Source organism: Microbacterium sp. CFBP 8801 (assembly GCF_014839455.1).
Taxonomy (GTDB): domain Bacteria; phylum Actinomycetota; class Actinomycetes; order Actinomycetales; family Microbacteriaceae; genus Microbacterium.
This window is the reverse complement of record NZ_JACYNU010000008.1, coordinates 57,672-114,432: the sequence shown is the minus strand read 5'-3', so window position 1 is coordinate 114,432 and position 56,761 is coordinate 57,672. Positions and strand designations below refer to the sequence as shown.

The window sequence follows — 56,761 nt, the reverse complement described above, 5'->3', positions numbered from 1 at the left end:
GAACGGCTCGACGGACGGATCGGTCGAGATGATCCGCTCGTCGTACCCCGGCGTCACCCTGCTCGTGCAGCCCGTGAACCTCGGCTTCGCCGGAGGCGTGAACGTCGGTCTGCGCTACGCCCTGCACCGGGGCCACGAGCACATCGCGCTGCTCAACAACGACGCCGTGGTCGAGAAGACCTGGCTCGCCGAGCTCGTCGCCGTCATGCGCAGCGGGGATGATCTCGGCATGGTGGCGAGCAAGTTCGTGACCCTCGACGGCCGCCGCATCGACAGCACCGGCGAGTGCTACTCGACCTGGGGCCCGCCCTACCCGCGGGGGCGTGGCGAAGAGGACCTCGACGCGTACGACGATGCGGTCGACATCTTCGGGGGCAGCGGCGGATCGACCCTCTATCGCGCCGCGATGCTGCGCGACGTCGGACTGTTCGATGAGGACTTCTTCGCCTATTTCGAAGACATCGACCTCAGCTGGCGGGCGCAGTTGCGGGGATGGCGTGCGCAGCTCGCCCCCCGGGCCGTCGCCTACCACCGGATCGGAGCGACGAGCGGGCGCATCCCCGGCTTCACCACCCACCAGACGCTCAAGAACCTCCTCTGGGTCATGAGCAAGAACGTCCCCTCGCGTTTTCTGCCGGTGGTGTTCCCGCGCCTCGCGCTCTCGTACTCGTTCACGTTCGTGCGCGCCGTGCTGCGCGGGCAGGGGGGCACGGCCGTGAAGGCCGTCGGGATCGCCGCGGCCAAGATGCCCCGCAAACTGCGCGAGCGGCGGGAGATCCAGCGTGGCCGACGCATCGACGACGCCGCCGTGGCGGCGCTGTTCACCTGGGATCTGCCCCCGGCCTCGGCCAACCTGCGGCGGTTGCGCGCCGCGGTGCGGCGCTCCTGACGGCCCGGGCGCCCGCTCCCGCGGGTCGTGTGATCCGCGGGAGCGGGCGCGCGTCGGAGGACCGCGCGTCCGGCTTATGCCGTCCGACGGGTGAGCGTCGAGAAGGTGGGCGTTTCACCCGTCCGGTCACCCCTTCGGCGGGCGAGGGGCGACAGGTCCCGAGCCTGCACGGCGATGATGAACAGGGGCACCACCATCGCCGCGAACAGGGTGTCGGGCGCCTCGACGCGCCACGCCGTCTCGGTGATCGACACCGCCGTGAGCACGCAGAGGAACGTGCTCGCCGCGACCTGGTCGCGGCGGGGAAGATGCTCGGCCGCGCGGGCGGCGGCGGCGAGGACGACGGCGAGGAGCGCGACGAGGACGATGCCGCCCGTGACGACGTACGTCACGAAGACGTTGTGGCCGTGGCTGGCGGCGCTGGAGAGGGCAGCCTTGAGCAGGTCGTAGTGGTCGACGTACCAGCTGTGGCCGAGCCCGACGAGCCACTGATCGCCCGACAGCTGCGACAGGGCGAACCGCCAGATCGCGCCGCGCTTGGTGAACGCCTCGGGGTCGGTGGTGATCAGGGGGAGGGCCACGACGGCGACGACCAGGACGAGCAGCAGGGCGCCGAAAACGCGGCCGACGGTCCGGTTGCCCGCGCGGCCCAGCAGCATGCTCACCAACAGCACCACTGCCCACACCGCGACCCCGAACAACGCCGTGCGCGACGCCGACCACAGGATGGCGACGAGCAGCACGGCGGCCGTCGTCCAGCGCAGATACCAGCGTGAGAAGAGGTGCGTCAGGGGCAGGGCGAGCACCAGGAACAGGCCGTAGCCGTTGGGGTGCCCGAAGAAGCCCGCCAACAGCGGGAGCCCGGTCAACGACTTCTCGGAGTTCGCGTCGAACGTCTGCGGCATGTACATGAGGGCGGGGGCGCTGGACGTCAGCACCATCGAGACCACCGCCAACCCCGCGGCGGCGAGGGCGTACGCCCGCAGGTCCGACACGCGCGGTTGGATCGCCCACAGGGTCACGGCGACGCCGATGGGCAGCAGCATCTGCTCGGTGACGGCTCCTCCCCGCGCGAACTCGTTGAACACGATCCACACCCACGGCAACACGACGAGCACCAACGGCGAGACGTCGTTCTGCACGAAGACGACGCGGAAGATCAGCACGAAGACGGCGGCGGCCGCGGGAAGCAGCAGGGCGACGTGCCCCGCGTCGACGACCGCCTGCGTGTACACGCTCGTCAGACCCTCGGCCGCCTGCGTGCGGCTCATCGTCAGCGTCTGCGCGATGGTGCCGCCGATCGAGGCCGCCCAGAGCATCAGCAGCAGACCGAACGCGACGACGCGGGCCGCGGTGCTGCGCGCCGGTGCCGCGAGCGGCGTGGCCGCCAGGCGCTGTCGCCGCGCTGCGCGCCGTGTGCCCGGCTCGGACTCCGGGCGCGCCGAGAGGTCGGACGCGGCGACGGCGGGGGAGGTCATCCGCACAGGCTAGGGGCGCGAGAGCGGTGCTCGATCGCGGCAAGGGCCGAGGCGGAACGGGCGATCGACCGGGTGAAAACGACCCCCCGAGGGGCGGCGGAGAGGTGAGCAGCGCGCGGCCGAAAATAGTCTGCTCGAGCGCGGCTCCCGCGGCGCACGCGAGGAGGACGACAGACGTGACGCCCGAACGATCTTCGGGCGCACGGGCCCGGGGTGCGACCCTGCTCCTGTCGACGCAATGGCTGCGGTACGTCCTGCAGATCGCCAACATCGTCGTGCTGGCACGCCTGATCGGGCCGGCGGATTTCGGCGTGGTCAGCCTGGGACTGGCGATCGTCGGCATCGCGTCGGTGCTCGGCGACTTCGGGCTCAGCCTCGCCGCCCTGCGCGAGAAGTCGCTGAGCCAGGCGCAGAAGAGCAACCTGTTCTGGATCAACACCGGCATCGGGGCCGTTCTGGCGCTGCTGGTGGCGGCCGTCGCCGTTCCGATCGGCGCCGCGTTCGGCGACGGTCGCCTGGTCGGGGTCGTGCTCATCGCGGCACCCGCCTACCTCCTCCGTGCCGCGGCGGTCCAGTTCCTGGTCGAGCTGAATCGCCGGGAGAGGTTCTCGCGCCTCGCCGCGTCGGAAGTGGGAGGGGATGCCGCGGGCATCGTCGCCGCGATCCTGCTCGCGCTGCTCGGCTCGGGTTATCTGGCTCTCGCCGTGCAGGGCACGGTGGCGGCCGTCGTGTCGCTCGGGTGGGCCGTCGCCGCGGCGGGCTGGCGTCCCGGACTCCCGCGTCGCGTCGAGATGGGGTCGCTGCTCACCTTCGGCCTGTCGACGCTCGCCACCCACGCAGCGCACTACGTCACGACGAACGTCGACACGATCGTCATGGGGGCCTGGTACCCGTCGGCGATCGTCGGGTTCTACTCGCGGGCGTACCAGCTGGTGATGCTGCCGCTGCTGCAGGTCGCCGCCCCGCTGACGCGCGTGGTGCTGCCGCGATTGGCGCACGTCGCCGACAGCCTTCCCGCCCTCAACGAGGCGCTGGCGCGCGCGCAGCGCCTCGTCAGTCACGTGCTGCTCGCCGTCACGGGCCTGCTCGTGGTGTGCGGTGCGCCGTTGATCGACGTGGTGCTGGGCGCCGACTGGCTCCCCGCGATGCAGTTCCTTCCGATCCTCGCCGTGGGCACGGTCTTCCAGACCACGGCGTACGCCTACTACTGGGGGTTCGCCGCTCTGGGACGCTCCGGGGCCCTCTTCCTGTCGGAGATCGTCGGGCGCGTGCCGATGGTGCTTCTCATCGTGCTGCTGGCGCCCCTGGCTCCCGCGGGGATCGCCTGGGGAGTGGTCGTGGGCCAGGTGCTCATCTGGGCCTCGGGAACCTTCGTGTTCGCCCCCCGCGCGGGCCTCGAGGTCGGGGTCCTCGTGCGCGCGTCCCTCGTGCCCCTGGCGGTGAGCGGCGGGGCGACCCTCGTCGCGTGGGGCCTGGACCTCGCGGTCTTCGGGCCGTGGCCCGCTCTGCTCCGCCTGGTCTGCCTGGCAGCGGCGTGGCTCGTGGCAGCGGCGGCGATCATGGCGGTGGGGGGCCGCGGCGACGCCCGCCTCATCGCGCAGACCCTCCGGTCGATGCGTCCGCGACGCTCCGCCTGATGCCCGACGGCGGCGGCTCTCAGCCGCCGATGACGACGTTCAGCGGTTCCTCGCCGGCGCGGAGGCGCTCGATCTGACGGCGCACGAGTCGCGCGATGCGCGGGCGCATGGCATCGGTGGCTCCTCCGACGTGCGGGGCGATGAGCACGCCGTCCAGGGCCCAGAGCGGGTGATCCGCGGGAAGGGGCTCGGGGTCGGTCACGTCGAGCGCGGCGCGGAGACGCCCGCGACGCACGTGGTCGACGAGCGCGTCGGTGTCGATGAGGGGACCGCGGCCGACGTTGACGACGAGGGCGCCGTCGGGCAGGGCCGACAGGGCGGCGTCGTCGAGGATGTGGCGGGTGCGGTCGCCGCCGGGGAGCGAGGCGATGAGGATGTCGGTCTCGGCGAGCACGCCGTCGAGCTTTCCGAGGGGGAAGACCTCGACGTCGTCCTGGAGCCGGCCGTGCGAGGCGACCGCGCGCAGCTCGACCTCGAAGGGCTTGAGGCGCGCGGCAATGGCGCGGCCGACCCCGCCGAATCCGAGGAGCGTGACGCGCTGGTCGGCGAGACCGGTCGCGCCGCCGCCGATCCACTCCGCGCGGTCCTGAGCGCGCACGAACTCCGGCAGACGCCGCTGCGCGGCCAGGGCCAGCGTCACGGCGAGCTCTGCGGTCGCGGTCTCGTGCACGCTGGAGGCGTTCGCGAAGGCGAGGCCCTTCGGCAGGCGTCCCTCGACGTTGTCGTAGCCGATCGACTGGCCCTGCACGAGACCGACCTCGACGCTCGACAACGCCTCGATGACGCCGTCCATCGACATGTACGGGGGCACGACCAGGTCGAACCGCTCACGGGGAGCGGGCCCCGTCATGTCCCACAGCACGAGCTCGACGCCCTCGGGCAGGGGCTGCAGATCGTCGCGCAGCTGTTCGGTGGGCACGGACACGATCAGGGGGGTCTCGGTCGTCACCCCCTCGACGCTACCGCCGTCGGCGCCTCGGCGGCGGCGGGTTGCGCGCGTCGGCCGATCTGCACGCCCACGGGAACGTCGTACGCGAGGTACTCGGCCAGCAGGCTCGCGGAGTCGCGGGCGAACAGGCGGCGGGAGAGCGCGGCGGCCAGCTTCGTCGCCCCGCCCACGAGGCCGGGGATCTGGTGGCTCAACATGCCCTGGCTGATCCGCGCACCGTGGTTGAACATGTGGATGCGCGACAGCGCCTCCCCGCCCGCGCGGTCGACGAGCCCGAAGTCGTCGTCGAGGTAGGGGAACGCGGCGAGCCCCGGGTTCTGCGCCGCGGCCTCGGGGGTGAGCCGCTCGCTCCAGAGCACGGCGTCGGCGGCCACTCTCGCCAGCTCGGGTCGTCGGGCGAGGTCCGAGGCGATGCCGGTCGCGGCAAAGACGACGTCGTAGTGATGGATGCCGTGCGGCGTCGTCACCGCGATGTCGCTGCCCGTCCACTCCACACGCTGCCAGGGTGACGAGGTGAGGAAGCGGAACGTGTCGAAGGCGTGCGCGCGCCACAGGGCGTTCTGCGTGGCGGGCTGGTCGACGGCCGACAGGTGCACGTTGAACGCCCACTTCTGCGCGTCGGTGAAGGTGCCGTAGTTCTCGATGAGCCCGGCGAACTCCATCCAGCGGTACGGGCTGACCTGCGGCATCGCGGCGCGGCGCATGTGCACGTCGACGAGGGCGGCGCCGTGCTCGAGGGCGGTGGCGGCGTTGTCGAACGCTCCCGTGCCGGCCCCCAGGATGCCGATGCGCAGGCCCGCGAGGGCGGCGAAGTCGATGTCGTCGTGCGTGTGCCGCACCCGATCCGCGGGAAGGTCGTGCAGCAGCGACGGGATGGACCGCCCGCCGGCTCCCTCGATGCCGGTGGCGAGCACGACGTGGTGGGCCGAAAGCGTCCAGGTCCCGTCGGGGCCCTCGAGCGCGAGGTCGAGCGGACCGTCGGTGGGGGTGATCGCCGTGACGTGGGTGGCGGGCACCACGGTGATGGCCGAGACCTCGCGGTACCACTGCAGGAATCCCTGCCACGCCGTGGTGGGGAAGTACTCGATCTGCTCCCACGCCGCCGTGCCGTACACGGCTTCGAACCACGCGCGGGGACTCACCGCGGGGGTGCCCCACGTCGGCCAGGCGATGTCTTTGGGGGTGCGCAGGGTGTGCATGCGCGCGTAGGTGGTCCAGGGGCCCGCAGCCCCCGCGGGGGCGGCGTCGAGGACCACCACGTCGTCGATCCCGCGGCGCCGCAGGCCCCGCGCGAGCACGAGCCCGGCTTGACCGGCGCCCACGATCACGACGGGGCGCACTCCGTCGCGCGCGCCCACCCAGGGCCGCCCGTCACCGGCGCTCAGGGCGGACTGGTGCGCCGCCTCGCGTTCGAGGCGCGCGAGACGCGCGGGGGCGTCGGGAAGCGGGGTGAGCACCGTCACTCCGCGTCGATCACGACGCGCACGCCGAAGGCGTCGTCGAGCCGGTGGTTGTGGTGGTCGGTGACGTTGGTGTCGTCGAGCTCGAGGTTGACGAAGTCCATGCTCGGGTCGGCGAAGAACGGTCCCGCGTGCCAGGTGCCCTTGCGCATCGTGATGGCCGTGCGCGGCGGAATGCGGAACGCCCGCAGGTCGTCGAGCGCGGGGGCGTCGAGGCCGGGGGCGGCGACGGCGATCGTCCACTCCACGTCGCCGACGGCCATGAGCGTCTGCGTCGTCTCGAGGTGACGGGTGACGCGTACGAACTCGGGCGACTTGTCGTCGAGGTGCATGAGGTAGAAGCGGGGGATGCCGTTCGACACGTCGAGCACGGCTTCCTCGGCGGTGAAGGGCGTGCCGTCTTCCATCGGGGTCAGCACGACGCCGTAGGGCTCGAAGCCCGCGGGGGTGACGGTCTCGGCGGTGAGGTGGTGGGTGGAGAGGGTGTCGGACACGGGGGCTCGCTTTCGTCGGGTAGCCCGACAGTACGCTTGTCCAACAAGCTTGCGCGCTACTTGTCCAACAACTTCACCGCTCGTTTACGCGGCAGAAACGCGCGTTCAGGAGCGGACGCGACGGATCAGTGCGTTGCGCAGGCCTGTCGGCGCCGGCAGCTGCACCTCGCGCGACCAGTACCCGATGGCGTCGTCGACCCCGTACCCGCAATAGGTCATCTCGATGGCCGGGGTGCCGGCATCCGTCGACAGGATCGCGGCGCGCTCGGCATCGAGGGCGATCGCGTCGATCCACAGGGTCTCCCACGCGACCCGGATGCCGTTGGCCGCCTCGGCCAGCTCGAACACCGGTCGGTGCGGGTCGAGATCGACCTCGCGCGAGAGCGGCACGAGGTCTTCGGCCAGCGCATAGGGGGCGGCGTCGACGCGCCACATCTTCACCGTGCGCAGGACCCCGGTGCCGTCGGGCAGCTCGTCGTACCGCGACGGGTCGCCCGCGGAGAGGGTGAGTCGATCGGATGCCACGAGCTCGAGCGTCGGCTCGTACCCCGCCGCGCGGATCGACAGCGAGTGGTCGAACTGCTGGTCGATGCGCCGGCCGACACCGGGGAGCCGCCGGTTCGGCGACGTGCGGGCGCCCTGCGTGCGATGCACGTACCCGCGCTCCTCGAGGCGGATGAGCGCCTCGCGCACCGAGTTGCGGCTCGCGCCGGTGAGCTCGGCCAGGCGCGGTTCGGAGGGCAGGGTCTCGGCATCCGCTCGCCACAGGTGCAGGATGCGGTCGATCAGTGCGTCCTGGTCGGGCGCGCGCTTCTCGGTCACGCCCTCACGCTATCGCGGGGGCGCACCGATGCCCGCCGCGGGCGGACGCGCGCACCGCGGTGAGGTGCGGAGCGCGGTGACCAGCGCAGCGCGGTGAGGAGCGCAGCGCGGTGAGGAGCGGAGGGCGATAGGCCGCGGGAGGATGGGGGAGCGCGGTGACCAGCGGAGGGCGAGGGGCCGCGGGAGGGCGCTGGGCGGCGCAAGGCCCTCCGCTCGTCCCCGGCCCTCCGCACGTCACGGCCGAGGCGGGCATCCGGGACCCGACGGCCCGCCGGGTGTCAGGCTGCGGCGCCCACCACGGCGGCGATGGCCGAGGTGAAGAAGCCGAGTCCGTCGACGCCCGAACGCATCGCGACGTCGGTGCCGGGGCCGAAGCCGGGCTCCACCGCGTGCTCGGGGTGCGGCATGAGGCCCACGACGTTGCCGCGCGCGTTGGTGAGGCCGGCGATGTCGTCGAGCGAGCCGTTGGGGTTCACGCCCACGTAGCGGAAGGCCACCAGGCCCTCGCCGTTCACGCGCGCCAGGGTCTCGGCGTCGGCGATGTAGCCGCCGTCGGCGTTCTTCAGCGGGATGACGATCTCGTCGCCCTCGGTGAAGTCGCTGGTCCACGCGGTCGAGGCGTTCTCGACGCGCAGGCGCTGGTCGCGGCGGATGAACTGCTGGTGGGCGTTGCGGATGAGGCCGCCGGGCAGCAGGTGCGCCTCGACGAGCATCTGGAAGCCGTTGCAGATGCCGAGCACCGGCATGCCCTTGGCCGCGGCGTCTTTGACCTCGGCCATGATCGGCGCGAAGGCCGCGATGGCCCCGGCGCGCAGATAGTCGCCGTACGAGAATCCGCCGGGCAGCACGAGGGCGTCGACGCCCCGCAGGTCGTGCTCGCCGTGCCAGAGGGCGACGGGCTCGCCGCCCGCGAGGCGGATGGCGCGCTGCGCGTCGCGATCGTCGAGCGAGCCGGGGAACGTGATGACCCCGATGCGAGCCGTCACTCGACGACCTCGATGTTCACGACGTCTTCGATGACCGCGTTCGAGAGCATCTCGTCGGCCAGCTCGCGGGCGCGGGCGAGGGTGGCCTCGTCGACCTCTCCCTCGACGGTGAGTTCGAAGCGCTTTCCGATGCGCACGTCCGAGAAGCGGTTCTCGCCGAGCCGCGACAGGGCGCCGGCGACGGCCTTCCCCTGCGGGTCGAGAAGCTCGGCCTTGGGCATGACGTCGACGACGATGGTGGGCACTGCAGCTCCAGAAGTCGGGTGGCGTTGTGGGTGCCAGTCTACGACGCTCGGGCTCGGCATCCCCGCCTCGCGCGGAGCGACCGCGCGCGCGGAGATCGCATCGGGTGGACCGAGTTCGGGGTCGTCGGCTCCCGGCCGGACCGCGAGGAATGTGGGAGCGCTCCCTTGACGTCGTGGGAGCGATCCCATATCGTCGACCTCGATCGGTTGAGAGCGCTCCCACGTGAGGTTGCGGGGGAACACCAGCGCTACCGGTCAGCACCCACCACAAAGGAGTGATCTGTGAATTCACGTGCCCTGCGCCGGACCGCGCTCATCGCCGCCGTCGCCTCCACCTCCGCCCTCGTGCTCGCCGGTTGCTCCGGTGGCGGGGGAACCGCCGCGGGCGGCGGTGACGAAGAGGTGACCCTCACCGTCGCCACGTTCAACGACTTCGGCTACACCGACGAGCTGCTCAACGCCTACACGGCCGAGCACCCGAACGTGAAGATCGTGCACAACCGCGCGGCCAAGTCGAACGACGCCCGCGCCAACTACTTCCAGAAGCTCGGCAAGTCGGGCCTGGCGGACATCGAAGCCATCGAGGTCGACTGGCTGCCCGAGGTCATGAAGTACTCCGACCTGCTGGCACCCGTTCCCCAGGACCTGCAGAGCCGCTGGCTGGACTGGAAGGTCAAGGCCGCCACCGATGCCTCGGGCAACCTGATCGGGTACGGCACCGACATCGGCCCCGAGGCCATCTGCTACCGCGCCGACCTGTTCGAAGCGGCCGGGCTCCCCTCCGACCCGGCCGAGGTGGCCGCCGCCCTCGAGGGCGACTGGTCGACCTACTTCGAGATGGGCGACAAGTACGTCGCCGCCACCGGCAAGCCGTTCTTCGACTCGGCCGGCAGCGTCTACCAGGGCATGATCAACCAGGTCGAAGCGGCCTACGAGAACCCCGACTCGGGCGAGATCACCGCCACCACCAACCCCGACGTCAAGAAGATCTACGGCATGACCCTCGACGCCGCCAAGACGCAGTCGGCGCACTTCGAGCAGTGGTCGACCGACTGGTACGCCGGCATGGCGAACGGCGCCTTCGCGACGCTGTCCTGCCCCGGCTGGATGCTGACGCAGATCGAGGGCAACGCCCCCGAGGTGGCGGGCTGGAAGATCGCCGACACGTTCCCCAACGGCGGCGGCAACTGGGGCGGGTCGTACCTGACCGTTCCCGGCAACGGCGCCCACGTCGCCGAGGCGCAGGCCCTCGCCGACTGGCTGACCTCGCCCGAGCAGCAGGTGAAGTTCTTCCAGCAGGCGGGCACCTTCCCGAGCCAGGTCGACGCGCTGAAGGCGCCCGAGCTGCTCGAGAGCACCAACGCCTACTTCGGTGACGCCCCCATCGGCGAGATCTTCACGAAGCGCGCCGAGGCGGTCAGCGTGACGCCGTTCAAGGGCGAGTACTACTTCCAGGTCAACGACGCGATGCAGAAGGCGCTGACCCGCGTCGAGAGCAACACGCAGGACGCACAGACCTCGTGGGACCAGTGGGTCTCGCAGGTGGACGCCATCGGCTGATCTCGCCTCGATCACGGGCCGGACGCTCCGCGTCCGGCCCGTGCTCCCGGAAGGAACCTCGTGACCACGACACTGCAGCCCCCCGTGACCCCCGCGGCCTCCGCCGCCGACGGTCCCCCCGCCCGTTCCCCCCGACGTGTCGGCTTCGGCTCGAAGCTCAGCGCGTGGGACCTCAAGCTCTCGCCCTACCTCTACATCTCGCCCTTCTTCCTGCTCTTCATCGTCACGGGCCTCTTCCCGATCCTGTACACGGGCGTCATCTCGTTCATGGACTGGGACCAGATCCGCGGCTCGGGGACGTTCGTCGGCTTCGACCAGTACGCCTACGTGCTCTCTCAGCCCGCCTTCTGGGACGCCCTGCGCAACACCTTCAGCATCTTCGTGCTCTCGACCGTTCCGCAGCTGCTGCTCGCGGTGTTCATCGCGGCGATGCTCGATCAGAACATCCGGGCGAAGACCCTCTGGCGCATGGGCGTGCTCGTGCCGTACGTCATGGCCCCCGTGGCCGTGGCGCTGATCTTCAGCAACATGTTCGGCGACCAGTACGGCATCATCAACACCCTGCTCGGCCGGATCGGCCTGCCCGGGGTCGGGTGGCACTCCGACGCGTTCGCCAGTCACATCGCCATCGCCACGATGGTCAACTTCCGCTGGACCGGGTACAACACCCTCATCCTGCTGGCCGCCATGCAGGCGGTGCCGCGCGAGTACTACGAGGCGGCGACCGTCGACGGGGCCGGCAAGATCCGCCAGTTCTTCTCGATCACGCTGCCGAGCCTCAAGCCCACCCTGATCTTCGTCATCATCACCTCGACGATCGGCGGCCTGCAGATCTTCGACGAGCCGCGCATGTTCGACCAGTCGGGCGCCGGTGGCTCCGACAACCAGTGGCTGACGATCTCGTTGTACCTCTACAACCTCGGCTGGGGCGAGTGGAACTTCGGCCGCGCCGCGGCACTGGCGTGGATCCTCTTCCTCATCATCCTCGCGATCGGTGCGGTCAACCTCTTCATCAGTCGCTCCCTCGTGCGCGACGAGGGCTCACGCGACGGTCTCAGCCGCGCGCAGCGTCGCGTCGCCGCCCGTGCCGCGAAGCAGCGGCTCGCCGAATCGACCGGAAAGGTCGCCCGCTCATGAGCGTCATCGACACCAGCCCCGTCACCGGGGCAGTCGACCCGAAGCCCGCGCGTCGGCGCCCGCGCGCCGTCCGCGGCTCCCGGCCCGGGTGGTTCGTCTACGCCAGCCTCGGCGTCGTGCTGCTCGCCGCCCTCGTGCCCTACTACTGGGCTCTCCTGATCGGTTCGGGCGACTCGGCGACCATCCGCAACCCCGAGCTGTCGTGGATCCCGGGCGGCAACTTCTTCGTCAACGCCGCCGCGGTGCTCGGCAACCCCGCCGTCAACTTCTGGGCGGGGCTGTGGAACTCCATCTTCAGCTCGGCCGTGATCGCGGCATCCGTCGTCTTCTTCTCCACGCTCGCGGGCTGGGCGTTCGCGAAGCTGAAGTTCCGCGGCGGCCCCTGGCTGCTGTTGTTCGTCGTGGCGACGATGGCCGTTCCCACGCAGCTCGGGGTCGTGCCGCTGTACATCCTCTTCAGCGAGATGGGATGGACGGGCCAGATCGGCGCGATCATCGTGCCCGCGCTGACAAGTGCGTTCGGGGTGTTCTGGATGACGCAGTACCTGCGTCAGGCCGTGCCCGACGAACTCATCGAGGCCGCCCGCGTCGACGGCGCGAGCTCGTTCCGCACCTTCCTCACCGTGGGGGTTCCGGCCGCGCGGCCCGCCGCCGCGATGCTCGCGCTGTTCACCTTCGTCACCGCGTGGAACAACTTCTTCTGGCCGTTCATCGTGCTCGACCGCCAGAACCCCACGCTGCCGGTGGCCCTGTCGCTGCTGCAGTCCAACTACTTCGTCGACTACTCCATCGTTCTGGCGGGAGTGCTGCTGTCGACGATCCCGCTGCTGCTGCTGTTCGTCTTCGCCGGCAAGCAGCTCGTGAGTGGCATCATGCAAGGGGCGGTGAAGGGATGACCCTCGCGCCCACGGAAGGAACCCGAACCATGTCCGACACCCGAGCCTTTCCCGAGGGCTTCCTCTTCGGCGCCGCGACCGCGGCCTACCAGATCGAAGGGGCGGCCTTCGAAGACGGCCGCGCCGCGTCGATCTGGGACGCCTTCAGTCGCGTCCCCGACGCCGTCATCAACGCCGACAACGGCGACGTGGCGTGCGATCACTACCACCGCTACGCCGGTGACGTGCAGATGATGAAGAGCCTCGGACTGCAGACCTACCGCTTCTCGACGTCGTGGGCGCGCGTGCGCCCCGACGGGGGCCCGGTGAACGCGAAGGGCGTCGACTTCTACAAGCGTCTCGTCGACGAACTGCTCGGTGCCGGCATCCTTCCCTGGCTGACGCTGTACCACTGGGACCTCCCGCAGGCGCTGGAAGACCGCGGCGGATGGACGGTGCGCGAGACCAGCGAACGCTTCACCGAGTACGCGCTCGACATGCACGACGCCCTCGGCGACCGCGTCGACGTCTGGACGACCCTCAACGAGCCGTGGTGCTCGTCGTTCCTGAGCTACACCGCCGGCGCGCACGCTCCCGGCCACTACTCGCAGGCCGAGGGCATGCTCGCCGCCCACCACCTGCTGCTCGCCCACGGGCAGACGGTGCGCGAGCTCCGTGCGCGGGACTCGTCGCTCAACCTCGGCCTCACCCTCAACCTGACGGTCGCGGATGCCGTGGATCCGGCCGATCCCGCCGACCTCGACGCCGCGCGTCGCGTCGACGGACAGTTCAACCGCTGGTTCCTCGACCCCGTGTTCCGGGGCGAGTACCCCGCCGACATCATCCGGGACTTCCGCGACACCGATGCCGCGGCCGTGGCCCGCTGGCAGGAGGCCGTCCGGCCCGGCGACCTCGACATCATCTCGACGCCGATCGACTCGCTCGGCGTGAACTACTACCACGGGGAGTTCGTCGGCGGCACGCCGCCCGAGGTCGACCCGCCCGCCGGGGACGCACCCACCACGCGTCCCATCGGAAAGCCGTTCCCGGCCCACGAGAACCTGTACTGGCACGATCGCGGCCTCGCGCGCACGAACATGCACTGGGAGGTGCAGCCCGAGGGGCTCACCCGCCTGCTCGAGCGGGTCAGCGACGAGTACTCGGCCGAGGCCGGCGTCGCCCTGTACGTCACCGAGAACGGCGCCTCCTACGACGACGAGCTGGTCACCGACGGCGACGAGGCGCGCGTGCACGACACCGAGCGCGTGGAGTTCGTCGAGGCCCACCTGGGCGCGGTTCTGGATGCCGTGGACAAGGGCGTCGATGTGCGCGGCTACTTCTACTGGTCGCTCATGGACAACTTCGAGTGGGCCTGGGGATACGAGAAGCGCTTCGGCATCGTGTACGTCGACTACCAGACCCAGGAGCGCACGGTGAAGGACTCCGGCCGGCAGTACGCTCGCATCATCGCCGAGCGCGCACTGGTCACCGCACCCGCGGTGTAGGCCGCGCGCGAGGGGGTCGAGGAGGCAACGCGATGGAACTCGCACCCGTGCGGGGCACCGCCACGATCGAAGAGGTCGCGGCGCGGGCCGGTGTGTCACGTTCGACCGTGTCGCGCGTGGTCAACGGTTCCACCGCCGTCTCCCCGGCCGCCCTCGAGGCCGTGCGCCGCGCGATCGACGAACTGCAGTACGTTCCCAATCGCGCGGCGCGCTCCCTCGCCAGTCGGCAGACCCGGGCCATCGCCCTCGTCATCCCCGAGCAGACGGAACGCTTCTTCGGAGACCCGTTCTTCGCCTCGATCGTCGCCGGCATCGGCGAGGTGGTCGGCGAGTCGGACTACATCATGAACATGCTGATCGCCAGCGACGACGCCAGCGCCAAGGCGCTGGCGTACCTGCGCGGCGGCAGCGTCGACGGGGCGATCGTGGCCTCGCACCACACCAGCGACACCTTCCTCGACCGCGTGGCCGACGTCGTGCCCGTGGTCTACGGCGGGCGCCCGGCCCGCGTGCGCGCGGACGACTACTACGTCGACGTCGACAACGTGGAGGGCGGTCGTGTCGCCACCGCCTATCTGCTGGCGCGCGGTCACCGCCGCATCGGCACGATCTCGGGCCCGCTCGACATGCCCGCCGCGATCGACCGCCTGCAGGGCTTTCGCGACGCGCTCGGCGAGGCGGGCGTCGAGCCCGCGGCGATCGAGGACGGCGACTTCACCGAGATGGGCGGCGCGCTGGCGATGAGCCGGATCCTGTCGGCGGGCCCGCTGCCCGACGCGCTCTTCGTCGCCAGCGACCTGATGGCCCGCGGCGCCTACGCGGCGTTGCGCGACAAGGGGCTCGAGGCCGGGCGCGACCTCGCCGTCATCGGGTTCGACGACTCCGCCGTGTCGACGGCGTTGCGTCCGGCGCTGACCACCGTGCGCCAGCCGTCGTTGACGCAGGGGCGGCACATGGCATCCGTTCTGCTCGACATCCTCGCCGGGCGCCCCGCGGCGCACGCGACGATCCTGCCCACCGAGGTCATCGAGCGCGACTCGGCCTGAGACCCTCGCGATCGGCCGTCACTCCCAGGCCGCCGTGTCGGGATCGATCCCGTGCGCGCGAGCGCTCGCCTCGATGGCGTCGCGGAGCCAGGTCGACAGGCCCGGCCGCACGGCGTCGTAGTGGTCCGCGAAGCGCGGATCGGCGGCGTACATGCGCCCGAGGTGCACCTGCATCTGCCGGGTGATCGGGAAGTACTGCGAGAAGACCTCGCGGTGGCGTTCCACGAGCGCGTTCGCGGTGGCGTCTCCGGGCACCGCTCCCGCATCGACCGCGGCGCCGAGCTCGGCGTCGAACGTCGCGACCGTCTCGGTCACGGCCGCCCAGTCACCGGCCGTGCGCGAGGCGGAACGCTCGGCGTACTGCTGCCACTGCGCCGATGCGCCGTACGCCTCGCGCGCCTGGGCGGGCCACGCGGTGTTCCACCCCGGGCCGAATGTCTCGCGCTGCTCCTCGTCGGAGAGCAGGATGCCGTGTTCCTGTGCCGCGATCATGCGCTGCAGATCGTCGTCGAGGTCGCGCAGCTGCGCGATGCGCCGGGTGAGCTGGGCGCGCTGCACCCGCAGCTGCGACGCGACGTCGCCGCCGGGCTCGTCGAGCACGGCGCGGATGGCGTCGAGGTCGAGTCCGAGCTCGCGGTAGACGACGATGCGGCGCAGTCTCTCGAGGTCGTCGTCGGTGTAGAGGCGGTACCCGGCGGCGGATCGCGCCGCGGGGCGCGCGAGGCCGATCTCGTCCCAGTGGTGCAGAGTGCGCACGGTGAGGCCGAGCCGGGTGGCCGTCTCGCCCACCGGCATCCCCTGGTCAGTCATGCGACTCATTGTCGTCGCGCCCGATGCCGACGGCCTGCAGATTGCGCCCCTCCACGGTGGTCGGGTCGAAGACCTTCGCGGCGGTGAAGAGCACGCGGGCGTTCTCGGGCGTGACGATCTCGACGTCGCGGGTGTTCCACGGGGTGTCCCGTGGCCCGGCGTCGATCCCGACTGTCCGCAGCGACTCGACGAGCGGGCCGATCTGGTCGATCACGCAGGCGAAGCTCACGGTGGCCGCCGGCGCGACGGCGGGCGCGTCGCCGACCGTCAGCAGCACGTCCTGAAAGGCCCAGCGGCGCAGGTGCACCATCTGCCCCGGAATGCCGAACAGCTCGAAGAACCCGAGCCCCCGCGTCCAGAAGTCGACGGAGGCCGCGAGATCGGCCGTCGGCACGGTGACGAACATCGGCATCCCGTAGAGGCCGCGAAACAGCGGAGGCGCGACGGCGGCGGGGCCGGGAGGCGGGACGGGGCTGATGTCGAAGGCGTCGAAGGTGTCGTTCATTCCCCCAGGCTCGGGCCTGACGCGGCGTGAGGGTCAAGCTCGAGTGCGAAGCCGTCGTCGCACCGCCGGGGCCCTGCCTCCCCGGCAGCGTCGACGTCAGCGTCGTGCGGTGCCCGCCCCGACCCCGGGTGCGGGTGCGTCGTCGACCTCGTCACGGTGCAGGGTCTCGGGCAGAGCCGAGATGCCGACGACGCCGATGATGCTGAGTCCCACGAGATAGGCCGCGACCAGCCACGGTGCCCCGCCGGCGAGGCCGACGAGCGCGGTGGCGACGAGGGGCGCGGTGCCCCCGACCAGAGCCGCCGGGATCTCACGCGAGATCGCGATACCGCTCCACCGCATGCGGGTGGGGAAGAGTTCCGCGAGCATCGCGGCGCTGACGCCGATCGTCGCCCCCTGCACGATGGCCAAGCCGAGCACGAGGGCGACGCCCACCAGAACGGAGCTCTCGGTCTGGAACAGCAGGAACATCGGGAACGCGAAGATGATCGCGAACACGGCCGCCGCGAGCAGCACCGGCTTTCGCCCGATGCGATCGGCGAGCCGACCGAACCCCAGCGTGGCGGGGATGGTCAGCAGCTCGGCGACGATGAGCGCGATGAGCGCGTGCGTCGGATTCACGGCCAACGTGCCCGTGGTGTACGAGATCGAGAACGTCTGCACGATGTAGACCCACGGCAGCGCGAAGACGAAGAACGCCATGCCCGCCAGCAGGGTGCGCCAGTGCGAGCGCACCGCGGTGGCGAGCGGCGCGCGCGACACCTCGCCGTCTCGCTCGGCCGCCGAAAAGGCCGCGGTCTCGGTCACGCGCAGGCGGAAGTACAGCGCGAAGGCGACGATGACGATGCTGGCCACGAACGGGATGCGCCAGCCCCACGCCTGGAACTGCTCGAGCGGGAGCAGGCTGATGAGGGCGAACGTGGCCGTCGCGAGGGCCATGCCGAGGTAGACGGAGGCGCCAGGGAATCCGGCGATGAACGCCCGGTTGCGCGTCTCGGACGACTCGCTCGCCATCGTCATCGCGCCGGCGAACTCGGCCCCCGCGCCGGCACCCTGGAACAGACGCAGGACGATGAGCAGGATCGGAGCCCAGATCCCGATCGACTCGGCTGTGGGGAGCAGACCGATCAGGGTCGTGGCGATGCCCATCATGAGGAGGGTCGCCAGCAGCGTGCCCTTGCGGCCGATGCGATCGCCGAAGTGCGCGAAGATCAGGCCGCCGATGGGACGAGCGCCGAAGCCCACCGCGAAGGTCGCGAAGGCGCCGAGGAGCCCGGCGAACTGACCGCCGCCGGGGAAGAACAGCGGCGCGAAGACCAGAGCGGATGCCAGTCCGTAGAGGGTGAAGTCGTACCACTCGATCACCGTGCCGACGGAGCTTCCGATCACCGCCCGGCGGCGCTGCGCCCGCGGGTTGAGCTGCCGATCGTCGATGTCGTTCGCGATGTCCATGTCCAGGCACTCCCTCGTGTCTTGCGATACCTCCCCAGGCTAGGAAGGCGCCGCCCGCGGCCCGCTGTGCCCACGACACAGCATCCGAGGAGGGGAATGGATGCATCGCACAGGCCGGCGCGCGGCGAGGCCCGCGGGCGGGGGACTCCCCATCGCGATGCGGCGGTCGCCGTGCGACGCGCGGTCAGGACTCAGCGGTCGCCGCTCGACGGCTGCTGGTACACGTCTGCGACGTCGTCGCCGTCGGCATCCACCGCTTCGTCGCGCGCCAGCTGCGCGTACCGGCGATTGCGCACGAGCAGCACGCACGACGCCAGGAGCGAGGCGAGGAGCGAGGCGACCATGATGGCGATCTTGGCGTCGTCGGTGTGCGGGGAGCCGTCGGGGAAGCTCAGCTCGGCGATCAGCAGCGAGACGGTGAAGCCGATGCCGGCCAGCAACCCGACCCCGGCGAGATCGATCCAGCGCAGCGCCGGGTCGAGGCGCACGCTGGTGACGAGCGTGAGCAGGCGCACACCCAGCAGGATGCCGAGGGGCTTGCCCAGCACCAGTCCCGCGGCGACGCCGATGGTCACCGGGTCGCTGAGCGCTCGGGCGATGCCGTCGCCCCCGCCCACGGCGACCCCCGCGGCGAAGAACGCGAAGATCGGCACAGCGATGCCGGCCGAGATCGGACGGAACCGGTGCTCGAACTGCTCGGCGAGGTCGGTGCCCGCGTTCGTCCGCCGACGCGAGGGCCCCACGGGGATCGTGAAGGCCAGGGCGACACCGGCGATGGTGGCGTGCACGCCCGACGCGTGCAGGAACGCCCACGCCGCGAAACCGATCGGCAGCAGCACCACCCACGCCGCCCAGGGGGTGCGCGCGAACCACGCGCGTGCGCGATGGGCGATGACTCCGTAGACCACGACGAGCGCGGCGAACACGCCGAGGGGCAGCAGGGCGATGTCGCTCGTGTAGAAGATCGCGATGATGGCGATCGCGATGAGGTCGTCGACCACGGCCAAGGTCAGCAGGAAGATGCGCAGCGGACCCGGGAGGTGCGACCCCACCAACGCGAGCACGGCGACGGCGAAGGCGATGTCGGTCGCCGTCGGGATGGCCCAGCCGGCGAGCAGGCTCGGCTGGGAGTGCACGACCGCGATGTAGATGAGCGCGGGGACGGCGACGCCGGCGACGGCGGCGGTGACCGGCACGATGGCCGTCTGGAACCGGCGGAGACTGCCCACGACGATCTCGCGTTTGAGCTCGAGGCCCACGAGGAAGAAGAAGATGGCGAGGAGGCCGTCGGCCGCCCAGGCGCCCACGCTGAGTTCGAGGTGCCACGGCTCGTAGCCGAAGCGGAAGTCGCGCAGCGCGAAATAGGAGTCGGAGGCGGGCGAGTTGGCCCACACGATGGCGACGACGGCCGCGATGACCAGCAGCAGGCCGCCGACGGACTCGCGGCGGAGGATCGTGGTGACGCGGTGCACTTCGGCGTAGCCGGGCCAGCGCGGGGCGCGGAGGTCGTTCTGGGTCATCGGGATTCCTCAGGGGTCGGTCGACAGAATGTCGACCAGACTTCCCGACGCACCGTCATCCATTCTACGCGACAGGCACGACGGTGACCGGCGGTCCGCACCACCGGTCACCGAGCGAGGAGCGGTCAGTCGGACTGCTCGTCTTCCTCCGGGTTGAAGTGCGAGGCGGTGGCGGAGTGCCCCGCCGCGACCCCGTCGGGATCGTTGGGGATGGTGCCGTCGGCGCCCAGGCCGCCCGGCTTGGGCATGCCCTCGTCGTCGGGCGCGTCGTGCAGGTTCTCGTCCGCCGCGGGCTGCGAGGGGTCGGAGGTTCCGGATGCCATGATCGTGCCTTCCTCGTCATCGGTGGCGAGGCGCCGGTCGGGCACCCTCGCCGAGAGGCCCGACGCTATCGACGCCCGTGCGCGGCGTATGCCCGCTTGCGGGACGGCGGCGGGTGTGCTGCTGCGCCCCGCCGCCACGTCGGGCGCCCGCGAGCGGGGCCAGGCGGGTCCGCCCGCCCGGTGCGCGTACCCCCGCCACGCCGGCTGCCGGCCTGCCCGCGCGGTGCGCGCGCTCGCGGGTCTGCGCGCGCGGGGCGGGGCTCCGACGGGCCGAACTCCTGAGTTTCCCCGAGCATCGCCGGCGTTTCCGCCCACGAGCGCTCCCGGCCGCGTGACCGATCAGGAGTTCAGCCCGCCGTCGCGCGCGGAGCACGGGGGTCGGCTCGCCGTGGCGCCCGGGCGGCCTGCGCCGTCGAGACCGCATCCGATTGTCGAGACCGCAGCCTTTCGGCGGCAATCGCGTGCGGTTTCGGCAAACGGATGCGGTCTCGGCGAGGAGGGCGCCCGGCGAGGGGCGCGCCCGGCGTCAGCTCGGGTCGCCGCCCAGCGGCCCCACCGCGGGGATCGGGCCGCCGTCGTCGGCGCCGGTCTTGCGCGCTCGGGCGATGGCGTTGCCGAGGTGGTAGATCACGAGCGCCGCGACCGAGCCCAGAACGATGGCCCCGAGCTGGAAGTCGCCGAACTGCATCGTGAAGCCGGCGATGGCCAGCACCAGCGCAACGGCGCCGGTGTACTGGTTGACCGGACGCGAGAAGTCGACGCGGTTGTCGACCCAGATCTTGATGCCGATGATGCCGATCAGGCCGTAGAGCGCCGTGGTGACACCACCGAGCACGCCCGGCGGAATGGTGTTGAACACCGCGCCCACCTTGGGCGACAGGCTCAACACGATCGCCGCGAGACCGGCCACCCAGTAGACGGCCGTGGAGTACACGCGAGTGGCGGCCATGACGCCGATGTTCTCGCCGTACGTCGTGGTGCCCGATCCGCCGAAGGTGCCCGCGATGGTCGTCGCCACCCCGTCGGCGATGAGGGCGCGGCCGGTGGAGCGGTTGGCCGTGGCATCGGTCATCGCCGCCACACCGCGCACATGGCCGACGTTCTCGGCGACCAGCACCAGCACGACGGGCAGGAACATCGCGATGACCGACCACGTCTGCGGCGACGCGAAGTCGGCGAAGTGGAACTCGGGCCAGCCCACCCAGGGGGCGGCCTCGACGGCGGCGAAGTCGATGAGCTTCTCGCCCGTGCCCGCCTGGATGAGCACCGTGGCGACGTAGCCGACGATCACGCCGAGGAAGATCGAGATGCGGCCGAGGAAGCCGCGGAACAACACGCTGAACAGGATGACGGCGACCAGGGTGATGGTGCCGGGCAGCGGCTGGAGCTGGAAGTTCGACCACGCCACGGGCGCCAGGTTGAAGCCGATCAGGGCCACGATCGCGCCGGCCACGACCGGCGGCATGACCTTGTCGACCCACCCGAGGCCGACGAACTGCACGACGAAGCCGATGGCGGCGAGCAGGATGCCGACGGCCACGATGCCCGCGAGGGCGGAACCCATTCCCGCGGTCGCGGTGGCCGCGGTCACCGGCGCGATGAACGCGAACGATGAGCCGAGGTAGCTGGGGAGGCGGTTGCGCGTGACGAGCAGGAACAGCAGCGTGCCGACGCCCGAGAACAGCAGCGTGGTCGAGACCGGGAACCCGGTGAGCACCGGCACCAGGAAGGTGGCGCCGAACATCGCGATGACGTGCTGAAGGCCGATCGCGACCGTGGCGCCCCAGTTGAGGCGGTCGCCGGGTGCGACGACCGCTCCCGGTACGACGGTGCGCCCGTTTCCGTGCAGCTTCCAGCGGAACATGTGTCTCCTCGTGAGGTCGTGATCGGATGCCGAGATCACACGGCATCGGCGAGGTCACACGCCGTGTCGTGGTGTCTCGACGACAGCGCGTGATCTCGCGAGGGGGAAGGGGGTCAGGCGGTCAGGAGGCGCAGGAGTTCGGCGTAGCGGTCGCGGGTGCGGGTGACGATCTCCGCCGGGAGCGCGGGGGGCTCGCCCTGCTTGTCCCAGTTGTCGGCGAGCCAGTTGCGCACGATCTGCTTGTCGAAGCTCGCCATGCGCTCGGCCGCGGTGGATCCGGTGCGCCAGGCTTCGGCATCCCAGTACCGCGAGGAGTCCGAGGTGAGCACCTCGTCGCCCAAGGTGAGCACGCCGTCGTCGTCGAAACCGAACTCGAACTTCGTGTCGGCGAGGATCAGGCCGCGCGCCTCGGCGGTCGTCGCCGCCCGGCGGTACACCTCGAGCGAGCGCTCGCGCAGGGCCGTCGCAGTCTCGACGCCGACGAGCTCGACGGACCGCTCGAAGCTGATGTTCTCGTCGTGCTCGCCCATCGGGGCCTTGAACGCGGGGGTGTACAGCGGTTCTGGCAGACGGTCGCCGTCGCGGAGGCCCTCGGGGAGGGGGATGCCGCACACCGTGCCGGACGCGTGGTACTCGGCCCACCCCGAGCCGGTGAGGTACCCGCGGACGACGCACTCGATCGGCTGCATGTCGAGCGAGCGGACGAGCATCGCGCGCCCCTGCACGGCATCCGGGATCAGACTCACGGCGTCGTCGCCCACCAGCGCGTGGTCGGGGACGAGGTGGTTCGGGATCGGGCGACCGCCGTCGGCGCCGGCGAGCTGGTCGAACCACCACAGGCTCAGGGTGGTGAGCAGCACGCCTTTGTCGGGGATGCCGGGGGTGAGCACCTCGTCGAAGGCGCTGACGCGGTCGCTGGCCACGACCAGGAGGGGGGCGGGGGCCTCGGCGGTGCCGGTGGGCACGTACAGGTCGCGCACCTTGCCGGAATAGACGTGGCGCCAGCCGGCGAGCTCGAGCGGGGGAGCGGTGGTCACCCGCTCATTATTGCGGGTGCGGACGCCCCGCACAGGCGGGCGGAGGGCTGATTGTGCCATACCGGTCGCTCGCGCGCCTGCCCCCGGGGTGGGGCGGGGCGGTTGACTACCGTGGGAGGAATGACCGAGGAAGCCCCCGACGCCGCGGTGACGATCGACCCCCACGCCGGAAGCCGTCATCAGACGATCCGCGGCTGGGTCTTCTGGCCCGCCGCCGCCATCGCCCTGGCGTTCATCGCCTTCGCCCTGTTCTTTCCCGCCGCCGCGGAGAGCACCTTCGACGCCGTGCAGACGGCGATCGTGTCGACGTTCAACTGGTACTACGTGCTGATCGCGGCGTTCTTCGTGGTGTTCGCGCTCGCCATGGGATTCAGTCGGTTCGGCAACATCAAGCTCGGGCAGGACGACGACGAGCCCGAATTCTCGACGATCTCGTGGTTCTCGCTGCTGTTCGCGGCGGGAATGGGCATCGGACTCGTCTTCTACGGCGTGAGCGAGCCGCTCAGTCACTTCATCGACCCGCGGCCGGGGGTCACCGGAACGCCCGCCGAACTCGCCCAGCAGGCCATGTCGCAGACCTTCCTGCACTGGGGCGTCCACGCGTGGTCGATCTACGTCGTCCTGGGGCTCGCGCTCGCGTACGCGTTCCACCGCCGCAAGCGTCCGCGGACGATCCGGTGGGCGCTCGAGCCGATCCTCGGTGCTCGTCTCGTGCAGGGCGGGTGGGGGAACGCGGTCGACGTGGCCGCCCTCGTCGGCACGCTGTTCGGGGTGGCGACCTCGCTCGGCCTCGGCGTCATCCAGATCAGCGCCGGGCTGGACTTCCTCGGGGTCGTGCCGCCCACGGTCATCAGTCAGGCCGTGATCATCGGCATCATCACGGGGTTCGTGCTCTTCTCGCTGCTGTCGGGCGTCGGCAAGGGCATGAAGTGGCTGTCGAACATCAACCTCGTCCTCGCCGGCGTGCTCATGCTGTACCTGCTGTTCGTGGGTCCCACGGAGTTCCTCCTCCGCGACGTCGTGCAGTCGATCGGCAACTACATCCAGAGTTTCGTGGGCCTCTCCTTCACGGTGAGCGCCTACGCCGGTGACGAGGGGGTGGCCTGGCAGGGCGCATGGACCGCGTTCTACTGGGGCTGGTGGATCTCGTGGGCCCCCTTCGTCGGCATCTTCATCGCGCGCATCTCCCGCGGGCGCACCGTCCGCGAGTTCGTGGTCGGGGTCATCCTGGTGCCCACGCTCGTCGGCATCCTGTGGTTCACGGTCCTGGGCGGGACGGCGATCTACGGGGAGCTCACGGGCACGGCGCGCCTCGCCGGGCCCGACGGGTCGATCGACGTCTCCACGGCGCTGTTCCAGATGCTCGAGGGCATTCCCGGGTCGGTCGTCCTCGTCATCGGGTTCCTGATCCTGATCGGCGTGTTCTTCGTGACCTCGGCGGATTCCGGCGCCCTCGTCATGAGCATGATCGCCACGGGCGGCGAGGAGGAGCCCAAGAAGTGGGTGCGCATCTTCTTCGCCCTCGCCACGGCGCTCATCGCCTTCGCGCTCCTGATCGCCGGAGGCCTCACGGCCCTGCAGACCGCGGCGATCAGCATCGCCCTGCCGTTCAGCCTCGTGCTGCTGGCGATCTGCTGGGCCACGGTGACGGCGTTCCGTCGCGAGATGAGGGCGTACGACAAGGCCGAGAGGGCGCAACTGCGCGACGCGATCGGTTCGCACTACGGCCTCGAGGTCGAGGAGCCCAACCAACGGGGCATCTTCGGCCTGCCGGCGCGCTGGCGTCCGCGCAAGTCGGTCACCGCGTCGGCTCCTGAGTCGGACGCCCCGGCGTCGCCCGAGTCGTAGGGCGCTGTCCCGCTGAACGTCCACGACTCCCGGATGCCGCGCCACGCGGCCCGGGTGTCGTGGACATTCGCGTGTCGCGTCGCGGCATCCTGGCCCGCTCCGCGCTCCGCGCTCCGCGCTCCCCGCTCCCCGGCACGCGCTCCCCGCTCCCCGGCAAGCGCGCGTGAGTCGCCGCGCTCGCGAGCCCGTTGAGTGTCCAAGACGCGCCGTATGGAGCGCCCCGACTGCGGCGTGTTCTGGACACTCAACGTTCACCCCCGGCTCGCGTCACGCCCAGCGGAGGCGTATAGTCCACGTGGACTAGTCGACACGGACCATGAGGGGGGGCGGATGCCGGAGCAGCCCCGCCTCACCCCGATCGCGGTCATGATCCTCGCCACCCTGCGCGAGGCCGACATGCACCCCTACGAGATGGTGCGCTTGCTCAAGGAGCGGGGCGACGATCGCCTCGTCCCCCTGCAGAAGGGCACGATCTACCACGCGGTCGCCCGCCTCGAACGCGACGGCCTGCTCGCCGAGGTCGGCGTCGATCGCGACGGCAACCGCCCCGAGCGCACCACCTACACACTGCGGGATGCCGGGCGCCGGGCCGTCGAACAGTGGGTGCGCGCCGAGCTCCCCCAGATCGACCGGGCCAGTGACTTCCGCGTCGCGCTGTCGGAGGCCCACAACCTCCCGCGCGACGAGGTCATGGCCCTGCTCGACCGACGCCGCGCCCTGCTCCTCGCCTCGGTCGACGAGCATCGCGCCGGTCTCGACAAGGCCGCCACGTCTGAGACCCCCGAACAATTCCTCGTCGAGCTGCAGCGGCAGTCCGCTCTGCTCGACGCCGAACTCGCGTGGCAGGACTCCCTGCGTGCGCGTCTCGCCGACCGCTCCCTCGCCTGGGGCATCGCCGAAATCCCCGAACACATCAAGAAGAAGCACCGCGTCTCAAAGGAGACCACCCCATGACCGACTCCCGCGCCGCCTCCGCGGCATCCACCCGTACGGGATCCACCCGCACCGAACGCAGCCCCTGGCCCGCCCTCTGGGCGCTGGTCATCGGGTTCTTCATGATCCTGGTCGACACCACGATCGTCTCGGTGGCGAACCCCGCCATCAAGGCCGCCCTCGACCCCGACACCAACAACCTCGACAACGTCGTGTGGGTCACCTCGGCCTACCTGCTCACCTACGCCGTGCCGCTGCTCATCACCGGCCGCCTCGGCGACCGCTTCGGCCCGAAGAACGTCTACCTCACGGGCCTCGCGATCTTCACCCTCGCCTCGCTCGCGTGCGGACTGGCCCCCTCGCTCGAGATGCTGATCGTCGCTCGCGCCGTGCAGGGTCTGGGCGCCGCCCTCATGACCCCCCAGACGATGGCCGTCATCACCCGTACCTTCCCGGCGCAGAACCGCGGCGCCGCCATGGGGCTGTGGGGAGCGACCGCCGGTGTCGCCACCCTCGTCGGCCCGCTGGCCGGTGGCCTGCTCGTCGACGGCCTCGGGTGGGAGTGGATCTTCTTCATCAACATCCCCGTCGGCATCATCGGCTTCATCGCCGCGGTCATCCTGGTGCCCCAGCTGCCGCGCACCGCGCACAAGTTCGACATCCTCGGCGTCGTGCTGAGCGCCGTCGGTCTCTTCCTCATCGTGTTCGGCCTGCAGGAGGGCGAGCACTACTCGTGGGCGGCGTGGATCTGGGCGATGGTCGTCGCCGGTGTGGTCGTGATGGGCGTGTTCATCTGGACGCAGGCGCGCAGCAAGGGCGAACCCCTCGTGCCGCTCGAACTGTTCCGGGAGCGCAACTTCTCGATCGCGAACCTCGCCATCGCCGCGGTCGGTTTCACCGTGACGAGCATGGCGTTGCCGCAGATGTTCTACCTGCAGCTCGCCCGTGGCCTCACCCCGACCGAGTCGGCGCTGCTGCTCATCCCGCTGGCGATCCTGTCGGGCGTGCTCGCGCCCTTCGCGGGCAAGCTGCTCGACCGGACCGACCCGCGATTCCTGCTCGTCCCCGGTCTGCTGCTCGTCGGCGGCTCGCTCGGGCTCTACGCCGCGCTCATCCTGAACGACGCGCCGATCTGGGCCTTCCTCGTCCCCGCGGCGTTCATGGGCATCGGCAACGCCGGCATGTGGGGCCCGCTGGCCACCACCGCGACGCGCAACCTGCCGCCGCGCCAGGCGGGTGCCGGCGCCGGCATCTACAACACCACGCGCACCGTCGGCTCGGTGATCGGCTCGGCATCCATCGCCGCGTTCATGCAGGCGCGTCTCGAGGCGAACCTGCCGGGGGCCGCGGATGCCGGGGCGAGCTTCGGCGGCGGCACGCTTCCGCCGCAGGTGGTCGATGGCTTCTCGGCGGCGATGGGGCAATCGCTGCTGCTGCCGATCATCGTGATCGCAGTCGGCCTGGTCGCCGTGCTGTTCATGCGTCGCCCGTCGATGATCCGCCCGCACGGTGCCCCGCGCGAGGCCGAGCCTGCCGCGCAGGCTGCCCCCGTCACCGCGGGCGAGTAACGTCCGACGCGCGAACGCCGTCGTCCCCCGCGGGGCGGCGGCGTTCGTCGTTCGCGCTCAGGGTTCGGGCGCTCGCGGCGGTGACGAGGGGAGGAGCTGGGGCGGAGGGAGGACGGATGCCGGTCCGGCGGTCCTCCGCTCGTCACGGCTCCTCCGCTGGGCACCCGCGACGTGATCGGCGGTGAGTCGTGGCGGGCGGTTCCATATTCAGTTATACGCCGCTATAGTCAAAACGAGCCGCCGTCCGATCCCGGTCACTCGCAGGAGCATCCATGATCACCTCTGCCCCGCACTCCGCCACCCGCACCGCCGTCGAGAGCGACGCCGCGACGACCGGCACCCGCGCGCGGTGGGCCCGAACCGCCGGCATCCTGATCGTCGGCGGCGGCGCGCTGCTCACCGCGGCGACCGCCATCGAGCTCACCGCCGACGTCGTCACCGAGTCCGGGCCGGCGACCGCCTTCTGGGTGCTCTTCCTCGCGAGCACGCTCGCCCACGTCGCGGCGATGGTCCCGCTGGCGCTGGGCCGAGGCGACGGAGAGGGCGCCGTCGGCTCGTCTCTCGTGGGCAAGGTCGCCCTTCTCGGTTTCGGGGCTCTGTTCCTCGCGAACCAGAGCATGTACCTCGTCACGGCCTACCTGCTGCCGTCCGCCGTGTTCACCGATGGGGCGATCGCGTTCCTGTTCGCCATGAGCGCGGCGCAGGGCATCGCCCTGCTGGTCGGCGGCATCGTCATCGTCCGCGCCGGGGTTCTGACGGGCGCAGCACGCTGGGCCGTCCTGGTGCTGGCCCTCGTCGGCTTCGCTCTCGGCGTCGTCCTCAACGTGAGCACCATCGAGGTGCTGTCGAACGCGATGTACTTCGTCTCCACGGGCGCGCAGATCGTCGCGGGGCTCGTGATCACGCGGTCGACGGTCGCGGCGGCGAAGTAGCGTTCTCCCGTGCCCCGTAGCTACCACTCTCCCCGACGGCAGGCCGACGCCGCCGAGACCCGCGCGACGATCGTCGAGGCGGCGGCCCGGCTGTTCGTACGCGACGGGTACGTCGCCACCTCGATCAAGGCGATCGCGGCAGAGGCGGGGGTGTCGGTGCCCACGGTGCACCTGAACGGACCCAAGCACGCTCTGCTCATCGCGGCGTTCGAGCGCACGTTCGCGGGAGACGAGGGGCGGCACTCGCTCGCCGAGCGCCCCGAGCTCGTCGCGATCATGGGCGAGCCCGACACCGACACCGCGATCGCGCGGTACGTGGAGTTCCTCATCGACGCCAATCAGCGCTCGGCGGCCATCGTGCGCGCGATGGTCGCCGCCGCCGACAGCGACCCCGAGGCGCGCGCCGCGTACCTCGACCTCGAGATGCGCCGCCACCGCGACATGACGATCGCCGCGGGCTGGTTCCTGCAGCGCGACCGCATCCGCGTCGACCAGGTCGCCCTCGCCGCCGACGTCCTGGGGCTGCTCACCGGCCCCGATCCGTGGACGCACCTCACCGTGGCCCGCGGGTGGGACGTCGCCGCCTACCGCACCTGGCTGACCGCGCAACTCGTCCACCTTTCCGACAACCTCGCCTAGACCCCCGCCCCTCGGCGGACAGGGTCATCCTCGAAAGACGCAGACATGACACCCTCCGCCCTGCTGTGCAGCATGCCCGCCACAGGCCACGTCGGCCCGCTCCTCGTCGTCGCGCAGGAACTGCAGCGTCGCGGGTGGCGCGTGCGCCTGCTCACCGGGTCGCGGTACCGGCGGATGGTGGAGCAGGCCGGCATCCTGTTCCTCCCCCTTCCCGCCGAGGCGGACACGCTCGACGGGATCGGAGCCGACGAACGCGACCGCGGACTCGCGACCATCAACCGCGGGGTCGAGCGCGCGTTCGTCGATCCCGCCTCTCCGGCGGCGACCGCCCTCGAGCAGATCCTGCGCGACGAACCCGCCGATGTGGTGCTGCACGACATGACCTTCCTCGGCGTGCAGACCTTGTTCGCGCGAACGCGCTCTCAGCGCCCCCTCACGGTGATGTGCGGCATCGGGCCGGCGGGTTTCTCGAGCCGCGACACGGCCCCGTACGGACTCGGCATCACGCCGCTCCGCCACCCCACGCTCAACCGCCTGCGCAACGGCGTGCTCGGGGTGACGGCCAAGACGGTGCTGCGTCCCGTGCACCGCTCACTCGACCGTTTCCTCGCGGACGTCGGTGCGCCGCCCCTGAACGGCGCGTTCTTCATGGACGTCCTCTCGCGCAGCGACCTGCTCGCGCAGTTCACGGTGCAGGAGTTCGAGTACGCCCGGAGCGACGCCCCGGCCGCCCTCCGGTTCTACGGCCCCATGGCATCCGCCGCCGCCCACCCCGTTGCGACCCCGGAGTGGTTCGACGACCTCGACCCGACCCTGCCGCTCGTGCACGTCACGCAGGGGACGGTCGCGAACACCGACTACACCGAGGTGATCGAGCCGACGCTCACGGCCCTGGCCGACCTGCCCGTGCAGGTGGCCGTGACCACCGGCGGGCGCGACGTCGAGACCCTGCCCGCCCTCCCCGACAACGCCTTCGCCGCGAGCTACCTGCCCTACGACGACCTGCTCGCCCGCACGAGTGTGCTGGTGACCAACGGCGGCTACGGGGGCCTTCACCACGCGATGCGCCACGGCGTGCCGATCGTGATCGCCGGCGACTCGGAAGACAAGGTCGAGACCTCCGCGCGCGTGCAGCACGCCCGGGTGGGCGTCAATCTGCGCACCGGGCGTCCGACTCCGGATGCCGTCCGCGCGGCCGTCCAGCGCATCCTCGCCGACGACGGCTACGCGGCCCGCGCCCGCCGTATCGGCGACGCGATCGCGGTCGCGCCCGGCGCCCCCGGGCTCGTCGACGACGTCGAGCAGATGCTCGCGGCGCGCCGCCGCTGACCTCCCCCCTCCCTCCTCACACCAGCAAAGGACACTCCATGACCTCTCTCTCCGGACGCACCGCCGTCGTCACCGGTGCCACCAGCGGCATCGGCGCCGCCATCGCCCGCCACCTCGCCGCCGCCGGCGCGCGCATCGTCGTCTCCGGACGCGATCTCGACCGGGGCGCCGACGTCGTGCAGGCGATCATCGACGCGGGGGGAGACGCGCGCTTCGTCGTCGCCGACGTCACGCGCGACGCCGACGTGGCCGCTCTCGCCAGGGACGCGGCATCCGAGGCGCCGATCGACTACTGGTTCTCGAACGCGGGCACCGAGGGGCCCATCGGGTCGATGGACTCGTGGACCGCCGAGGCTCTCCGCGAGGTCGTGGATGCCAACCTCACCAGCGTGCTGTCGGGACTCCACCACGCCTCGTCGCACATGCGCCGCGGGGGCGTGATCGTCAACACCGCCTCGTTCGTCGGCACGGTGCTTCCCGTGGCGATCGCCGTTCCCTACGCGGCCGCCAAGGCGGGCGTCGTGGCCGCCGGCCGGAGCGCCGCTCCCTTGCTGGCCGAGGCGGGTATCGACGTGCTGACCCTGTGCCCGTGGGTGATCGACACCCCGATGGTCGACCGTCTCACCGGCGGCGCGGCCGACGACAAAGCAGGTTTCGCGGCCGGGTTCGCGCCCAGCGGGCGGTTGACCACTGTTGACGACGTCGCTCGGGCCGCGGTCGACCTGGTCACCGAACAGCCTCGGCGCGCGAGTGGTGAGGCCGTGCTCGTGGACGCCGGCCCGACGGTGACCGTTCTGGTGTGACGCCATCCGGCGCGTCGCCGTGTCGGGGGAGGTTTCTGGCCGGAGTGTCCGGGCCGCTCAGCGCCGGGACTCCCGGCGTCAGGCCTCGACGACGCGCGCGGCGATGTCGGTGCGGTACTGCCCGCCCTCGAGGCCGATGCGCTCGAGCCCGGCGTAGGCCGCGGTGCGCGCCTCGCCGAACGTGGAGCCGGTGGCGACGACGCTGAGCACGCGCCCGCCCGTGGCGATGAGCTCGCCGTCGCGGAGCGCCGTCGCCGCGTGGGTCACGTGCACGCCGTCGACCTCTTCGGCCTCGTCGATGCCCGTCAGCACGCGACCGGTCAGCGGCGCCTCGGGGTAGCCCTCGCTCGCGAGCACCACGGTGACGGCGGTCGCGTCGGCGAAGGCCGGGCGGGGCTCGTTGCCGAGCGTGCCCGAGGCCGCCGCCAGCAGCAGGCGCGACAGCGGGTCGACCAGGCGCGGGAGCACGACCTGCGTCTCGGGATCGCCGAAGCGGGCGTTGAACTCGATGACCTTCACGCCCTGCTCGGTGAGGATGAGACCGGCGTAGAGCAGGCCGATGAACGGGGTGCCCTCGGCATCCATCTGCCGGATCACGGGCTCCGCGATCGCGCGCGTCACGTGGTCGACGAACTCGGTCTCGCCGCCGAAGCGTTCCGACAGCCAGGGGAGGGGGGAGTACGCCCCCATGCCGCCGGTGTTCGGACCCTCGTCGCCGTCGCGCAGGCGCTTGAAGTCCTGGGCGGGGCTGAGGGGCGCGACGCGATCGCCGTCGCTGAGGAAGAACAGCGACACCTCGGGGCCCGACAGGAACTCCTCGATCAGCACCGCACCGGTGGGCAGGTAGGTCTCGGCGTGGGCGAGGGCGGCCTCGCGGTCGGAGGTGACGATGACGCCCTTGCCCGCGGCCAGTCCGTCGGCCTTCACCACGTACGGGGCGCCGTACTCGTCGAGGGCGGTCTCGACGGTGGCGAGGTCGTGCGCGCGCGCCGAGCGTCCGGTGGGCACGCCCGCGGCATCCATGATCCGCTTCGCGTACGTCTTCGACCCCTCGAGCTGGGCCGCGGCCTTGCCCGGACCGAACACGGGGATGCCGTGCGCGCGCAGCGGATCGGCGACACCGGCGACCAGCGGTGCCTCGGGTCCCACGACGACGAGATCGATGGCCTCGGCTTTGGCGAACACCAGCACGGCGGCCGGGTCGAGCGGGTCGAGGTCGACGAGGTGGGCCTCGCGGGCGATGCCGGCGTTGCCGGGCGCGGCGAAGATGGCGTGCGAGGCCTCTTCGGAACGCAGCGCGAGGATGATGGCGTGCTCGCGCGCGCCCGAACCGAGGACCAGGATTCTCACTCGGCCAGCCTACCGAGCGGGGCCTTTCGCCGTTGAGTGTCCACGACATGCCGCATCCGCTCGAGGCGATGCGGCGTGTCCCGGACACTCAACTGGGGGGACCCGGGGATGGGCGACCCGGGCGACCCGGGGTAGGCGGCGCGGGTACCGTGGAGGCATGCCTCCCCGCCGAATCGAGACCGGTGACGGCCGCGCGGCGCTCGCGGCCGTGGCCGCGGGTGACGCCCCGCGCACGGCGACGGCCACCGCCGTGCGCTACCTGCTGCAGCTCCTGGTCGAGAAGGCTCCCGGCAACTCCGTCGAGATGCGCGTACCGCCCTTCGGTGCGGTGCAGGTGATCGAGGGCCCCCGCCACACGCGCGGCACCCCGCCCAACGTCGTCGAGACCGACGCCGCCACCTGGATCGCCGTCGCCACCGGTCGGGAGCACTGGGCGGATGCCGTGACCGCCGGCCGCATCGTCGCCTCCGGCGTGCGAGCCGACATCAGCGCGCTGCTGCCGCTGCGGCCCTAGGCGCGCCCGCCCGCCCGCCCCCCGCTCGCGCCGGGACGCCGCCGGTGGGCGCCGAGACCGCACTCGTTCGCCGAGGCCGCACGCTATTGCGGACGAACACGTGCGGTCTCGACGAACGGATGCGTCCTCGCGGAGCGCCTCGTCAGCGCCGGACCGGGTCGCCGCCGCCGGCGAGGAACCGCACCAGGTCGCGGCGGGTCGGGGCCGCCTCCCAGTCGCCGGGTACGAGGCACGCCATCGCCCCGCAGGCGTTGGCGCGCACGAGCGTGTCGGCGACGTCGAGTCCCTCGAGGTGGGCGCTGAGGTAGCCGGCGACGAACGCGTCTCCGGCGCCGACGGTGTCGAGGGGGTCGATGACGAAGCCGAGCGCCTCGGTGACGCCCGCGGAGGTGAACACCGCCGCCCCCGCGGGACCGCGCTTGACCACCACCTGCTCGACGCCCGCCGTGAGCAGGGAGTCGGCGGCATCCGGGGTCAGCAGGGCGAACTCCTCGACCCCGCCGAACACGAGCGTCGAACGCTCGGCGATCTCGCGCAGGATCGGCCCGGCGACGTCGGGGGCGGCCAGCGCGGAGCGGTAGTTCACGTCGAAGCTCACCGGCACACCCGCGGCGCGGGCACGATCGACGGCGGCGAGCACCGTGTCGTGCGCCGTGGCCGACAGCAGCGGCGTGATGCCCGTGACGTGGAGCAGGTCGGCATCCTCGATCCATCGCTCCGGGAGGTCGCCGGGGGCGAGGCGCGAGCCGGCCGAACCGCGTCGGTAGTAGTGGACGGCGGTGGATGCCGCGGAGGGACGCTCCTTCAGCATGAGGCCCGTGGGCGCATCGGTGTCGACGAGCGCGTGCACGTCGAGGCCCTCGCCGCGCAACTCGCGCGCGATGCGCTCGCCGAGGGGATCATCGCCCACGCGGCCGAGCCAGGAGGTGTCGACCCCGAGGCGCCGCAACCCGACGGCGACGTTGCTCTCGGCCCCACCGATGCCGAGCGCGAGGCCCGCGGCATGGCGGAGCGACCCGATCTCGGTCGTGCGGGCGAGCGCCATGGTCTCGCCGAGGGTGACGACGCGGGTCACGAGCCGTCCCTCTCATCGCAGGCCGACCCCGAAGCCGCGCGCGCGATTCCGGAACGGCCGACCGCCGAGGTGGCGGCGCAGGCCCGAACCGCCGGGGAGGCGCCGCTCACGCCGAGACCCCTGCGCAGACTGCGACGAACCGCTCGGCCCTCGTGCGCAACGCGCCCAGGTCGCCACCGCGGAACGCATCGCCGAGCAGAGGTCCGCCGACGCTGACCGCCACCGCGCCCGCCGCGAGCCACGCGGCCGCGCTGTCGGCATCCACCCCTCCCGAGGGGACGACGGCGATGTCGGGGAACGGTCCGCGCAGATCCTTCAGGTAGCCGGGGCCGACCTGGCCGGCCGGGAACACCTTGACCGCCGAGGCGCCCGCCGACCACGAGGCGAACAGTTCGGTGGGAGTGAGCCCTCCCGGCACGATCGGCATGCCGGCGGCGACCGCGTGCTCGACCAGGGCGGTCGAGGTGATCGGGGTGACGACGTAGTCGGCGCCGACGGCGATCGCGCGCTCGAGCTGGTCGAGGTTCGTGACCGTGCCGATGCCGAGGTTGCCGTCGAACGACCCGCGCAGCTCGGCGAGGGCGTCGAACGTGCCCGGCGTCGTGAGGGTCAGCTCGACGCTCTGCACCCCCGCCTCGGCGAGGGCTGCGAGCACCGGTGCGTAGTCCGAGGCCGCGGACGCGCGGGCGACCACGACGAGCTTCGACGAGACCGTGCGGGTGGGGAGCTCACCAGTCATGGACGGTCCCATCCAGCAGGCGGTTCACCGGCAGGTAGGCCTTCGTGTACTCGAACGCACCGGCGGCCTCCTCGTCGAGTTCGACGCCGAGGCCCGGCTGGTCTCCCGGGTGCAGGAAGCCCCGGTCGAAGGTGAAGGAGGTCTGGAACACCTCGAGCGTCTGCTCGTTGTGCGGCATGTACTCCTGGATGCCGAAGTTGTGGATCGCGAGATCCAGGTGCAGCGCCGCCGCCATGCCGACGGGCGAGATGTCGGTGGGGCCGTGGATGCCGGAGCGGATGCCGTAGATCGCGGCGAAGTCGAGCAGCTTCTTCATCGCGGTGATGCCGCCGGTGTGGGTGACGGCCGAGCGGACGTAGTCGATCAGGCGCTCGGTGATGAGCGTCTGGTAGTCGTAGACGGTGTTGAACACCTCGCCGATCGCGAGCGGGGTGGTGGAGTGCTGGCGGATGAGGCGCAGTGCCGTCTGATCCTCGCCGGGGGTGGCGTCCTCGAGCCAGAAGAGGTCGTAGGGCTCGATGTCCTTCGCGAAGCGCGCGGCCTCGATCGGCGACATGCGGTGGTGGCCGTCGTGCAGGATGCGCAGGTCGGTGCCGAACTCCTCGCGGATCTGCGAGAAGACCCCGGGCATGTGGTTCAGGTACTGACGGGTGTCCCAGGTCTCCTCGGCCGGCCGGTCGCCGGAGCGCTTCGCCGGCTCGTAGTCGTAGCGCACACCGGGGCCGGCGGCCGAGACGCCGTAGATCTGGCCGAGCCCGGGAACGCCGGTCTGCACGCGCACGGCCGTGAAGCCGAGCTCGCGGTAGCCGGTGATGGCGTTCGAGAGGGCCGCGAAGTCGGTGCCCGAGGCGTGCGCGTAGACGCGCACGCCGTCGCGGCTCGCCCCTCCGAGCAGCTGGTACAGCGGCATCCCGGCCTTCTTGGCCTTGATGTCCCACAGCGCCATGTCGACCGCGGCGATCGCGGCCATCGTGACGGGGCCGCGGCGCCAGTAGGCACCCCGGTAGAGGTACTGCCAGGTGTCCTCGATGCGGTCCTCGTCGCGGCCGATGAGCATCGACGCGAGGTGGTCCGAGAGGTACGACGCCACCGACAGCTCGCGGCCGTTGAGGGTGGCATCCCCCCATCCGACGACGCCGTCGGACGTGGTGACCTTGAGGGTGACGAAGTTGCGGCCGGGGCTCGTGACGATGACGTCGACGGTGGCGATGCTCATGCGGGGTCTTTCTGGTCGAGAGGGGAGGGGGCGGCGAACGGGCGGGCTCGCCGTCACGAGCCCGCCCGGGAGCGGGCCCGCGACAAGGGCGGGCCCGCGCGGGATCACATCGCGGGGCGGGGATCCCGCAGGTCGCGACCGGTCCACTCGGGTGCCACGAGCGCGGCCACCAGAGCCGAGGCGGTGAAGATGCCCATCAGCACCATGATCGGGATGATGCTGCCCGTCACGGCGGCCACCCAGGCGGCAGCGACGACCGGGCCGATGCCGGTGGCGATGATGGCCGCGATCTCGCGGACGACGGCGGTGAGGGTGTATCGGTTGCGGGCACCGAAGATCTCGGGGATCGAGATGTTCTCCATGGATGCCAGACCCAGCACCGAGATGTTGTGGATCAGCGCGTAGCCGACGAAGATCCAGCCCACCTCACGGGAGTTGATCAGCAGCAGGGTCGGGACGATCAGCACGAGCGACAGCGCCGACATCACGATGTACATCCGGCGGCGACCCACCTTGTCGCCGAGCCACCCGACGAGCGGGATCGTGATGAAGCCGATCAGCGACGACACGATCACGATCTCGGGGCCGACCTCTTTCGAGATGGCGAGGGTGATGGTGATGAACGAGATGAGGTAGGTCTGCACGATGCCGGAGTTGCCGGCCTGACCGAACCGCAGGAAGAACGACACGAGGACGGCCTTGATCGGCTTCTTCTGCAGCGACTCGAGCGTGCGCACGTCGTTGGTCTCGGTGGCGACCTTCTGCAGCTCGGCGCGCGAGAGCGCCTTGCCGTCGACGACGTCGGTGCGCTCCTCGAAGACCGGGCTCTCCTTGAGGTTGAAGCGCACCCACAGGGCGAAGAGCATGATGATGGCGCTGCCGATGAAGGGGATGCGCCAGCCCCACGCGATGACGTCGCTCTCCATCATCACGGCGAGCAGGATCGCCCAGATGCCGGAGGCGAACAGGGTGCCGCAGTTGGTGCCGAGGGCGACGAGCGAGGCGACGACGCCGCGGCGGTTGTCGGGGGCGTACTCGGCGAGCATGACGCCCGCACCCGAGATCTCCGCTCCCGCGCCGAAGCCCTGGGCGAGGCGCAGGATCACCAGCAGGATCGGAGCCAGGATGCCGACCTGCTCGTACGTCGGCAGGACGCCGATGAGGGTGGTCGCCGCACCCATGAGCAGGATCGTGTAGAACAGCACCTGCTTGCGGCCGATCTTGTCGCCGATGCGGGCGAAGAAGAACGCGCCGACCGGGCGGGCCACGTAGCCCACGCCGTAGGTCGCCATGGCGAGCACGACCGCCATGGCGGCATCCCCTCCGGCGAAGAAGATCTGGCTGAAGACGAGGGCCGCGGCCAGCGAGTACAGCTGGAAGTCCATGAACTCCAGCGCGGTGCCGAGCCACCCCGAGACGGCGGCGCGGGCGAGATCGCCGGTCGACCTCTTGACGACGGGCGGTGACGTCGAGGCGTCGACGCCGGGGGCGGAAGAGTTGCTCATCGGATTACTCCTTTGTAATGGTGACGGGTCGGGTGTCAGAGGGAGAGCAGGACCTTGGCGGATGCCGAGGAGTCGCGCGCCGTGGCGAACGCGGCGACCGCGTCGGTGGCGGGGATGACGTGCGAGACGACGGCGTCGAGGGCATCGGTGGATGCGAGGAGGTCGATGGCGTCGTCGATCTCGGTCGAGAAGCGGAACGCGCCGCGCAGGGTGAGCTCCTTGGCGAGCATCGGCGCGAGGTTCACCCCGATCTCGGCGTCGGGGAGCATGCCGACCTGCACGACGGTGCCCGCCCGGCGGGCCGCGCGGATCGCCTGGGTCAGGGCGACGCCCACGCCGGAGCACTCGAAGACGACGTCGAACGACTCGGGCGCGATCGCGTCGGTGCCGACGAGGAACGTCTCTTCGGCGCCGAGGGCGCGGGCTCGCTCGAGGGGCTCGGGTCGCACGTCGCTGGCGCCCACGACCGCGGCGCCCGCGTTCACGGCGGCGGCGACGACGAGCAGGCCGATGGGGCCGGAGCCGATGACCAGGGCGCGTCGACCGGCGAGGTCGCCGGCCACGCTCACGGCGTGGATCGCGACGGCGAGGGGTTCCGCCAGGGCCGCCCGCTCCAGGGTCAGCCCCTCGGGCAGCACGCGCACCATGTGGTCCTCGACGACGATCAGCTCGGCCGCCCCACCCTGGCGGTGGGGGAAGCCCGCGGCGCTGCCGAGGTAGTCGCCCCCGGGCCGCAGGTGGGGGCGGTCCTCCAAGCCCTCGACGGACGGTCCGAATCGCGCGGGGTGCACCGTGACCGGCGTGCCCGGGGCGAGGCGCCCGGAGGGGTCGAGGTCGACCTCGGCCGACAGCTCGTGACCGGGTGTCAGGGGCTCACGGACGGCGTACTCACCGTTCTTGCCGTGGAAGTAGTAGTGCAGGTCCGATCCGCAGATGCCCACGTACCGCACGCGCAGGCGCACTTGCCCCGCACCGGGTTCCGGTGACGGTCGGTCTTCCCAGCGGATGTCTTCTGCGCCGTGGATTGCGAGAAGCTTCATCGCGTCTCCTTCGTGTCGATGCGCTCCGCAGAGCGCCGGGTGGTCAGGGGGTGGTCGGTGCAAGGGCGTCGGATGCCGCGAGGGCGTCGGCGATCGCACTGTCGACGCCGCGCTGCACGATGGTGTCGAGCAGGTCGCCGACCCGATCGACGAACGCCGTGCGATGGGCGAGGTCCTCGCCGAACAGGTGCAGGTCGACGATGGCGCGGGCGGCGAGGTCGCGGCCGCGGCGCGCGGGGCCCGCGGTCAGACGCGCGCGTGCGGGGTCGGTCATGGCCGCCGCGTGCGGACCGGGATCGAAGCCGGCGGGCGGGGCGATGCAGGCCAGGTAGGCCGCGACGGTGAGCGCGATCAGGTGCGGGAACCCGCCACCATCGAGGGCGTGCCGCACCGGGCCGGGGATGCGCTGGCCGAGCTTGACCGATCCGTCGGAGCCGACCTGGCTCGTGCGGTGCCCCAGCGCGCTGTTGCCCCAGCGGGAGAAGAGCTCGCGCTCGTACTGCTCGATGTCGACACCCCGGGGCGCGGTCACGGACGGCTCGTACTCGTGCCGCAGGACGGCCGCGGCGGCGGCCTCGACGTCGGTGAGGGCGATGGCATCCGGGATCGTGGGCACGCCGCGCAGCGCGCCGAGGTAGGCGATGAGCGAGTGCGTGCCGTTGAGCAGGCGCACCTTGAGCTGCTCGTAGGCGCCGACCTCGTCGGTGAAGACGGCGCCACCGGCCTCCCACGCGGGTCGGCCGCCGGCGAAGCGGTCTTCGATCGCCCACATCGTGAACGGCTCGGCGGGGACGGGTACGTCGTCGCGGACGCCCAGCAGGCCGGCCACGCGATCGGCGAACTCCGGGGTGGTGGCGGGGACGATCCGGTCGACCATGCTCGAGGGGAAGCTCACCGCGCGGTCGAGGTAGGTCAGTGCGTCGGCGCCCTCGGCATCCGGCAGCTCCTGCAGGAAGGCGCGGACGAGCTTCTCGGTGTGGGAGCCGTTCGAGAGCAGGTTGTCGCAGCTGAGGATCGACATCGGCTCCCCTCCGGCCGCGGCGCGGCGTTGAAGGCCGCGGGCGAGCTGCCCGATGCTCGATCGGGGGTCGCCGCCGCGCAGGTCGGCCGCGACGATCGGGTCGTCGACATCGAGGCGCTGCGTCGAGGGCGAGTAGCTGTATCCGTTCTCGGTCACCGTGAGGGTGGCGATGCGGATGCGGGGATCGGCGAGGTCGGCGACGACGCGCGCCGGGTCGTCGGCGGCGACGTACGAATCGGTGTGCGCCCCCGGGATCTCGAGCGTGGTGCCGGTGGGCGAGATCGTCGCGACGGTGTACAGGTGGTCTTGAGCGTGCAGGGCGTCGACGACGCGGCGCGAGCGCGAGGCGACGCCGACGATGCCCCAGTCGCCGCCCGTCGCGCGCAATGCGGCGGCGGTGTAGACGGCCTGGTGGGCGCGGTGGAAGCTGCCGAGGCCCAGGTGGACGATCCCGGCGGTGGCGGGGGCATCGGGCAGGGAGGCCGTCGAGGTCGACGCGTCCCGGCGCAGTCGGGCGGTCACGCGCGGGCTCCCCGCGACGCGGGAAGGCTCGCCATGAGGGGATCGTCGATGATCGGCATGAAAGCAGTGTGCTGTGTTTGTACAAACTTGTCAATCTTTTTCACGACCGCATGCCCGATGATGGGACGACAGAGCTAAGGGGGTGGACATGGCGGCGAACCTCACGGAGGTGGCACGGCACGCGGGCGTGTCGATCGCCACCGCGTCGCGCGCCTTCGGCGAACCCGACCGCCTCGCCCCCGCCACGCTGGACCGTGTTCGGCGCGCCGCGGTCGAGCTGGGCTACGCCACCCCCCAGGTGGCCACGGGCACCCGCACGATCGCGGTGGTCGTCCCCGACGCGGCCAACCCCGTGTACGCCACCCTGCTCAAAGCCATCCAGGGCCAGGCGTGGCACGGTCGTCACCGCATCGTGCTGTTCGATGCCGACGAAGACCTGCGCCGCGAACGGGAATCGATCGAGCTCGCGGGCCGCACGGACGGTCTGCTGCTGTGCTCGCCGCGACTGCCCGAGGCCGAGGTCCTCTCGCTGGTCGGCGACACTCCGCACGTCGTCATCAACCGCGTCCTCGCCGGTGCCCCGTGCGTGGTGATGGATGCCGAGCGAGGACCGACGCAGGCGGTGGAGCACCTGTCGGCCCTCGGCCACGACCATGTCGCGTACGCGTCGGGGCCGCACGGCTCATGGGCCGACGAACAGCGGGCCGGCGCCGTGGCTCGCGCCTGCGAACGCTTCGGCATCCGCCTGTCGAGATTGAGCCACCACGCAGCCTCCATTCAGGGCGGACGCGCGGGCGCTGCCGCCGCCGCGGCCAGCGGCGCCACCGCCGTGATCGCCTACAACGACCTGGTCGCCCTGGGCCTCGAGGCGGGCATGGCCGAGCTCGGCCGTGTGTGCCCCGACGACGTCAGTATCGTCGGCATCGACGACATCGACCTCGCCGGTGCGGTCACGCCCAGCCTCACGACGGTGCGCATGCCCATCGCGCGCTCCGGCGCCCTCGCGGTCGACCTGCTGCTGCAGGCGATGGTGGGCGCGGCGTCGATCGGCGAGACCGTGCTGCCGTCGCAGCTCATCGTGCGCGGCTCGACGGCGCCCCCGCGCGCGCTCGCGCGCTGACGCGGGGCCCGGTCGACGTACCCGTGCGGCCCGGGTGGTGCGCCGCAGGCCGTGCGCCACGCGGTGTCACGTCGGCGAGGCATGCGCGACCCGTCCGACGCGCCGCGGTGGGAGAATAGGGACATGGCCGAGCAGCCCGCCCCCGAACGACCGTCTCCCGTGCGCGATGACATCGAGACGGTCAGCGTGCGCCGCGCACCCAAGTACGGTGTCTTCCTCGCGGCGGGGGCCTTCATCGGCATCCTGGTCGCGCTCATTTTGACCTTCGCCATCCAGGGCAGCGGCATGAGCCCGTACACGCAGGTGGTGTACTCGGAGCTTCAGGTGTTCGGCTTCACGGCGCTCATCTGCATCGTCGTCGGGTGCACCGTCGGGGCCGTCGTCGCGTTGATCTTCGAGCGCACCGTGGGCAGCCGTACGCGTCAGGTCATCGTCGACCACGAGCGGCACGGGGCCTGATCAGGCCAGTTCCGCGATGATCGGGTGGATCGCGGTGTCGAATGCCGCGACGTCCCCCCGCAGCCCGTCGGTCACCGCCACGGTGAGCGAGCCGATCCACCACACCCCGCGCTGAGTCAGCGGGAGCACCTGCACGTTCAGTTCGAACGAGTGCGCGCGGCGTCCGACGACGCGTTCGTGCGCCGCGATCGCACTGGCATAGGCCCGGTACGACACCCCCGGACGCGCCGCCGCCTCGCGGGAGTACCGGTCGTGGGCATGACGGGCGTAGTCGACGGCGTCGTCGGCATGGGTGACGATCTCCTGCCGCAGGGCATCGGCACCCTCCACGGGAAGCGCGACGAGCGTCTCGAACCCGTCGACCAGTTCGAGCGGCACGGGGGAGGGGTGCGCCTGCGGCTCGACCGTCATCGCCCAGTACTCGCGCCACTCCCGCTCGAGCTGGGACTGCGCGGCATCCGTGCGTTCCCCGACCGTCGACGGCGGAACGCGCCGCAGAGCGGGCAGTTCCTCGGGGGACCGGATGCCGAGAACCTGGCGAAGGAAGAGCGCGACGAGCACCGGTTGCGCCGCGTCCTCGCGGATCGTCCACTGCGGCTGGCCGCCCGTCATGGCGTCATTGTAGGACGCGAGATCGGGGGCGGACGGGCCTTGCGCGCGGCGCACCCGAGGATCGGGGGTGGGGCCCGTGTGCGCGGTCGCCCGGCGGTGGGGCCCCTCCGCTCGTCACGAGACCCCACGCCACGGCCCCCACCCACCCGTCCCACACCCCCGCCGCGCCGCACTGGACACCCGCGCGTGTCCACCCCGGGTAGTCTGTTCCGGTGGCTTCCGCTCCCCACGAAAACCCATACTCCGCCGCAGGCGTCGATACCGCCGCCGGAGACCTCGCCGTCGAACTGATGAAGTCGGCCGTGCGCCGCACGCACGGGCCCGAGGTGCTCGGTGGGGTCGGCGGATTCGCCGGTCTCTTCGACGCTTCCGCGTTGCGCGATTACGCGCGTCCCCTGCTCGCGACCAGCACCGACGGCGTCGGCACGAAGGTCGCGATCGCGCAGGCCATCGACAAGCACGACACGATCGGCGAAGACCTCGTCGGCATGGTCGTCGACGACATCGTCGTGGTCGGTGCCCGCCCGCTCTTCATGACCGACTACATCGCCTGCGGCAAGGTCGTGCCGCAGCGCATCGCCGACATCGTCGCGGGTATCGCGCGCGGCTGCGCCATGACGGGCACCGCGCTCGTCGGCGGCGAGACCGCGGAGCACCCGGGCCTGCTCGGCATCGACGACTACGACGTGGCGGGGGCGGCGACCGGCGTGGTCGAGGCCGACCGCATCCTCGGCGCCGACCGCGTGCGCAGCGGCGACGTCGTGCTGGCCCTCGCCTCGAGCGGTCTGCACTCCAACGGCTACTCGCTCGTCCGCCACATCATCACCGGCGCGGGCATCGCGTACGGCGCGGCGTCGGCCGAGCTCGGCGGCACGTGGGGCGAAGCGCTCCTCGAGCCCACGCGCCTGTACACCTCGCCGCTCCTGCGCCTGCTCGACGACGCGGCCACGGGTTCCGGCATCCACTCCCTCAGCCACGTGACCGGCGGCGGCATCGCCGCCAACCTCGCGCGCGTGCTGCCGCAGAACACGTGGGTCGACGTCGACCGCTCGACGTGGAGCCCGTCGCCGGTGTTCCGCGTGCTGGCCGACATGGGTGGGCTCGAGCTGACCGCGACCGAGGGCACGTGGAACCTCGGCATCGGCTTCCTCGCGGTCGTCGCGCCGGAGGCTGCGGATGCCACGATCTCGGCGCTCCAGGCCGACGGCATCGCCACGTGGCAGGTCGGCGTCGTCCGCGACGACGCGCGCCCCGACGGAGAATTCGAACAGGGCGCGAAGGGCGTCGACGGAGGCGCCGTGCGCCTGGTCGGAACCTACGCGGATGCCGGTGCGCCGGCGAACGGAGCGAGCTAACACCCCATGTGCGGCATCGTCGGCATGGCCGGGCAGGGCCCGGTCAATCAAGAGATCTACGACGCGCTTCTGCTCCTGCAGCACCGGGGTCAGGACTCGACGGGCATGGCCACGGCCGAGTCCAGCGGCGTCTTCCACATCTACAAGGCCCGCGGCCAGGTGCGCGAGGCGTTCCGCACGCGCGACATGCGCGCGCTGCTGGGCGACATCGGCCTCGGCCACGTCCGATACGCCACCAAGGGCACCGCGTCGAACGAAGAAGAGGCGCAGCCCTTCTACGTCAACGCGCCCTACGGCATCGTGCTCGTGCACAACGGCAACCTCACGAACACGCGCGAGCTGACCGGCGAGCTTTTCCACAAGGATCGCCGGCACCTCAACACCAGCAGCGACACCGAACTGCTCGTGAACATCCTCGGTTCCGAGCTGCAGTCCGAGATCACCGGACCCGACCTCGATCCCGCGCAGGTGTTCCGCGCGGTGGGGCGCGTGCACGAGCGCGTCGAGGGCTCGTACGCCTCGATCGCCCTCATCGCGGGCTACGGTCTGCTCGCGTTCCGCGACCCGTTCGGCATCCGCCCCCTCATCCTCGGCAAGCGTCCTGCGCCGGAGGTCCCCGGCGGCGAGCCGCGCGACGAGTGGATCGTGGCATCCGAATCCCTCGTGCTCGAGAACGCCGGCTTCGAGGTCGTCCGCGACGTCGAGCCCGGCGAGGCGGTGTTCATCACGCTCGACGGCACGCTGCACGCTCAGCAGTGCGCGACGCAGTCGACGCTCGCGCCGTGCTCGTTCGAGTACGTGTACCTCGCCCGACCCGACTCGATCATGAACGGCATCTCGGTCTACGAGGCGCGACTGCGCATGGGTGAGCGCCTGGCCGACACGATCGCGAAGTACACCCCCACCGGCACCATCGACGTGGTCATGCCGATCCCCGACTCCTCGCGCCCCGCCGCGATGCAGGTGGCCCGCAAGCTCGGCATCGAGTACCGCGAGGGCTTCTACAAGAACCGCTACGTCGGCCGCACGTTCATCATGCCGGGCCAGGCGGTACGCAAGAAGAGCGTGCGCCAGAAGCTCAACGCGATGTCGAGCGAGTTCAAGGGCAAGAACGTCCTGCTCATCGACGACTCCATCGTGCGCGGCACGACGAGCCGCGAGATCATCCAGATGGCACGGGATGCCGGGGCCAAGAGCGTGACGTTCGCCTCGGCCGCTCCTCCCGTGCGCTTCCCGCATGTGTACGGCATCAACATGCCCTCGCGGGAAGAGCTCGTGGCGCACAACCGCACAATCCCCGAGATCGCCGAAGAGCTCGGCTGCGACTACCTTGTCTACCAGGAGGTCGACGACCTCAAGGCCGCGATCATGGAGGGCACCGACCTGGTCGACCTTGACATGAGCTGCTTCGACGGCCGGTACGTCACCGGCACCGTGTCGCCGGAATACCTCGCCTGGGTCGAGGGCAGCCAGGAGTCGTGACCCCGCGCCGGGCGGGGATGGCCGCGCTCGCCGCGGCCGCCATCGTTCTGCTCGCGTTGACGCTGCGCATCGCCGTGGCGTCGCTGTCGCCGCTGCTCACGACGATCCAGCGCGACTTCGACGTGCCCGCGGCGATCGTGGGCCTCATCGGCATGGCGCCCCCGGTGGCGTTCGCGCTGGCCGGCACCGTCACCCCGGCGATCGAGCGACGGATCGGTCTGGAGCGCCTGGTGCTGGTGGCCGCGGTGGTCGCCGCCGCCATGCTCGGCCTGCGGGCGGCCGCGGTCGACGCGTTCAGCCTGCTGGCGGCGACCGCGGGGGTCTTCGGGGCCGTCGGGATCGCGAACGTGCTGCTGCCGGCGGTGGTCAAGAAGTACTTCCCCACGCGGATCGGCGTGATGACGACGGTGTACTCCACGACCATGGCCGTCGCGACCTTCACGCCCCCGCTCGTCGCGGTGCCCCTGGCCGACGCGGTCGGGTGGCGCGGATCGTTCCTCGTGTGGGCGGTGGTGGCCGTCGCTGCGGTGGTGCCGTGGATCGCGATGAGCCTGCGCGCCCGCGCGTCGCGCGCCGACATCGTCGAGGCCCCGCGTGCGTCGGTGCTCTCGCGCATCGTGCGCGTGCCGCAGACGTGGGCGCTGGTGGCGACGTTCGCGGTGAACTCGTCTGTCGCTTACGGCCTCTTCGCGTGGCTCCCGCCGCTGCTCATCGACGTCGCGGGCGTGGAACCGGCCGAGGCCGGCAGTCTGCTGGCCCTGTTCTCGTTCATGGGCCTGCCCGTCTCGCTCGTCGTTCCCCTGCTCGTCGGGCGGATGCGCAGCACGGCACCGTTCTACGTCGTGGCGGTGGGGGCCGGGCTCGCCGGGGTCGCCGGTCTGCTGTTCGCCCCGACGCTCGCCACCACTCTCTGGGTCGTGCTCATCGGGCTACCCCCGCTGATGTTCCCCATGGTGCTGGTGCTGTTCGGCCTGCGCACGCGCTCGCATGACACGGCGGTCGCGCTCAGCGGGCTCGTGCAGAGCGTGGGCTACGGCATCGCCGCGCTCATGCCCCTCGCGATCGGAGTCACCCACGAGCTCACCGGAGGCTGGACCGCCGGTCTGCTCCTGTTGGGCGCAGCGGTGATCCTCGTGATTCCGGCGGGCTTCATCGTCTCGCGTGGCGAGACGATCGAGCAGTCCTGGGAGCGCCGTACGGGCGCCACATGGTGACGACGCCCGGGCGTTACGCCTTCTCGTCTTCGTAGGTGCCGCTGTACTCGTCGGCCCACTTGTCGACGTACGCGTCTTCACCCGCTTCGGGTGCACCCAGTTCGCGCTCGAGAGCCGAGTAGTTCACCGAATAGGTGTCGTACTTCAGCTCACGGGCGATCTTGGTGTTCTTCGCCTTCTGACGGCCACGCCCCATGCGAGACCCCCTCACGATCGACGTCGAGGGCCGTGCTTCGGGCCCTGCGTATTGCGGTTCCGGACCGAGCCGGTAAGAGTAACACCCAGGATATCACGGCGCCTTCCTCCCCAGCCGTCGGGCGGGATGCCGGCGACGTGGCCGCACCGACGAAAGGCCCGCGCGCATGACCGACTCCCCTCGCCCGCACACGGCTTCCGGCCCGGTGATCGCCGGGGTCGTGCCCGGTCAGTCCCCCCGAGTCGTGCGGGAAGCGGCGCGGTACGCAGCGCTCGCCCAGGCAGAACTGGTGATCGCCTACGTCGACACCACCCGCTTCGTGGCGTTCGAAGACCCCGACGGCTACGTGCACTCGTCGACCGTCGATGTGGCGGGAGCCGCGGCGAAGGCGGCACTCGACGAGGTGCAGCGGGCAGCGACCGAGATCCTCGCGGGCGATCCGACGCCGTGGCGCGTGCGCCCGGTGATCGGCGACCCGGCTCTGGCGTTGATCGGCCTCGCCGACGAGCTCGGCGCCTCGCTGCTGGTCGTCGGAACGCGGAAGCGGGGGTTGGGCGAGTCGCTGCGCGAGTTCCTCACGGGCTCCGTGGCCGCCCGGCTCACCCACCGGCAGAACCGTCCGGTGCTGGTGGTTCCGGTGAGCGAGGCGGCCGGCCCCGAGGAGCAACTGCCCTGGGAGAGCTGACCGGTCAGCCGCGCATGGCGCGGGTGACCGCGTCGGACGCCTGGCGCAGCGCCGTCTCGATGTCGTCGACTCCGGATGCCGCGAGCTCGCCGCCGCGCGAGACGTGCGCCCGAAGCTCCGAGCGCACGCGCCCGCGGAACTCGTTGATCGCCGCATCGGCGCGAGACAGCTGCTCGCGACTGCGGGAACGGGCGTCGTCGACGGGGGCGGACTGCGCGTGCTCGCGTTCCTCACGGGAGGCGGCGGCGAGGTCGGCGCGCAGGCTCCGCATGGCGTCGCGCACGCTGCCGCGGACCTCGTCGGCGATGAGGCGGACGCTGTCGGCCAACCCCGCCTGGATGCCCTCGAGGTCGCCCGCGCGGGAGGCGACCTCGGCGCGACCGGCGTCGGTGATCTCGTAGACCGTCTTGCGGCCGTCGACGGTCTTGGTGACCAGGCCTTCTTCTTCGAGCTTCGCCAGACGCGGATAGATGGTGCCGGCCGAGGGCGAGTAGGTGCCGCCGGTGCGCTCGCCGAGTGCCTGCATGAGGTCGTATCCGTGCCGGGGCGATTCGTCGAGCAGGCTCAGGATGTAGAGGCGAAGGTCGCCGTGCGAGAAGACGGGGCTCATCACCACTCCTCCTCTCCGGCGAGTTCCTCGGGACGCAGGCCCGAGATGCCGCGACGGAGCACCGTGATCTCGCCCGAGACGGTGTTCGCTCGCACGTCGACGAACGACCCCGCGAGGGTGCCGGTCGAGCCGGTGTAGTTGGTCGGGCCGGAGCCCGAACGCACGTGACCGTCGATCTGCACGCGCCCGCTCACCGAGCGGGAGACGTAGTTCGCGGGCAGCGAGCGATCCAGACGCACGGTGGCGGTGCCGTTGACGGAGTTGAGGCTGATCGACTGGGTCGCACCCGTGGAGTCGACGAGCATCGCGCCCGAGACGGTGTCGATCGACGCCTTGGTGACGGCGCCGGTGACGGCCACGTCGCCCGAGACGCTGTTGGCGCTGAGGGCGCCCTCGAGCTCGCGCACCTGCACGTCGCCCGAGACGGCGTTGAGGGTGACGTCGCCGACGAGGCCGTCGACGATGATGTCGCCCGAGACCGTGTTGAGGCGGGCGTCGGTGCGCAGGCCCGAGACGAGGGCACTCGCGCTGACGACGCCGAGGGTGAGGGCGACCGTGCGGGGAACGGCGACGCTGACCTCGGCCTTGGGGCCGCCGGCGCCGAAGTTGCGGAACACTTCGAGGAAGTTGTCCCACCGCAGCTGCGGGTGGTCGATCTCGAGGCGGCCGTCGATCATCTCGATGCGCAGGTCTTTGACGGTGACGCCGTGCACCTCGATGCGCGCGTCGGGCTCGTCATGCGCGATGACGTCGACCTGTCCGCCGACGAGGCCGATCTTGAGTTCGCGCAGCGACTCGATGTCGATGACGCGGGTCTCGCCGGGATGGACGATCCATTTCTCCATGCTGGTGCTCCTCACTCGCGATATATCGCGTTAGGGACAGTATCGAGATATATCGCGAGTTCGTCAAGACCCCATGCGGTGATGGCGCAGGGGCGCTGCTCGCACGGCAGCGCCGCCCCGCGAAAACACGGATGCCACGCCCTCACCGAGGACGTGGCATCCGGGGCGGGGGAACCCGCCGGGGGGAGAGGGGTGGCGCGCACCCGAAACGCGCCGCTCCTCGGCGAGTCAGACGGGCTTGCGGCCGCTGATGAGGCGGAACAACAGCACGATGAGGGCGATGAGGCCGACGATGATCGCGATCCAGAGCAGGAAGTTCGCGGCCTGGCTCAGTCCGCTGACCACGGCGATGACGATCGCGGCGACGATGATGATGATCAGGAAGATGTTCATGGGGGGACTCCTTGCTGTGTCCACGTCGAGACGCGGATGCTGTGCCCGCGTCGAAACACGGAACCGGGCGAGTGGTTGATTCCACCGTGCCACCACCCTTCGGATGACCGCGCGGGGTTGACGATCCTATGAGCCCGCTGTTAGCCAGGCTCGCGCGCGATAACACGGTCGCTCGGCCGCGCCGTGTCAAGCCCGACAGGCCCCGCGCCCGCCGGGTCGTAGCGTCGGTGCTCCGACGGAGGGAGGCGGCCATGCCGGAACGGCGAGGATCGCGCAGCGTGAAAGACCCCGATCTCTACGAGGCCCTGCGCGCGCAGGGCGACTCGAAAGAGAAGGCTGCCCGCATCTCCAACGCGGCGGCGGCCCGGGGCCGCGGCTCGGTGGGGGCGACGGGCGGGAAGGCCGAGAACTATGCGGACCGCACCGTCGCCGAGCTGAGAGCGCGGGCGAAGGAGCTCGGACTCACCGGCTACTCGGGCAAGAAGAAGGCGGAGCTGATCGACATGCTCCGCGACCACTGACGCATGCCACGCCTTCTGCGCGTACGCCCCTACGAAGACCCGGGCTATCGGCGGGTCCGATCGGGCACGGGCTTCCGGTTCGTCGATCACACGGGTGCCGCTGCGCCCGAGCGCGATTCCGAGCGTGCGCGGGGTCTGGTCATCCCTCCCGCGTGGCGTGAGGTGTGGATCGCGAGAGACGCGAACGCCCACATCCAGGCCGTCGGGACCGACGAGGCCGGACGCCGGCAGTACACGTATCACGCCGACTGGTCGAAACGACAGGACAAGGGGAAGTTCGCCCGCGCCCTCCAACTGGCCGAGTCACTGCCGCGGGCGCGAGCGCGCGTCACTCAATCGCTGCGCCGCAGCGAAGGGGACCGCGAGCGGGTGCTGGCGGTGTCGTTCCGCTTCCTCGACCTGGTCGCCCCGCGCGTCGGCAACGCCCGCTACTTCGTCACGAACGGCAGCCGCGGCCTCACGACCCTGCAGCGCCGCGATGCGACGGTCGAGGGCGACATGATCCGCCTGTCGTTCCCGGCCAAGAGCGGCAAGCGCGCCGATCTGACGCTGCACGACGAAGAGCTTGCCTCGCTCGTCGCGGAACTGGCGCTGGGTCGCTCGCGTGCGGCCCTGCTCAGCTACACGCGCGGGCGCCGCCGCGTTCCGCTCACGCCCGGTGACGTCAACGCGTACGTGCGCTCGTTGACGGGCGGGCCGTTCAGCGCGAAGGACTTCCGCACGCTGCGCGGCACGATCCTCGCCGCGGAATCGCTTGCCAAGGTCGGCGCGGTGGGAGGCAAGAACGAGCGCAAGAAGGCCGAGATCGCCGCGGTGCGCGCGACCGCCGAGGCGCTGGGCAACACTCCCGCCGTGGCCCGGTCGAGCTACATCGACCCCCGCGTCTTCTCGCTGTACCGCAAGGGACGCACGATGGAACTGGGCGGGTCGAAGGACGCCGCGATCCGGCGTCTGATCCTCGGGGAGTGAGCTCACGTGCGCGCGCCGGTCACGGGCGTAGGGTGGCGCGGTGAGCATGTGGCGTGACGTCGTCCTCGTCGCCGTCGGCGGTGCCATCGGCACGGCGATCCGCGCCGGTGTCACCCTGGCACTCGGCGACGACCTCGGCCCGGCTCTGGTGCCGATCATCAACGTCGTGGGGGCGTTCGCGATCGGTGTGCTGTTCGGCTGGAGGTCCCGGATGCCGGGATCCGCGCGCGCGCAGCGCGTGCAGCTGTTCGTGGGCACCGGGGTGCTCGGTGGGTTCACGACGTACAGTGCGCTCGCCGTCGAAGCGGCCGGACCGGCCATGCTGTGGTGGGGCGTGGGCACGGTGGCGCTGGGGACCGCGGCGGCCTGGGGCGGCCTGATATGGGGCCGCGGCGGACGGCGACAGCGATGAATCCCCTCGTCTTCGTGGCCGTGGCCCTCGCCGGCGGAGTCGGTGCGGCCCTGCGGTTCCTCCTCGACACGGCCGTGCGACGCGTGACGGGCGAGCTCTTCCCCTGGGGGATCCTCGCGGTGAACGTCTCGGGCGCGTTCGTGCTCGGCATCCTGAGCATGCTCCCGGGCGACGAGGCGTGGCGCTGGATCGTGGGCACGGGGCTGCTGGGCGGGTACACGACCTTCAGCGCCGTCGCGGTGACGACGGTGCTGCTCGCCGAGGAAGGCCGCGGACGCACCGCGGCGAACTACGCCGCGGTCTCGTTCGCGGGGTCGTTGTTCGCGGCGGCGGCGGGTCTCGCGCTCGGCTCGCTCGTCTGAGGGGCCCGGTCCTCACGGGCTCGGCGGCCTCGTCCGGGATCAGCGGTCGGTCACCGCCCGCGTCGCACGCCGCCTTCTGCGCATCGCGGCCATCGGGGCGGATCCCGCGGGGAAGGCCCGTGTGATACTTACTGTCGATACATCTCTGTATCGAAACTCGACCCCGAAGGGTGCTTCGTGTCGTATCTGGCCGTTCTGAGCCTGAAGAACCGCGCCCTCATCGCCCTGGTCACCATCGTGGCGGCGATTTTCGGCGGGCTCGCGCTGACGAGTCTCAAGCAGGAGCTCATCCCCTCGATCGAGTTCCCCCAGCTCGCGGTCGTGACGACCTATCCCGGTGCCTCGCCCGAGGTCGTCGAGGCCGATGTGTCGACGCCCATCGAGAACGCGATCCGAGGGGTCGAGGGGCTCGAGTCGACCACCGCCACGAGCACGACGAACTCGTCGATCGTGTCGGCGTCGTTCACCTACGGCACCGACCTCGCCGCCGCCCAGCAGAAGATCCTCGCGGCGATCGCGCGCATCAACGACCAGCTGCCCGAGTCGGCCGACACCACCGTCGCCTCGGCGAGCATCGACGACTTCCCCGTCATCCAGCTGGCGGTCACCGGCTTCACCGATGCCCAGGCCACCCAGGCCACGCTCGAGACGAGCGTCGTGCCCGACCTCGAAGACGTCGACGGCGTCAACGGGGCGCAGATCGTCGGCGGCATCGGGCAGCGCGTGACCATCACCCCGGATTCCACCCGGCTCGGCGAGCGGGGATTCAGCCAGCAGTCGATCACCGACGCCCTCGACGCCAACGGCGTGCTGTTCCCCGGTGGTTCGCTCACGCAGAACGACCAGACCCTGACGGTGCAGACCGGCACCAAGCTCACCAGCGTCGACGAGATCACCGCCCTCCCCCTCGTTCCGAGCGACGCGTCGCAGTTCCAGGCGGGTCGCACGACCATCGGCGACGTGGCGACGGTCGCCCTGCAGACCGACCCGGTCACGACGCTCTCGCGCGTCGACGGGCAGCCAGCGCTCACCATCGCCGTCACCAAGCTCCCCGCCGCCAACACCGTCGATGTCTCGCGCGGAGTGCTCGCGGCCCTACCCGCCCTCGAGAGCTCGCTCGGTGAGGGCGCGACGTTCACCGTCGTCTTCGACCAGGCGCCGTTCGTGCAGCAGTCCATCGAGGCGCTCGCGCAGGAGGGCCTTCTGGGCCTCGTCTTCGCCGTCGTGGTGATCCTGGTGTTCCTCATGTCGGTGCGCTCGACGCTCGTGACGGCGATCTCGATCCCCACGAGCGTGCTCATCACCTTCGTCGGTCTGCAGGCCTTCGGGTACTCCCTGAACATCCTGACCCTCGGCGCCCTCACCATCGCCATCGGCCGCGTCGTCGACGACTCCATCGTCGTGATCGAGAACATCAAACGGCACTACGTCGGAGACGCCGACAAGATCCCCACGATCATCCGCGCGGTGCGCGAGGTGGCGGCCGCGATCACGGCATCCACGATCACCTCCGTCGCGGTGTTCCTGCCCATCGCGTTCGTCGGTGACGTCACCGGTGAGCTGTTCCGCCCGTTCGCGCTGACCGTGACGATCGCGATGGCCGCGTCGCTGCTGGTGTCGCTGACGATCGTGCCCGTGCTGGCGTCGTGGTTCCTGCGGCCCGGCAAGGTGGTCCGCGACGCCGAGGGCAACGCGATCGACCCCGAAGCTCCGGATGCCCCGCCTTCGCGCCTGCAGAAGGCGTACGTGCCGGTGCTGAGCTGGACGCTGAAGCACTCGGGAGTGACTCTTCTGCTGGCCGTGCTCGTGCTCGGCGGCACCCTCGCCACCGTGCCCCTGTTGAAGACCGACTTCCTTGGCGACTCGGGCCAGAACACCTTCACCGTCACCCAGAAGATCGGCTCCGCCCCCAGCCTGGATGCCGAGGACGCGGCCGCGCAGAAGGTCGAGGCCGTGCTGCTCGACACCGACGGGGTCGAGACCGTGCAGACCTCGATCGGCTCGAGCGGATCGGCGCTGCGCGACGCCTTCTCGGGCGGCGGGTCGGGGATCACGTACTCGATCACCTCGCAGTCGGGCGTCGATCAGGTCGACCTGCGCGAACGCGTGCGCACCGAGCTCGAAGCCCTCACCGACGCCGGTGAGATTGAGGTCGCGGCCTCGGGCGGGGGCTTCGGTTCCACCGCCATCACCGTCGACGTCACCTCGGCCGACTCGTCATCGCTCCAGCAGGCCAGCGATGCGGTTGTGAACGGTCTGCAGGGACGCGACGGCATCGGGCAGGTCACCAGCAGCCTGTCGGCGTCGCTCCCGTTCGTCTCGGTGCGCGTGAACCGCGACGCGGCGGCCGAGCGCGGCCTGTCGGAGCGCGCCGTGGGCGCCCTCGTGTCGAACACGCAGCAGCCCCGTCAGGCCGGCACCGTCGAGCTCGACGGTCGGGGGGTGACGGTGTACCTCGCCGCCGCCAACCCGCCCGCCACGATCGACGACCTGCGCGCGCTCGAGATCCCCACGGCGAGCGGCCCGGTGCGCCTCGACGAGATCGCGACCGTCGAAGAGAGCCAGACTCCGCCGTCGATCACGACGTCGCGGGGGCTCCGCACCGCCACCATCACCGTCACCCCCACCACCGACGACCTCGGCAGCTCATCGGCCAGCGTCACCTCGGCCCTCGCCGACGTGCAGCTGCCCGAGGGGTCCACCGCCGAGGTGGGCGGTGCCGTGACCGACCAGCAGGACGCCTTCACCCAGCTCGGCCTCGCCCTGCTCGCGGCGATCCTGATCGTCTACGTCGTGATGGTCGCGACCTTCAAGTCGCTGCGTCAGCCGCTCGAGCTTCTCGTGTCGGTGCCGTTCGCGGCGACCGGCGCCATCCTCATGCTGCTCATCACCGGGGTGCCCCTGGGTGTGGCCGGAATGATCGGTGCGCTCATGCTCGTCGGGATCGTCGTCACCAACGCCATCGTGCTCATCGACCTGGTCAACCAGTACCGGGCGCGGGGACTCAGCGTGCGCGACGCGACCATCGTCGGCGGGGCGAGGCGTCTACGCCCCATCCTCATGACCGCGCTCGCCGCGATCTTCGCGCTCGTGCCGATGGCCCTGGGCATCACGGGCCACGGCGGATTCATCTCGCAGCCGTTGGCGGTCGTGGTGATCGGTGGCCTGGTGTCGTCGACGTTCCTGACGCTGCTCGTGCTGCCGACCCTCTACAACCTCATCGAGGGAGCAAGCGAGCGGCGCCGGGAGCGACGGGCGGCCCAAGCAGAAGAGTCCGACGAGACGCCGACCGACGACGCTCACCCGCTGAGCCGCCGAGAGCTGCGCGGGAGCCGCTGACCCGGCCCGTTACCGCACGCCGGCGTGGCACCGGGCCCGCGCACGTTGCTGCCGACGCGGCGCGGTCGCTCGACGCGGGCGCGGGCGGGGCGGTGAGCGTGGGCATCATCGGGACCTGAACCACGGATGCCGTGGCGTGCGAGGTCCCGCGGGCTTCGGGGTGGAAAGCCCCGAGGCCTCCCGCCGGGGCGAGAGCACGTGTGACGAGCGGCACCGCCGGTGTCGTGCTCGACGCGCGGCCGACCGCGGTGACCGACACCGCTCCCAGGGCCCCGGGGCGCGGTGCGCGGGCGCTCGATGAGACGGAGCCCGCGCGGCGCACGATCGACGACCGGTGCGCGCGGCGGCGGGGGGCGAGGTGCGCGACATGGGGGGTCCCGGCATCCGGCGCTCGAACGGCCGTCGCCTGGGCCGAGGCGAGGATGTGCGTGAACATGCCCGCCCACGCGAACATCGCGGCGCACGCGATGGTCTCGAACAGGGCGAGGTTGATCGTCGCCGACACGAACAGCGCGATCGAGATGACCAACCACACCAGGGCGACGCCCGTGCTGATGGCCATGCGCTTGCCGAGGCGGTGGAACAGGACGGGCGAGGTGAGCAGCAGCGCCAGGAAGCCGAGCACCATCGAACCCGCGACCCGGTCGTGCAGGTCTTTGTCGGTGTTGAGAGGAATGCAGCCGACGAGGGCGAGATTCACGCCGATGACATTGAGGCAGAGGAAGGCGATGGTCGCGGCTCCCCGGCGCACCGGTCCGCGACCGAGGCGGCGGACATCGCGGCGCACGCGGAAGGCGAAATACACGACGATCATTCCGCTGACCTTGAGCGTGTTGTTGAAGAATGCGGCCGAAAGGTCGTGGAACGTCCCCAACTGGCTGAAGTGCAGCTGCCACCACAGCGGGTCGCTCGTCGTCGCGATCGACAGCAGCAGGCCGCCCACCAGGACGATCAACGCCGCAGCGCCGACGTGCATCGTGGGCACGGCGTCGAGGCGTCGGACGATTCCGCGCAGGCGCGGGATCGAGGGCGAGGAAGGGACGGCGGATCGGAGCGCGGTGCTCATGGCGGGGGATCTTTCCTCAGGACGGAACGAGCGTCCCCCCACACCGCGGGACCCTCGGCCCCCGTCGGCTCATTCGGGTATCAACCGAGGGAACCGTGGTCCTCGGCCGCCCCCGGCCTTGACGGAAACCGTCACTCGAATGGTAACGTTCGCGGCGCGTTATTGGGAAAGGGGTTGCCTGAGGATATCCCTGATCATCTGCACATTCCGTGTCCCCCAAATGGGGGACAAGGAATGCTCACGAGTGAAAGATGATGCCCCATTCCCGGGTGAGCGAAGCCCCCGGATCGAGGGTGTCGAGGTCGAGTCCCGAGGCGAAGGCGTTCGCCGGGGCGGTCATCGGCTCGATCGCCACGGCGAGGGGCTGGCCGGGGTACCGATCGGTCGTGAACACCTGCGCCCAACGGAATCCGTCGTCCTGCCAGAGTTCCACGGCGCGTCCGTCGGGCGCGGTCAGGGTGTGCCGCGCGCGGCCCTCGGCGTCGCGCTCGAGACCGCGGTAGCCGTTGTCGAGCGAGGCGTCGCCCAGGCGTCGGCCCGCTCGCAGGTCGTTCGTCTCGTCTACCGACACCTCGTCGACCGGGATCTTGCGGTCGTCGAGCACGAGCGTGGTCGTGCCGGTGGACTGTACGACGAGATCGGCGGTGTCGACCCCGCCGATCTGCAGGTACGGGTGCACGCCGAGCGCGACCGGGGCGACCGTCGCTCCGACGTTCTCGATGACGTGCGTGACGTGCAGGCCATCGGGCTGCAGCGCGAACGTCACCCGGGTGCGCAGGTGGAACGGGTATCCGGTCTGCGGAACGACGTCGGCGCCGAGCACGAGGCGGTCGGTCGTGTGCTCGATGGGCTGGTACGTGCCGAAGCGCAACAACCCGTGGCTGGCGTTGCCGAGGGCGGGCTCACTGATGGCGAGCTGCCGCTCGACCCCGTCGAAGGTGTACCTGCCGTCGCGGATGCGGTTCGGCCAGGGGACCAGCACGACGCCGGATGCCGCGGGCGTGGGTGCGTCGTCGGCGTAACGCGGAACCAGGTCGACGCCGTCGACCGTGAGCGCCCGCAGCGCCGCGCCCACCTGGGCGATCTCGGCGGACGCGTGGTCGGTGCGCAGGGGGAAGCGGTGTCCGGTGGGGTCGGCGGTCATGACGAGGCCTTTCTCGGGCGGGGCGGGCGCTGCAGCCAGGGGCGCAGCAGGCGGGTGACCCACGGGAGCACCGCGTAGGTCATGACGGGCGTGAGCAGGACGGTGGTCGCGAGCACGCGCAGCACCAGGGGAACCTCGGTGAAACCGGGCACGAAGCCCAGCAGCCAAGAGGCCAGCAGGTTGGTGGGGAAGAACCCGACCCAGATCGTCACCGCCTGCTTCCACCGCGGGGGAGCGGACGGGACCGGCTGCTGCACCGGTTGGGTCCCGGCATCCGTCGTCGCCTCCATGATCGAGCCGAACGGGGCGTCGAACCACCCCTCGATCCCGGTGCGTCGCTCCACGCGCT

Annotated in this window: 54 protein-coding genes and 1 pseudogene (2 of these 55 only partly in view); 26 read left to right on the top strand and 29 right to left on the bottom strand. The window is 71.1% G+C overall.

Features of this window, described 5'->3' with window-relative positions; all coding sequences use genetic code 11:
* On the top strand, positions 1-889 hold the 3' portion of the coding sequence (locus IFR11_RS11150; protein WP_191916192.1) for a glycosyltransferase family 2 protein. The gene continues 107 nt to the left of window position 1, outside the view; only the last 889 of its 996 coding nucleotides appear in the window; its start codon lies off the left edge, out of view; it ends in the stop codon at positions 887-889.
* Positions 890-963: 74 nt separating this feature from the next.
* On the opposite strand, the gene IFR11_RS11145 is transcribed toward IFR11_RS11150, so the two are convergent.
* Positions 964-2,367 (bottom strand): O-antigen ligase family protein, encoded by a 1,404-nt coding sequence (locus IFR11_RS11145; RefSeq protein WP_191916191.1) that lies wholly within the window; start codon positions 2,365-2,367, stop codon positions 964-966.
* A 176-nt stretch (positions 2,368-2,543) separates the two neighbouring features.
* Here IFR11_RS11145 and IFR11_RS11140 point away from each other — a divergent pair, with 176 nt between their 5' ends.
* A complete protein-coding gene (locus tag IFR11_RS11140; RefSeq protein WP_055831979.1) occupies positions 2,544-4,004 on the top strand; it encodes a lipopolysaccharide biosynthesis protein in 1,461 nt (486 codons plus the stop codon).
* Positions 4,005-4,023: 19 nt separating this feature from the next.
* Here IFR11_RS11140 and IFR11_RS11135 read toward each other — a convergent pair whose 3' ends face one another.
* From IFR11_RS11135 to purS, 6 genes are all read right to left on the bottom strand, one after another.
* A complete protein-coding gene (locus IFR11_RS11135) occupies positions 4,024-4,953 on the bottom strand; it encodes a 2-hydroxyacid dehydrogenase (RefSeq protein ID WP_342030290.1) in 930 nt (309 codons plus the stop codon).
* Complete coding sequence (locus IFR11_RS11130; RefSeq protein WP_191916190.1) at positions 4,950-6,416, bottom strand: NAD(P)-binding domain-containing protein; 1,467 nt, start codon at positions 6,414-6,416, stop codon at positions 4,950-4,952. Before IFR11_RS11130 ends, IFR11_RS11135 begins: the two co-directional genes overlap by 4 nt.
* Positions 6,413-6,907: an ureidoglycolate lyase gene (locus IFR11_RS16380; protein ID WP_055831976.1), complete on the bottom strand. Its 495-nt coding sequence runs from the start codon at positions 6,905-6,907 to the stop codon at positions 6,413-6,415. Before IFR11_RS16380 ends, IFR11_RS11130 begins: the two co-directional genes overlap by 4 nt.
* 105 nt (positions 6,908-7,012) lie before the next feature.
* On the bottom strand, positions 7,013-7,729 hold the full coding sequence (locus tag IFR11_RS16375; protein ID WP_191916189.1) for a GntR family transcriptional regulator: 717 nt from the start codon (positions 7,727-7,729) through the stop codon (positions 7,013-7,015).
* Positions 7,730-8,007: 278 nt separating this feature from the next.
* Positions 8,008-8,715, bottom strand: a complete 708-nt coding sequence (gene purQ, locus IFR11_RS11115; RefSeq protein ID WP_070408720.1) for a phosphoribosylformylglycinamidine synthase subunit PurQ — start codon at positions 8,713-8,715, stop codon at positions 8,008-8,010.
* On the bottom strand, positions 8,712-8,960 hold the full coding sequence (purS, locus tag IFR11_RS11110) for a phosphoribosylformylglycinamidine synthase subunit PurS (RefSeq protein WP_022878640.1): 249 nt from the start codon (positions 8,958-8,960) through the stop codon (positions 8,712-8,714). The genes purQ and purS overlap by 4 nt, the downstream gene beginning before the upstream one ends.
* Positions 8,961-9,242: 282 nt before the next feature.
* On the opposite strand from purS, the gene IFR11_RS11105 reads away from it, so the two are divergent.
* Genes IFR11_RS11105 through IFR11_RS11085 form a run of 5 tightly spaced genes read left to right on the top strand, consistent with a single transcriptional unit; the run spans position 9,243 to position 15,083 of the window.
* Positions 9,243-10,520 (top strand): extracellular solute-binding protein, encoded by a 1,278-nt coding sequence (locus tag IFR11_RS11105; RefSeq protein ID WP_191916188.1) that lies wholly within the window; start codon positions 9,243-9,245, stop codon positions 10,518-10,520.
* 60 nt (positions 10,521-10,580) lie between these two features.
* On the top strand, positions 10,581-11,657 hold the full coding sequence (locus IFR11_RS11100; RefSeq protein ID WP_191916187.1) for an ABC transporter permease subunit: 1,077 nt from the start codon (positions 10,581-10,583) through the stop codon (positions 11,655-11,657).
* Positions 11,654-12,553: a carbohydrate ABC transporter permease gene (locus IFR11_RS11095; RefSeq protein ID WP_191916186.1), complete on the top strand. Its 900-nt coding sequence runs from the start codon at positions 11,654-11,656 to the stop codon at positions 12,551-12,553. Before IFR11_RS11100 ends, IFR11_RS11095 begins: the two co-directional genes overlap by 4 nt.
* A 29-nt stretch (positions 12,554-12,582) precedes the next feature.
* Positions 12,583-14,037: a glycoside hydrolase family 1 protein gene (locus tag IFR11_RS11090; protein ID WP_191916185.1), complete on the top strand. Its 1,455-nt coding sequence runs from the start codon at positions 12,583-12,585 to the stop codon at positions 14,035-14,037.
* Positions 14,038-14,069: 32 nt separating this feature from the next.
* Entirely contained in the window at positions 14,070-15,083 is a 1,014-nt protein-coding gene (locus IFR11_RS11085) for a LacI family DNA-binding transcriptional regulator (protein WP_055831966.1), read from the top strand.
* Between the two features lie 18 nt (positions 15,084-15,101).
* Here IFR11_RS11085 and IFR11_RS11080 read toward each other — a convergent pair whose 3' ends face one another.
* The 7 genes from IFR11_RS11080 to IFR11_RS11050 all read right to left on the bottom strand — a co-directional run bounded on the left by IFR11_RS11080 (position 15,102) and on the right by IFR11_RS11050 (position 22,654).
* The gene (locus tag IFR11_RS11080) at positions 15,102-15,893 is read right to left on the bottom strand and encodes a MerR family transcriptional regulator (protein WP_082516387.1); all 792 of its coding nucleotides are present in this window, start codon (positions 15,891-15,893) and stop codon (positions 15,102-15,104) included.
* Positions 15,886-16,398: a VOC family protein gene (locus tag IFR11_RS11075; protein WP_191916184.1), complete on the bottom strand. Its 513-nt coding sequence runs from the start codon at positions 16,396-16,398 to the stop codon at positions 15,886-15,888. The genes IFR11_RS11080 and IFR11_RS11075 overlap by 8 nt, the downstream gene beginning before the upstream one ends.
* Before the next feature lie 96 nt (positions 16,399-16,494).
* Positions 16,495-17,850, bottom strand: a complete 1,356-nt coding sequence (locus IFR11_RS11070) for an MFS transporter (RefSeq protein WP_191916183.1) — start codon at positions 17,848-17,850, stop codon at positions 16,495-16,497.
* Positions 17,851-18,041: 191 nt separating this feature from the next.
* On the bottom strand, positions 18,042-19,370 hold the full coding sequence (gene nhaA, locus IFR11_RS11065) for a Na+/H+ antiporter NhaA (RefSeq protein ID WP_191916182.1): 1,329 nt from the start codon (positions 19,368-19,370) through the stop codon (positions 18,042-18,044).
* A 125-nt stretch (positions 19,371-19,495) separates the two neighbouring features.
* Positions 19,496-19,693, bottom strand: a complete 198-nt coding sequence (locus IFR11_RS11060; protein WP_191916238.1) for a hypothetical protein — start codon at positions 19,691-19,693, stop codon at positions 19,496-19,498.
* Between the two features lie 526 nt (positions 19,694-20,219).
* Complete coding sequence (locus IFR11_RS11055; RefSeq protein ID WP_191916181.1) at positions 20,220-21,557, bottom strand: uracil-xanthine permease family protein; 1,338 nt, start codon at positions 21,555-21,557, stop codon at positions 20,220-20,222.
* Between the two features lie 113 nt (positions 21,558-21,670).
* Entirely contained in the window at positions 21,671-22,654 is a 984-nt protein-coding gene (locus IFR11_RS11050) for a phosphoribosylaminoimidazolesuccinocarboxamide synthase (RefSeq protein ID WP_191916180.1), read from the bottom strand.
* A gap of 60 nt (positions 22,655-22,714) precedes the next feature.
* Here IFR11_RS11050 and IFR11_RS11045 point away from each other — a divergent pair, with 60 nt between their 5' ends.
* From IFR11_RS11045 to IFR11_RS11015, 7 genes are all read left to right on the top strand, one after another.
* Positions 22,715-24,442 (top strand): BCCT family transporter, encoded by a 1,728-nt coding sequence (locus IFR11_RS11045; protein ID WP_191916179.1) that lies wholly within the window; start codon positions 22,715-22,717, stop codon positions 24,440-24,442.
* Positions 24,443-24,772: 330 nt separating this feature from the next.
* A complete protein-coding gene (locus IFR11_RS11040; protein ID WP_191916178.1) occupies positions 24,773-25,396 on the top strand; it encodes a PadR family transcriptional regulator in 624 nt (207 codons plus the stop codon).
* Positions 25,393-26,943 carry a DHA2 family efflux MFS transporter permease subunit gene (locus tag IFR11_RS11035; RefSeq protein ID WP_191916177.1) on the top strand — a complete coding sequence of 517 codons (1,551 nt, stop codon included), beginning with the start codon at positions 25,393-25,395 and terminating at the stop codon, positions 26,941-26,943. The genes IFR11_RS11040 and IFR11_RS11035 overlap by 4 nt, the downstream gene beginning before the upstream one ends.
* Positions 26,944-27,215: 272 nt before the next feature.
* Positions 27,216-27,875 (top strand): hypothetical protein, encoded by a 660-nt coding sequence (locus IFR11_RS11030; protein ID WP_191916176.1) that lies wholly within the window; start codon positions 27,216-27,218, stop codon positions 27,873-27,875.
* Between the two features lie 9 nt (positions 27,876-27,884).
* On the top strand, positions 27,885-28,514 hold the full coding sequence (locus IFR11_RS11025) for a TetR family transcriptional regulator (protein WP_191916175.1): 630 nt from the start codon (positions 27,885-27,887) through the stop codon (positions 28,512-28,514).
* A gap of 45 nt (positions 28,515-28,559) precedes the next feature.
* Entirely contained in the window at positions 28,560-29,843 is a 1,284-nt protein-coding gene (locus IFR11_RS11020; RefSeq protein ID WP_191916174.1) for a glycosyltransferase, read from the top strand.
* Between the two features lie 38 nt (positions 29,844-29,881).
* A complete protein-coding gene (locus IFR11_RS11015; RefSeq protein ID WP_191916173.1) occupies positions 29,882-30,646 on the top strand; it encodes an SDR family NAD(P)-dependent oxidoreductase in 765 nt (254 codons plus the stop codon).
* 78 nt (positions 30,647-30,724) lie between these two features.
* On the opposite strand, the gene purD is transcribed toward IFR11_RS11015, so the two are convergent.
* The gene (gene purD, locus IFR11_RS11010; protein WP_191916172.1) at positions 30,725-31,996 is read right to left on the bottom strand and encodes a phosphoribosylamine--glycine ligase; all 1,272 of its coding nucleotides are present in this window, start codon (positions 31,994-31,996) and stop codon (positions 30,725-30,727) included.
* Positions 31,997-32,153: 157 nt separating this feature from the next.
* Between purD and IFR11_RS11005 the strand changes: the two genes are divergently transcribed.
* Positions 32,154-32,510: a sterol carrier family protein gene (locus IFR11_RS11005; RefSeq protein WP_055831942.1), complete on the top strand. Its 357-nt coding sequence runs from the start codon at positions 32,154-32,156 to the stop codon at positions 32,508-32,510.
* A 142-nt stretch (positions 32,511-32,652) separates the two neighbouring features.
* On the opposite strand, the gene IFR11_RS11000 is transcribed toward IFR11_RS11005, so the two are convergent.
* The 6 genes from IFR11_RS11000 to IFR11_RS10975 all read right to left on the bottom strand — a co-directional run bounded on the left by IFR11_RS11000 (position 32,653) and on the right by IFR11_RS10975 (position 39,628).
* Entirely contained in the window at positions 32,653-33,585 is a 933-nt protein-coding gene (locus tag IFR11_RS11000) for a PfkB family carbohydrate kinase (protein WP_191916171.1), read from the bottom strand.
* Positions 33,586-33,691: 106 nt separating this feature from the next.
* Positions 33,692-34,324 (bottom strand): bifunctional 4-hydroxy-2-oxoglutarate aldolase/2-dehydro-3-deoxy-phosphogluconate aldolase, encoded by a 633-nt coding sequence (locus IFR11_RS10995; RefSeq protein ID WP_191916170.1) that lies wholly within the window; start codon positions 34,322-34,324, stop codon positions 33,692-33,694.
* Positions 34,314-35,540, bottom strand: coding sequence for a D-mannonate dehydratase ManD (manD, locus tag IFR11_RS10990; protein ID WP_055831938.1), 1,227 nt, complete (start codon positions 35,538-35,540; stop codon positions 34,314-34,316). The genes IFR11_RS10995 and manD overlap by 11 nt, the downstream gene beginning before the upstream one ends.
* 104 nt (positions 35,541-35,644) lie before the next feature.
* Positions 35,645-37,045: an MFS transporter gene (locus IFR11_RS10985; protein ID WP_055831937.1), complete on the bottom strand. Its 1,401-nt coding sequence runs from the start codon at positions 37,043-37,045 to the stop codon at positions 35,645-35,647.
* 35 nt (positions 37,046-37,080) lie between these two features.
* Positions 37,081-38,085, bottom strand: coding sequence for an L-idonate 5-dehydrogenase (locus IFR11_RS10980; protein ID WP_191916169.1), 1,005 nt, complete (start codon positions 38,083-38,085; stop codon positions 37,081-37,083).
* A 43-nt stretch (positions 38,086-38,128) separates the two neighbouring features.
* A complete protein-coding gene (locus tag IFR11_RS10975) occupies positions 38,129-39,628 on the bottom strand; it encodes a mannitol dehydrogenase family protein (RefSeq protein ID WP_191916168.1) in 1,500 nt (499 codons plus the stop codon).
* Positions 39,629-39,776: 148 nt separating this feature from the next.
* On the opposite strand from IFR11_RS10975, the gene IFR11_RS10970 reads away from it, so the two are divergent.
* Together IFR11_RS10970 and IFR11_RS10965 are read left to right on the top strand one after the other, a co-directional pair.
* Positions 39,777-40,748 (top strand): LacI family DNA-binding transcriptional regulator, encoded by a 972-nt coding sequence (locus IFR11_RS10970; protein ID WP_055833076.1) that lies wholly within the window; start codon positions 39,777-39,779, stop codon positions 40,746-40,748.
* Between the two features lie 123 nt (positions 40,749-40,871).
* A complete protein-coding gene (locus IFR11_RS10965; RefSeq protein WP_055935549.1) occupies positions 40,872-41,207 on the top strand; it encodes a hypothetical protein in 336 nt (111 codons plus the stop codon).
* Here IFR11_RS10965 and IFR11_RS10960 read toward each other — a convergent pair whose 3' ends face one another.
* Positions 41,208-41,819, bottom strand: coding sequence for a zinc-binding alcohol dehydrogenase (locus tag IFR11_RS10960; RefSeq protein ID WP_191916167.1), 612 nt, complete (start codon positions 41,817-41,819; stop codon positions 41,208-41,210). It lies immediately after the preceding gene.
* A gap of 212 nt (positions 41,820-42,031) precedes the next feature.
* Here IFR11_RS10960 and purM point away from each other — a divergent pair, with 212 nt between their 5' ends.
* Genes purM through IFR11_RS10945 form a run of 3 tightly spaced genes read left to right on the top strand, consistent with a single transcriptional unit; the run spans position 42,032 to position 45,870 of the window.
* Complete coding sequence (gene purM, locus IFR11_RS10955; RefSeq protein ID WP_191916166.1) at positions 42,032-43,174, top strand: phosphoribosylformylglycinamidine cyclo-ligase; 1,143 nt, start codon at positions 42,032-42,034, stop codon at positions 43,172-43,174.
* Positions 43,175-43,180: 6 nt separating this feature from the next.
* Positions 43,181-44,656 carry an amidophosphoribosyltransferase gene (gene purF, locus IFR11_RS10950; protein WP_055831924.1) on the top strand — a complete coding sequence of 492 codons (1,476 nt, stop codon included), beginning with the start codon at positions 43,181-43,183 and terminating at the stop codon, positions 44,654-44,656.
* Positions 44,653-45,870: an MFS transporter gene (locus tag IFR11_RS10945; protein WP_235560512.1), complete on the top strand. Its 1,218-nt coding sequence runs from the start codon at positions 44,653-44,655 to the stop codon at positions 45,868-45,870. The genes purF and IFR11_RS10945 overlap by 4 nt, the downstream gene beginning before the upstream one ends.
* Before the next feature lie 13 nt (positions 45,871-45,883).
* On the opposite strand, the gene IFR11_RS10940 is transcribed toward IFR11_RS10945, so the two are convergent.
* A complete protein-coding gene (locus IFR11_RS10940) occupies positions 45,884-46,066 on the bottom strand; it encodes a DUF3073 family protein (protein WP_055831919.1) in 183 nt (60 codons plus the stop codon).
* A gap of 166 nt (positions 46,067-46,232) precedes the next feature.
* On the opposite strand from IFR11_RS10940, the gene IFR11_RS10935 reads away from it, so the two are divergent.
* Positions 46,233-46,751, top strand: coding sequence for a universal stress protein (locus IFR11_RS10935; protein ID WP_055831918.1), 519 nt, complete (start codon positions 46,233-46,235; stop codon positions 46,749-46,751).
* Positions 46,752-46,755: 4 nt separating this feature from the next.
* Here IFR11_RS10935 and IFR11_RS10930 read toward each other — a convergent pair whose 3' ends face one another.
* The 3 genes from IFR11_RS10930 to IFR11_RS10920 form a co-directional block, all read right to left on the bottom strand.
* The gene (locus IFR11_RS10930; RefSeq protein WP_055831916.1) at positions 46,756-47,361 is read right to left on the bottom strand and encodes a PadR family transcriptional regulator; all 606 of its coding nucleotides are present in this window, start codon (positions 47,359-47,361) and stop codon (positions 46,756-46,758) included.
* Entirely contained in the window at positions 47,361-48,206 is an 846-nt protein-coding gene (locus tag IFR11_RS10925; protein WP_055831914.1) for a DUF4097 family beta strand repeat-containing protein, read from the bottom strand. Before IFR11_RS10925 ends, IFR11_RS10930 begins: the two co-directional genes overlap by 1 nt.
* Positions 48,207-48,434: 228 nt before the next feature.
* A complete protein-coding gene (locus tag IFR11_RS10920; protein WP_191916165.1) occupies positions 48,435-48,599 on the bottom strand; it encodes a hypothetical protein in 165 nt (54 codons plus the stop codon).
* 251 nt (positions 48,600-48,850) lie between these two features.
* On the opposite strand from IFR11_RS10920, the gene IFR11_RS10915 reads away from it, so the two are divergent.
* The 5 genes from IFR11_RS10915 (at position 48,851) to IFR11_RS10895 (ending at position 54,202) form a co-directional block, all read left to right on the top strand.
* Entirely contained in the window at positions 48,851-49,120 is a 270-nt protein-coding gene (locus tag IFR11_RS10915; protein WP_191916164.1) for a DUF7218 family protein, read from the top strand.
* A gap of 3 nt (positions 49,121-49,123) precedes the next feature.
* On the top strand, positions 49,124-50,089 hold the full coding sequence (locus tag IFR11_RS10910) for a DNA topoisomerase IB (RefSeq protein WP_191916163.1): 966 nt from the start codon (positions 49,124-49,126) through the stop codon (positions 50,087-50,089).
* A 46-nt stretch (positions 50,090-50,135) separates the two neighbouring features.
* Positions 50,136-50,501, top strand: a complete 366-nt coding sequence (locus IFR11_RS10905; protein ID WP_191916232.1) for a fluoride efflux transporter FluC — start codon at positions 50,136-50,138, stop codon at positions 50,499-50,501.
* The gene (locus IFR11_RS10900) at positions 50,498-50,863 is read left to right on the top strand and encodes a fluoride efflux transporter FluC (RefSeq protein WP_191916162.1); all 366 of its coding nucleotides are present in this window, start codon (positions 50,498-50,500) and stop codon (positions 50,861-50,863) included. Before IFR11_RS10905 ends, IFR11_RS10900 begins: the two co-directional genes overlap by 4 nt.
* Before the next feature lie 177 nt (positions 50,864-51,040).
* Positions 51,041-54,202, top strand: coding sequence for an efflux RND transporter permease subunit (locus IFR11_RS10895; RefSeq protein WP_191916161.1), 3,162 nt, complete (start codon positions 51,041-51,043; stop codon positions 54,200-54,202).
* Between the two features lie 439 nt (positions 54,203-54,641).
* Here IFR11_RS10895 and IFR11_RS16790 read toward each other — a convergent pair.
* The 3 genes and pseudogenes from IFR11_RS16790 to IFR11_RS10885 all read right to left on the bottom strand — a co-directional run.
* Positions 54,642-55,178: pseudogene (locus IFR11_RS16790) on the bottom strand (DUF998 domain-containing protein); the annotation flags it as partial.
* A 328-nt stretch (positions 55,179-55,506) separates the two neighbouring features.
* Positions 55,507-56,412, bottom strand: a complete 906-nt coding sequence (locus IFR11_RS10890; RefSeq protein ID WP_191916160.1) for an aldose 1-epimerase family protein — start codon at positions 56,410-56,412, stop codon at positions 55,507-55,509.
* Positions 56,409-56,761: the 3' portion of an antibiotic biosynthesis monooxygenase gene (locus IFR11_RS10885; protein WP_191916159.1), read on the bottom strand. The gene runs 274 nt beyond the window's last position; 353 of the gene's 627 nt are visible here — the last part of the coding sequence; its start codon lies off the right edge, out of view — the gene reads right to left on this strand; the stop codon is at positions 56,409-56,411. Before IFR11_RS10885 ends, IFR11_RS10890 begins: the two co-directional genes overlap by 4 nt.

Bases quoted from the DNA above. Each gene is read 5' to 3' on its own strand.
- IFR11_RS11145 (WP_191916191.1), bottom strand. From the start codon at position 2,367: ATGACCTCCCCCGCCGTCGCCGCGTCCGACCTCTCGGCGCGCCCGGAG.
- IFR11_RS11095 (WP_191916186.1), top strand. From the start codon at position 11,654: ATGAGCGTCATCGACACCAGCCCCGTCACCGGGGCAGTCGACCCGAAG.
- IFR11_RS11090 (WP_191916185.1), top strand. From the start codon at position 12,583: ATGTCCGACACCCGAGCCTTTCCCGAGGGCTTCCTCTTCGGCGCCGCG.
- IFR11_RS11085 (WP_055831966.1), top strand. From the start codon at position 14,070: ATGGAACTCGCACCCGTGCGGGGCACCGCCACGATCGAAGAGGTCGCG.
- IFR11_RS11080 (WP_082516387.1), bottom strand. From the start codon at position 15,893: ATGACTGACCAGGGGATGCCGGTGGGCGAGACGGCCACCCGGCTCGGC.
- IFR11_RS11075 (WP_191916184.1), bottom strand. From the start codon at position 16,398: ATGAACGACACCTTCGACGCCTTCGACATCAGCCCCGTCCCGCCTCCC.
- IFR11_RS11070 (WP_191916183.1), bottom strand. From the start codon at position 17,850: ATGGACATCGCGAACGACATCGACGATCGGCAGCTCAACCCGCGGGCG.
- nhaA (WP_191916182.1), bottom strand. From the start codon at position 19,370: ATGACCCAGAACGACCTCCGCGCCCCGCGCTGGCCCGGCTACGCCGAA.
- IFR11_RS11060 (WP_191916238.1), bottom strand. From the start codon at position 19,693: ATGGCATCCGGAACCTCCGACCCCTCGCAGCCCGCGGCGGACGAGAAC.
- IFR11_RS11055 (WP_191916181.1), bottom strand. From the start codon at position 21,557: ATGTTCCGCTGGAAGCTGCACGGAAACGGGCGCACCGTCGTACCGGGA.
- IFR11_RS11050 (WP_191916180.1), bottom strand. From the start codon at position 22,654: ATGGCACAATCAGCCCTCCGCCCGCCTGTGCGGGGCGTCCGCACCCGC.
- IFR11_RS11045 (WP_191916179.1), top strand. From the start codon at position 22,715: ATGACCGAGGAAGCCCCCGACGCCGCGGTGACGATCGACCCCCACGCC.
- IFR11_RS11040 (WP_191916178.1), top strand. From the start codon at position 24,773: ATGCCGGAGCAGCCCCGCCTCACCCCGATCGCGGTCATGATCCTCGCC.
- IFR11_RS11035 (WP_191916177.1), top strand. From the start codon at position 25,393: ATGACCGACTCCCGCGCCGCCTCCGCGGCATCCACCCGTACGGGATCC.
- IFR11_RS11030 (WP_191916176.1), top strand. From the start codon at position 27,216: ATGATCACCTCTGCCCCGCACTCCGCCACCCGCACCGCCGTCGAGAGC.
- IFR11_RS11020 (WP_191916174.1), top strand. From the start codon at position 28,560: ATGACACCCTCCGCCCTGCTGTGCAGCATGCCCGCCACAGGCCACGTC.
- IFR11_RS11015 (WP_191916173.1), top strand. From the start codon at position 29,882: ATGACCTCTCTCTCCGGACGCACCGCCGTCGTCACCGGTGCCACCAGC.
- IFR11_RS11005 (WP_055831942.1), top strand. From the start codon at position 32,154: ATGCCTCCCCGCCGAATCGAGACCGGTGACGGCCGCGCGGCGCTCGCG.
- IFR11_RS10995 (WP_191916170.1), bottom strand. From the start codon at position 34,324: ATGACTGGTGAGCTCCCCACCCGCACGGTCTCGTCGAAGCTCGTCGTG.
- manD (WP_055831938.1), bottom strand. From the start codon at position 35,540: ATGAGCATCGCCACCGTCGACGTCATCGTCACGAGCCCCGGCCGCAAC.
- IFR11_RS10985 (WP_055831937.1), bottom strand. From the start codon at position 37,045: ATGAGCAACTCTTCCGCCCCCGGCGTCGACGCCTCGACGTCACCGCCC.
- IFR11_RS10980 (WP_191916169.1), bottom strand. From the start codon at position 38,085: ATGAAGCTTCTCGCAATCCACGGCGCAGAAGACATCCGCTGGGAAGAC.
- IFR11_RS10970 (WP_055833076.1), top strand. From the start codon at position 39,777: ATGGCGGCGAACCTCACGGAGGTGGCACGGCACGCGGGCGTGTCGATC.
- IFR11_RS10965 (WP_055935549.1), top strand. From the start codon at position 40,872: ATGGCCGAGCAGCCCGCCCCCGAACGACCGTCTCCCGTGCGCGATGAC.
- IFR11_RS10960 (WP_191916167.1), bottom strand. From the start codon at position 41,819: ATGACGGGCGGCCAGCCGCAGTGGACGATCCGCGAGGACGCGGCGCAA.
- purF (WP_055831924.1), top strand. From the start codon at position 43,181: ATGTGCGGCATCGTCGGCATGGCCGGGCAGGGCCCGGTCAATCAAGAG.
- IFR11_RS10940 (WP_055831919.1), bottom strand. From the start codon at position 46,066: ATGGGGCGTGGCCGTCAGAAGGCGAAGAACACCAAGATCGCCCGTGAG.
- IFR11_RS10935 (WP_055831918.1), top strand. From the start codon at position 46,233: ATGACCGACTCCCCTCGCCCGCACACGGCTTCCGGCCCGGTGATCGCC.
- IFR11_RS10930 (WP_055831916.1), bottom strand. From the start codon at position 47,361: ATGAGCCCCGTCTTCTCGCACGGCGACCTTCGCCTCTACATCCTGAGC.
- IFR11_RS10925 (WP_055831914.1), bottom strand. From the start codon at position 48,206: ATGGAGAAATGGATCGTCCATCCCGGCGAGACCCGCGTCATCGACATC.
- IFR11_RS10920 (WP_191916165.1), bottom strand. From the start codon at position 48,599: ATGAACATCTTCCTGATCATCATCATCGTCGCCGCGATCGTCATCGCC.
- IFR11_RS10915 (WP_191916164.1), top strand. From the start codon at position 48,851: ATGCCGGAACGGCGAGGATCGCGCAGCGTGAAAGACCCCGATCTCTAC.
- IFR11_RS10910 (WP_191916163.1), top strand. From the start codon at position 49,124: ATGCCACGCCTTCTGCGCGTACGCCCCTACGAAGACCCGGGCTATCGG.
- IFR11_RS10905 (WP_191916232.1), top strand. From the start codon at position 50,136: ATGTGGCGTGACGTCGTCCTCGTCGCCGTCGGCGGTGCCATCGGCACG.
- IFR11_RS10900 (WP_191916162.1), top strand. From the start codon at position 50,498: ATGAATCCCCTCGTCTTCGTGGCCGTGGCCCTCGCCGGCGGAGTCGGT.
- IFR11_RS10890 (WP_191916160.1), bottom strand. From the start codon at position 56,412: ATGACCGCCGACCCCACCGGACACCGCTTCCCCCTGCGCACCGACCAC.